General features: G+C 74.7%; 53 protein-coding genes, 4 tRNA genes and 1 pseudogene (1 of these 58 running past the window's edge). 34 read left to right on the forward strand and 24 right to left on the reverse strand.

The genetic code is table 11. From position 1 onward, the window contains the following. Positions 1-189, reverse strand: a 189-nt coding sequence (locus PGN05_RS17090) for a hypothetical protein (protein ID WP_419753762.1), incomplete at its 3' end; no start/stop codon positions are given. On the opposite strand from PGN05_RS17090, the gene PGN05_RS17095 reads away from it, so the two are divergent. Beyond that, positions 182-511 (forward strand): M23 family metallopeptidase, encoded by a 330-nt coding sequence (locus PGN05_RS17095; protein ID WP_419753763.1) that lies wholly within the window; start codon positions 182-184, stop codon positions 509-511. The genes PGN05_RS17090 and PGN05_RS17095 overlap by 8 nt on opposite strands. Before the next feature lie 61 nt (positions 512-572). Here PGN05_RS17095 and PGN05_RS17100 read toward each other — a convergent pair whose 3' ends face one another. After that, complete coding sequence (locus PGN05_RS17100) at positions 573-1,097, reverse strand: hypothetical protein (RefSeq protein ID WP_419753764.1); 525 nt, start codon at positions 1,095-1,097, stop codon at positions 573-575. A 58-nt stretch (positions 1,098-1,155) separates the two neighbouring features. Between PGN05_RS17100 and PGN05_RS17105 the strand changes: the two genes are divergently transcribed. Together PGN05_RS17105 and mftG are read left to right on the forward strand one after the other, a co-directional pair. Next, the gene (locus PGN05_RS17105) at positions 1,156-2,025 is read left to right on the forward strand and encodes an MBL fold metallo-hydrolase (protein WP_419753765.1); all 870 of its coding nucleotides are present in this window, start codon (positions 1,156-1,158) and stop codon (positions 2,023-2,025) included. Then, on the forward strand, positions 2,022-3,641 hold the full coding sequence (mftG, locus tag PGN05_RS17110) for a mycofactocin system GMC family oxidoreductase MftG (RefSeq protein WP_419753766.1): 1,620 nt from the start codon (positions 2,022-2,024) through the stop codon (positions 3,639-3,641). The genes PGN05_RS17105 and mftG overlap by 4 nt, the downstream gene beginning before the upstream one ends. 4 nt (positions 3,642-3,645) lie before the next feature. Here mftG and PGN05_RS17115 read toward each other — a convergent pair whose 3' ends face one another. Next, complete coding sequence (locus tag PGN05_RS17115; protein WP_419753767.1) at positions 3,646-5,688, reverse strand: transglycosylase domain-containing protein; 2,043 nt, start codon at positions 5,686-5,688, stop codon at positions 3,646-3,648. Between the two features lie 172 nt (positions 5,689-5,860). Continuing rightward, positions 5,861-6,058: a hypothetical protein gene (locus tag PGN05_RS17120; protein ID WP_419753768.1), complete on the reverse strand. Its 198-nt coding sequence runs from the start codon at positions 6,056-6,058 to the stop codon at positions 5,861-5,863. 186 nt (positions 6,059-6,244) lie between these two features. Here PGN05_RS17120 and PGN05_RS17125 point away from each other — a divergent pair, with 186 nt between their 5' ends. The 3 genes from PGN05_RS17125 to PGN05_RS17135 are packed head-to-tail and all read left to right on the forward strand — an operon-like array spanning position 6,245 to position 7,879. Beyond that, positions 6,245-6,967: a phosphodiesterase gene (locus tag PGN05_RS17125; RefSeq protein WP_419753769.1), complete on the forward strand. Its 723-nt coding sequence runs from the start codon at positions 6,245-6,247 to the stop codon at positions 6,965-6,967. Continuing rightward, positions 6,964-7,401: a helix-turn-helix transcriptional regulator gene (locus PGN05_RS17130; RefSeq protein ID WP_419753770.1), complete on the forward strand. Its 438-nt coding sequence runs from the start codon at positions 6,964-6,966 to the stop codon at positions 7,399-7,401. Before PGN05_RS17125 ends, PGN05_RS17130 begins: the two co-directional genes overlap by 4 nt. Before the next feature lie 49 nt (positions 7,402-7,450). After that, positions 7,451-7,879: a VOC family protein gene (locus tag PGN05_RS17135; RefSeq protein WP_419753771.1), complete on the forward strand. Its 429-nt coding sequence runs from the start codon at positions 7,451-7,453 to the stop codon at positions 7,877-7,879. On the opposite strand, the gene PGN05_RS17140 is transcribed toward PGN05_RS17135, so the two are convergent. Continuing rightward, positions 7,857-10,469 (reverse strand): ATP-binding protein, encoded by a 2,613-nt coding sequence (locus tag PGN05_RS17140; RefSeq protein WP_419753772.1) that lies wholly within the window; start codon positions 10,467-10,469, stop codon positions 7,857-7,859. The genes PGN05_RS17135 and PGN05_RS17140 overlap by 23 nt on opposite strands. Before the next feature lie 168 nt (positions 10,470-10,637). Here PGN05_RS17140 and PGN05_RS17145 point away from each other — a divergent pair, with 168 nt between their 5' ends. From PGN05_RS17145 to PGN05_RS17155, 3 genes are all read left to right on the forward strand, one after another. Next, entirely contained in the window at positions 10,638-11,522 is an 885-nt protein-coding gene (locus PGN05_RS17145; protein ID WP_419753773.1) for a hypothetical protein, read from the forward strand. After that, complete coding sequence (locus PGN05_RS17150; RefSeq protein WP_419753774.1) at positions 11,515-13,227, forward strand: NAD(P)/FAD-dependent oxidoreductase; 1,713 nt, start codon at positions 11,515-11,517, stop codon at positions 13,225-13,227. The genes PGN05_RS17145 and PGN05_RS17150 overlap by 8 nt, the downstream gene beginning before the upstream one ends. A 108-nt stretch (positions 13,228-13,335) precedes the next feature. Next, a complete protein-coding gene (locus PGN05_RS17155; RefSeq protein WP_419753775.1) occupies positions 13,336-14,325 on the forward strand; it encodes a glycosyltransferase in 990 nt (329 codons plus the stop codon). Positions 14,326-14,413: 88 nt separating this feature from the next. Here PGN05_RS17155 and PGN05_RS17160 read toward each other — a convergent pair. The 3 genes from PGN05_RS17160 to PGN05_RS17170 form a co-directional block, all read right to left on the reverse strand. Further along, positions 14,414-14,487: transfer RNA gene (locus tag PGN05_RS17160), tRNA-Phe, on the reverse strand. Between the two features lie 24 nt (positions 14,488-14,511). After that, a tRNA-Asp gene (locus tag PGN05_RS17165) sits at positions 14,512-14,585 on the reverse strand. A gap of 24 nt (positions 14,586-14,609) precedes the next feature. Continuing rightward, positions 14,610-14,682, reverse strand: a tRNA-Glu gene (locus PGN05_RS17170). A 151-nt stretch (positions 14,683-14,833) separates the two neighbouring features. On the opposite strand from PGN05_RS17170, the gene PGN05_RS17175 reads away from it, so the two are divergent. After that, a complete protein-coding gene (locus PGN05_RS17175) occupies positions 14,834-15,487 on the forward strand; it encodes an AMIN-like domain-containing (lipo)protein (RefSeq protein WP_419753776.1) in 654 nt (217 codons plus the stop codon). 11 nt (positions 15,488-15,498) lie between these two features. Here PGN05_RS17175 and PGN05_RS17180 read toward each other — a convergent pair whose 3' ends face one another. From PGN05_RS17180 to PGN05_RS17190, 3 genes are read right to left on the reverse strand one after another with little or no spacing between them, the layout of a single operon-like run. Continuing rightward, a complete protein-coding gene (locus tag PGN05_RS17180; RefSeq protein WP_419753777.1) occupies positions 15,499-15,828 on the reverse strand; it encodes a hypothetical protein in 330 nt (109 codons plus the stop codon). Between the two features lie 23 nt (positions 15,829-15,851). Beyond that, the gene (locus tag PGN05_RS17185; RefSeq protein ID WP_419753778.1) at positions 15,852-17,369 is read right to left on the reverse strand and encodes a metallophosphoesterase; all 1,518 of its coding nucleotides are present in this window, start codon (positions 17,367-17,369) and stop codon (positions 15,852-15,854) included. A 39-nt stretch (positions 17,370-17,408) separates the two neighbouring features. After that, entirely contained in the window at positions 17,409-17,912 is a 504-nt protein-coding gene (locus PGN05_RS17190; protein WP_419753779.1) for a GtrA family protein, read from the reverse strand. Between the two features lie 141 nt (positions 17,913-18,053). Between PGN05_RS17190 and PGN05_RS17195 the strand changes: the two genes are divergently transcribed. From PGN05_RS17195 to PGN05_RS17205, 3 genes are all read left to right on the forward strand, one after another. Next, positions 18,054-18,932, forward strand: coding sequence for a Rieske 2Fe-2S domain-containing protein (locus PGN05_RS17195; RefSeq protein ID WP_419753780.1), 879 nt, complete (start codon positions 18,054-18,056; stop codon positions 18,930-18,932). Positions 18,933-18,971: 39 nt separating this feature from the next. Next, on the forward strand, positions 18,972-19,838 hold the full coding sequence (locus PGN05_RS17200; RefSeq protein WP_419753781.1) for a hypothetical protein: 867 nt from the start codon (positions 18,972-18,974) through the stop codon (positions 19,836-19,838). Positions 19,839-20,365: 527 nt separating this feature from the next. Then, positions 20,366-20,560, forward strand: coding sequence for an ANTAR domain-containing protein (locus PGN05_RS17205; RefSeq protein ID WP_419753782.1), 195 nt, complete (start codon positions 20,366-20,368; stop codon positions 20,558-20,560). Positions 20,561-20,738: 178 nt separating this feature from the next. On the opposite strand, the gene PGN05_RS17210 is transcribed toward PGN05_RS17205, so the two are convergent. Beyond that, the gene (locus PGN05_RS17210; RefSeq protein WP_419753783.1) at positions 20,739-21,731 is read right to left on the reverse strand and encodes a hypothetical protein; all 993 of its coding nucleotides are present in this window, start codon (positions 21,729-21,731) and stop codon (positions 20,739-20,741) included. 332 nt (positions 21,732-22,063) lie between these two features. Between PGN05_RS17210 and PGN05_RS17215 the strand changes: the two genes are divergently transcribed. Continuing rightward, positions 22,064-22,136: transfer RNA gene (locus tag PGN05_RS17215), tRNA-Lys, on the forward strand. 85 nt (positions 22,137-22,221) lie between these two features. Here PGN05_RS17215 and PGN05_RS17220 read toward each other — a convergent pair. Next, positions 22,222-22,446: pseudogene (locus tag PGN05_RS17220) on the reverse strand (aldehyde dehydrogenase family protein); the annotation flags it as partial. Between the two features lie 51 nt (positions 22,447-22,497). On the opposite strand from PGN05_RS17220, the gene PGN05_RS17225 reads away from it, so the two are divergent. Then, positions 22,498-22,905: a DUF1232 domain-containing protein gene (locus PGN05_RS17225; RefSeq protein ID WP_419753784.1), complete on the forward strand. Its 408-nt coding sequence runs from the start codon at positions 22,498-22,500 to the stop codon at positions 22,903-22,905. Positions 22,906-23,051: 146 nt separating this feature from the next. On the opposite strand, the gene pdxT is transcribed toward PGN05_RS17225, so the two are convergent. Both pdxT and pdxS read right to left on the reverse strand, forming a co-directional pair. Continuing rightward, complete coding sequence (gene pdxT / locus PGN05_RS17230; protein WP_419753785.1) at positions 23,052-23,735, reverse strand: pyridoxal 5'-phosphate synthase glutaminase subunit PdxT; 684 nt, start codon at positions 23,733-23,735, stop codon at positions 23,052-23,054. Then, the gene (gene pdxS / locus PGN05_RS17235) at positions 23,732-24,643 is read right to left on the reverse strand and encodes a pyridoxal 5'-phosphate synthase lyase subunit PdxS (protein WP_419753786.1); all 912 of its coding nucleotides are present in this window, start codon (positions 24,641-24,643) and stop codon (positions 23,732-23,734) included. The genes pdxT and pdxS overlap by 4 nt, the downstream gene beginning before the upstream one ends. Before the next feature lie 100 nt (positions 24,644-24,743). Here pdxS and PGN05_RS17240 point away from each other — a divergent pair, with 100 nt between their 5' ends. From PGN05_RS17240 to PGN05_RS17265, 6 genes are all read left to right on the forward strand, one after another. Then, positions 24,744-26,198 carry a PLP-dependent aminotransferase family protein gene (locus tag PGN05_RS17240; protein ID WP_419753787.1) on the forward strand — a complete coding sequence of 485 codons (1,455 nt, stop codon included), beginning with the start codon at positions 24,744-24,746 and terminating at the stop codon, positions 26,196-26,198. A gap of 195 nt (positions 26,199-26,393) precedes the next feature. After that, entirely contained in the window at positions 26,394-27,002 is a 609-nt protein-coding gene (locus PGN05_RS17245; protein ID WP_419753788.1) for a TasA family protein, read from the forward strand. Positions 27,003-27,105: 103 nt separating this feature from the next. Next, a complete protein-coding gene (locus PGN05_RS17250) occupies positions 27,106-27,261 on the forward strand; it encodes a hypothetical protein (RefSeq protein ID WP_419753789.1) in 156 nt (51 codons plus the stop codon). Between the two features lie 164 nt (positions 27,262-27,425). Beyond that, a complete protein-coding gene (locus PGN05_RS17255; RefSeq protein ID WP_419753790.1) occupies positions 27,426-27,785 on the forward strand; it encodes an MmcQ/YjbR family DNA-binding protein in 360 nt (119 codons plus the stop codon). 432 nt (positions 27,786-28,217) lie between these two features. Next, positions 28,218-28,838, forward strand: a complete 621-nt coding sequence (locus tag PGN05_RS17260) for a hypothetical protein (protein WP_419753791.1) — start codon at positions 28,218-28,220, stop codon at positions 28,836-28,838. 52 nt (positions 28,839-28,890) lie between these two features. After that, positions 28,891-29,313, forward strand: coding sequence for a heavy metal-responsive transcriptional regulator (locus PGN05_RS17265; RefSeq protein ID WP_419753792.1), 423 nt, complete (start codon positions 28,891-28,893; stop codon positions 29,311-29,313). A 131-nt stretch (positions 29,314-29,444) separates the two neighbouring features. Here PGN05_RS17265 and phaZ read toward each other — a convergent pair whose 3' ends face one another. From phaZ to PGN05_RS17290, 5 genes are all read right to left on the reverse strand, one after another. Continuing rightward, on the reverse strand, positions 29,445-30,302 hold the full coding sequence (phaZ, locus tag PGN05_RS17270; RefSeq protein WP_419753793.1) for a poly(3-hydroxyalkanoate) depolymerase: 858 nt from the start codon (positions 30,300-30,302) through the stop codon (positions 29,445-29,447). Beyond that, positions 30,286-32,016 (reverse strand): PHA/PHB synthase family protein, encoded by a 1,731-nt coding sequence (locus PGN05_RS17275; RefSeq protein WP_419753794.1) that lies wholly within the window; start codon positions 32,014-32,016, stop codon positions 30,286-30,288. The genes phaZ and PGN05_RS17275 overlap by 17 nt, the downstream gene beginning before the upstream one ends. 105 nt (positions 32,017-32,121) lie before the next feature. Beyond that, on the reverse strand, positions 32,122-33,213 hold the full coding sequence (locus PGN05_RS17280; protein WP_419753795.1) for a lysylphosphatidylglycerol synthase transmembrane domain-containing protein: 1,092 nt from the start codon (positions 33,211-33,213) through the stop codon (positions 32,122-32,124). Then, positions 33,210-33,803 carry a hypothetical protein gene (locus PGN05_RS17285; protein ID WP_419753796.1) on the reverse strand — a complete coding sequence of 198 codons (594 nt, stop codon included), beginning with the start codon at positions 33,801-33,803 and terminating at the stop codon, positions 33,210-33,212. The genes PGN05_RS17280 and PGN05_RS17285 overlap by 4 nt, the downstream gene beginning before the upstream one ends. Further along, the gene (locus PGN05_RS17290) at positions 33,800-35,509 is read right to left on the reverse strand and encodes a hypothetical protein (RefSeq protein WP_419753797.1); all 1,710 of its coding nucleotides are present in this window, start codon (positions 35,507-35,509) and stop codon (positions 33,800-33,802) included. The genes PGN05_RS17285 and PGN05_RS17290 overlap by 4 nt, the downstream gene beginning before the upstream one ends. A gap of 97 nt (positions 35,510-35,606) precedes the next feature. Here PGN05_RS17290 and PGN05_RS17295 point away from each other — a divergent pair, with 97 nt between their 5' ends. Beyond that, the gene (locus PGN05_RS17295; protein WP_419753798.1) at positions 35,607-36,515 is read left to right on the forward strand and encodes a glycine betaine ABC transporter substrate-binding protein; all 909 of its coding nucleotides are present in this window, start codon (positions 35,607-35,609) and stop codon (positions 36,513-36,515) included. A gap of 66 nt (positions 36,516-36,581) precedes the next feature. Next, positions 36,582-37,289 (forward strand): hemerythrin domain-containing protein, encoded by a 708-nt coding sequence (locus PGN05_RS17300; protein WP_419753799.1) that lies wholly within the window; start codon positions 36,582-36,584, stop codon positions 37,287-37,289. Between the two features lie 77 nt (positions 37,290-37,366). Here PGN05_RS17300 and PGN05_RS17305 read toward each other — a convergent pair whose 3' ends face one another. Beyond that, positions 37,367-38,410, reverse strand: coding sequence for a YihY/virulence factor BrkB family protein (locus tag PGN05_RS17305; RefSeq protein ID WP_419753800.1), 1,044 nt, complete (start codon positions 38,408-38,410; stop codon positions 37,367-37,369). A gap of 286 nt (positions 38,411-38,696) precedes the next feature. Between PGN05_RS17305 and PGN05_RS17310 the strand changes: the two genes are divergently transcribed. Beyond that, positions 38,697-38,873, forward strand: a complete 177-nt coding sequence (locus PGN05_RS17310) for a hypothetical protein (RefSeq protein WP_419753801.1) — start codon at positions 38,697-38,699, stop codon at positions 38,871-38,873. Between the two features lie 67 nt (positions 38,874-38,940). Here the strand turns inward: PGN05_RS17310 and PGN05_RS17315 are convergent, their stop codons facing one another. The 3 genes from PGN05_RS17315 to PGN05_RS17325 all read right to left on the reverse strand — a co-directional run bounded on the left by PGN05_RS17315 (position 38,941) and on the right by PGN05_RS17325 (position 43,064). Continuing rightward, positions 38,941-40,734, reverse strand: coding sequence for an acyl-CoA dehydrogenase (locus PGN05_RS17315; RefSeq protein WP_419753802.1), 1,794 nt, complete (start codon positions 40,732-40,734; stop codon positions 38,941-38,943). Between the two features lie 63 nt (positions 40,735-40,797). Then, positions 40,798-42,564 carry an MDR family MFS transporter gene (locus tag PGN05_RS17320; RefSeq protein WP_419753803.1) on the reverse strand — a complete coding sequence of 589 codons (1,767 nt, stop codon included), beginning with the start codon at positions 42,562-42,564 and terminating at the stop codon, positions 40,798-40,800. Then, entirely contained in the window at positions 42,561-43,064 is a 504-nt protein-coding gene (locus tag PGN05_RS17325) for a MarR family winged helix-turn-helix transcriptional regulator (RefSeq protein ID WP_419753804.1), read from the reverse strand. The genes PGN05_RS17320 and PGN05_RS17325 overlap by 4 nt, the downstream gene beginning before the upstream one ends. Positions 43,065-43,260: 196 nt before the next feature. Between PGN05_RS17325 and hrpA the strand changes: the two genes are divergently transcribed. The 10 genes from hrpA to PGN05_RS17375 form a co-directional block, all read left to right on the forward strand. Then, the gene (hrpA, locus tag PGN05_RS17330; RefSeq protein WP_419753805.1) at positions 43,261-47,265 is read left to right on the forward strand and encodes an ATP-dependent RNA helicase HrpA; all 4,005 of its coding nucleotides are present in this window, start codon (positions 43,261-43,263) and stop codon (positions 47,263-47,265) included. 89 nt (positions 47,266-47,354) lie between these two features. Continuing rightward, a complete protein-coding gene (locus tag PGN05_RS17335; protein ID WP_419753806.1) occupies positions 47,355-48,338 on the forward strand; it encodes a Gfo/Idh/MocA family oxidoreductase in 984 nt (327 codons plus the stop codon). After that, positions 48,335-49,198 (forward strand): IclR family transcriptional regulator, encoded by an 864-nt coding sequence (locus PGN05_RS17340; protein WP_419753807.1) that lies wholly within the window; start codon positions 48,335-48,337, stop codon positions 49,196-49,198. Before PGN05_RS17335 ends, PGN05_RS17340 begins: the two co-directional genes overlap by 4 nt. Before the next feature lie 292 nt (positions 49,199-49,490). Further along, positions 49,491-50,513 (forward strand): ABC transporter permease, encoded by a 1,023-nt coding sequence (locus PGN05_RS17345; RefSeq protein WP_419753808.1) that lies wholly within the window; start codon positions 49,491-49,493, stop codon positions 50,511-50,513. 89 nt (positions 50,514-50,602) lie between these two features. Further along, positions 50,603-51,787 carry a sugar ABC transporter substrate-binding protein gene (locus tag PGN05_RS17350; protein ID WP_419753809.1) on the forward strand — a complete coding sequence of 395 codons (1,185 nt, stop codon included), beginning with the start codon at positions 50,603-50,605 and terminating at the stop codon, positions 51,785-51,787. A gap of 7 nt (positions 51,788-51,794) precedes the next feature. Beyond that, the gene (locus tag PGN05_RS17355) at positions 51,795-53,348 is read left to right on the forward strand and encodes a sugar ABC transporter ATP-binding protein (RefSeq protein ID WP_419753810.1); all 1,554 of its coding nucleotides are present in this window, start codon (positions 51,795-51,797) and stop codon (positions 53,346-53,348) included. Next, entirely contained in the window at positions 53,345-54,643 is a 1,299-nt protein-coding gene (locus PGN05_RS17360) for an aromatic ring-hydroxylating oxygenase subunit alpha (RefSeq protein ID WP_419753811.1), read from the forward strand. Before PGN05_RS17355 ends, PGN05_RS17360 begins: the two co-directional genes overlap by 4 nt. Further along, positions 54,640-55,149, forward strand: coding sequence for an aromatic-ring-hydroxylating dioxygenase subunit beta (locus PGN05_RS17365; RefSeq protein ID WP_419753812.1), 510 nt, complete (start codon positions 54,640-54,642; stop codon positions 55,147-55,149). Before PGN05_RS17360 ends, PGN05_RS17365 begins: the two co-directional genes overlap by 4 nt. Before the next feature lie 16 nt (positions 55,150-55,165). Then, positions 55,166-55,423 (forward strand): hypothetical protein, encoded by a 258-nt coding sequence (locus PGN05_RS17370; RefSeq protein ID WP_419753813.1) that lies wholly within the window; start codon positions 55,166-55,168, stop codon positions 55,421-55,423. After that, positions 55,420-55,823 carry the 5' portion of a VOC family protein gene (locus tag PGN05_RS17375; RefSeq protein ID WP_419753814.1) on the forward strand. Its footprint extends 184 nt past the window's final position, so only the first 404 of its 588 coding nucleotides appear in the window; its start codon is at positions 55,420-55,422; its stop codon lies beyond the right edge, outside the window. The genes PGN05_RS17370 and PGN05_RS17375 overlap by 4 nt, the downstream gene beginning before the upstream one ends.

Below are 55,823 nucleotides of genomic sequence, written 5' to 3' on the forward strand. Positions count from 1 at the left end.
GGCAGCCGCCGCGGCCGCCGCCGCCCGCAACGCCGCCGCCAGCAGCCCGCGCGGGGCGGCGTCGCCGGCGTCCCCGGCGGGCGCCGCCACCGCCTCCGGCGGGTCGGGGCCGTACGTGAAGCCCAGCGCGGGCCGCACCTCCAGCTGCTTCGGCCGGCGCTGGGGCACGCTGCACGGCGGCGTGGACATCGCCGCCCCCATCGGCACCCCCGTGTACGCCGCCCACTCCGGCGTCGTCCAGCGGGCCGGCACGGCCACCGGCTTCGGCTACGCCGTCTACATCCTCGGCAACGACGGCGCGGTCACCGTCTACGGCCACGTCAACCGGTACTTCGTCAGCGCCGGCGAGCGGGTCTCCGCCGGTGAGCAGATCGCCGAGGTGGGCAACCGCGGCCAGTCGACCGGCCCGCACCTGCACTTCGAGGTGCACCCCGGCGGCGGGCTGTACGGCGGCCAGATCGACCCGGTGCCGTGGATGCGGGCCCGCGGGGTCACCATCAGCGGCTGCTGAGGCGGGACCCCCTGCCCCCCGCCCCTCGTGAGCCCGCGAGAGGCGGGGGCCGGCGCGCTTCCTAGCTCGGAGGCGCCGCGGACGGGGTCGCGCAGTTGGCCGAGGAGAACGCCTGCACGCTGGCCTGGGCGGGGCCGGCCGAGGAGAAGGCCTGCGTGGCGGCCTGCTGGAGCTGCTGCTGACCCTCCGGGGTGTTGAGGTCCAGCGTCGTCGAGGCGTCGGCGAGCTGGCGCAGCGCGGTGCCGACCGTCTGCCAGTCCGCGGCGATCTCGGCCGGGGGCTGGACGTCGTCGAAGGCGGTCACGGCCTGCTGGAGGATCCCCGGCAGCTCCGGAGGGGCCGCGGTCTGCAGGCTCTCGGCGACCTCGTCGAACTGCTGGCCCCGCTCGCAGAAGGCGGCCACGGCCGGGTCCGAGGAGGTGGTCGGCGCCGCGGACGACGAGGTCGCGGGCGCCGAGCTCGACGCGGAGGCGCTGGACGACGCGGCCGGTTCCTCGTCCCCCGACCCGCCGCAGGCGGTGAGCAGGACGGCGGCCACCGCCGCGGCGGCGACGGCGGGGCGGAGCAGGGTCGCGGGGGTGCGCATGGGCCCGACGCTAGCGCTGCCCGCGCCGGGCCCCGCCGGCCCGGCTAGCGTGCCGGGCGTGCAGACCCCGGCCGACCCGCGCGCGACCTGGGACCTCCCGGCGCCGGGCGCGATGCCCCGGACGGCGGACCTGGAGCCGCTGGTCACCCGGGTGCTGGCGCCCAACCCCTCGCCGATGACGCTGGACGGCACCAACACCTACGTCGTCGGCGCACCCGGCGGCGGGCAGGCCGTGCTCGTCGACCCCGGACCCGACGACCCGGCGCACCTGGCTGCGGTGCAGGCCGTGCTGGCCGCGCGGGACGCCCGCTGTGTCGCCGTCCTCGTCACCCACCACCACGGCGACCACGCCGAGGCCGCGCTGCCGTGGGGCGCCCGTCTGGACGCGCGCGTCGCGGCCGCCGACCCCCGCGTCGCCGGCCCGGGCGGGCGGGTGCTGGCGCCCGGGGAGCTGCTGCAGCTGGCCGGGACGGCGATCCGCGTGGTGCCCACGCCCGGGCACACCGCCGACCACCTCGCCTTCCGGCTGGAGTCGGGCGCGGTCCTGGCCGGCGACCACGTGCTGGGCCGCGGCACGTCGGTCGTGACCCACCCCGAGGGCGACGTCCTCGCCTACCTGGAGTCGCTGCGCCGGGTGCACGACCTCGGGCCCAGCGCGCTGTACTGCGGGCACGGCCCGGAGCTCACCGAGGACCCCGGTGCCGTCCTCGACTTCTACCTGGCGCACCGCGCGATGCGGGAGGCGCAACTGCTGACCGCGCTGGCCGCCGGGCCGCGGACGGTCGACGAGCTGGTCGCGACCGTCTACGCGGAGGTGCCCCGGGAGGTGTGGCCGGCCGCCGCCCAGTCCACCCGCGCGACGCTGGTCAAGCTGGTCGCCGAGAGCCGGGTCGAGGGGGCGCTCGACGGGCCGGTGCGCCTGGCGTGACGCCGCGGGAGTGGGACGTCGTCGTCGTGGGCGCCGGCACGTCCGGCGCGCCGCTGGCGGCCCGGCTGGCCGACGCCGGCCGGACGGTCCTGCTGCTCGAGGCCGGCGCCGACCACCCTCAGCCCGGGGACTTCCCCGCCGAGTTCCGGGACGCCGCCCGGATGGGTGCCGCGGTGCCCGGCCACCCCGCGAACTGGGACCTCGCCGGCGAGCTCACCGCCGAGGTCACCTTCCCGGTGCCGCGGGGCCGGGTCGTCGGCGGGTCCAGCGCGCTCAACGGCGGCTACTTCATCCGCGGCACCCCGGCCGACTTCGACGGCTGGGCCGCCGCCGGCAACGACCTGTGGTCGGCCGAGCGAGTGCTGCCCGCCTTCGTCCGGCTGGAGGCCGACCGGGACCACGGCGACCGGCCCGGCCACGGCGCCGACGGACCGGTCCCCGTGGCGCGGCCGCGCTCCGGCCACCCCCTCGTCGACGCCCTCGGCGGGGCGACCGAGGAGCTCGGGTTCGCCGCGGAGCCGGACAAGAACGCCGGCGGCGCGCCCGGCTGGGGCCCCATCCCGTTCAACGTGACCGACGGCGTGCGGACCAACACCGCGATGGCCTACCTCTCGCCGCGCCGCGGGTCGCCGCGGCTGACCGTGCGCGGGGGGGTGCACGTCCGCCGGGTCGTCGTCGAGTCCGGGCGGGCGGTCGGCGTCGAGACGGCGGACGGCGTGGTGCGGGCCGCCGAGGTGGTGCTCAGCGCGGGCGCCGTCGGCTCACCGCACCTGCTGCTGCTGTCGGGGATCGGCCCGGCCGGCCCGCTGCGCGCCCTGGGCATCGACGTGGTCGCCGACGTCCCGGGGGTGGGCGTGGACTTCACGGACCACCCCGACCTCTACGTCACCTACCGGCCGGCGCGACGGCTGCCCATGCCGCGCGACCTCCTGCCGCTGCACAGCGTGCTGAACGCGACCAGCGAGGGAGCCGACACCCCGGGCGACCTCGAGGTGCTGCCCTGGCTCAAGCCGTTCAGCCGGGTGATGGTGGGCGGCACCGCGGCCGGGGTGGCCACCGTGCTCCGGCGGCCCGCGGCGACCCTGCGGGCGCTGCGGCGGGCCTCGCTGCACCGCCTGCTCGACACCGCCCGGCGCCGCGACGACCTGTTCCTCGGGGTGGCGCTGCAGCGGGAGGACAGCCGCGGCCGGCTGTCGCTGACCACGACCGACCCGCTGGTCCAGCCCCGGCTCGAGTACCGCTACCTCACCGAGGCCGCCGACCGGCGGCGGATGCGGGAGGGCGTGCGGCTGGCCGCCGAGCTGCTGCGGACGCCGGCCATGGCGCCGCTGGTCGCCGAGCGCACCGGACTGCCCGACGACGTCCTGGCCGACGACCGCGAGCTCGACCGCTGGATCGGCCGGCACCTGGCCACCGCCGTCCACCTCGCGGGCACCGCCCGGATGGGGCCGGACGCCGACCCCGGGGCGGTGGTGGACCAGCACCTGCGGGTCCGGGGGGTCGCGGGGCTGCGGGTGGTCGACACCTCGGTCATGCCGCGGGTGACCTCGCGCGGGCCGGCCGCGACCGCGGTGATGATCGGCGAGCGGGCCGCCGAGCTCGTGCTCGACGGCTAGGCGCTCAGGCCGGCGGCGGGGGCGGCGGCGGACCCAGCGGGATGCCGGGCGGCGGGAAGAACGCCGGGGCCTCGGCGGTGATGATCGGTGCCAGGGCGTTGCGCCAGATCGGCCCACCGAGGCCACCGCCGAACCCACCGACGTCCACGTTCGCCGTGGGGTTGAACAGCATCACGCTGGCGGCGTAGCGCGGCGTGTAGCCCACGAAGGCGACCGAGGACCGGTCCTGGGCGGTCCCCGTCTTGGCGGCGATCTGGTGGCCCGGGATCGCGGCGCGGACGCCGGTGCCGTAGGGCAGCGCGGTGTCGCCGACGAGGATCTGGTTGAGCGTGGTGGCGACCGCCGGCGGCACCGCGTCCGGCGTGCAGGAGGGACCGGTCGGGTACGGCGTCCCGTCGTCGCGCAGGAGCGGCTGCCCGTTCCGGTCCAGGATCTCGGTGACCGGGAGGGGGTCGCACTGCGTGCCGTTCGCTCCCAGCGTCGAGTAGGCGCTGGCGAGCGCCAGCGGGCTGGTCGCCTCGGCGCCGAGGGTGAACGAGCCGCGGTTCTCCGCGACCACCTGGTCGGCCACCGGGTCCAGCGAGAACAGACCCATGCGCTGCGCGGCCCGCACCGGGCCCTCGACGCTGCCCAGCTGGTCCTCGAGGGCCACGAAGTAGGTGTTGGAGGAGCGGATCAGCGCTTCGGTCATCGTCAGCGTCGGCGGCATGTCCCCGACGTTCTGCACCGTGTAGGGCTCGGAGCCGTTGCGGTAGACCGAGGACACGTGGGGGCTCGACGTGGTGATGACGTGCTCGGGCCGGAACCCCCGCTCGAGCGCCGCGGCCGCCACGAAGACCTTGTAGGTCGAGCCGGCTCCCTTGCTCGCGGCCTCGTTGAGGTTGACGGACTCCTGCGCGGGGTCGGCGGCGTCGAAGCCGAAGACCCGGTTGACGCTCATCGCCAGCACCTTCCCGGTGCCCGGCTCGACGGCGGTGAACACCGCGGCGACCGGGTCCCCCATCGGCAGCCCGGTCAGCACCGCGGCGTCGCCGGAGCGCTGCAGGTCCGGCCGCAGCGTCGTCCGGATCGTGATGCCGCCGGCCTCGAGGCGCTCCTGCGGGATGCCGAGGGCCCCGGTGACGTGCCGCTGGACGAAGTCGCAGAAGAAGCCGCCGATGACCGCGTCGACGCAGCCGTTGGGCGGTGCCGGTGCCGGGTTGGTCTCCACCGGCAGCGCCGACACCTCCGCCAGCTCCTGGTCGGTGATGTGCCCGCGGGCGTGCATCCGCTCGAGGACGACGTTGCGCCGCTGCCGGGCGCGCTCCGGGTCGGCCAGCGGGCTGTCGCTCGCCGGGGTCTGCACCAGGCCGGCCAGCATCGCCGCCTGCGGGAGGGTGAGGTCGGCGGCGTTGACGCCGAAGTAGGTCTGCGCGGCGGCCTGCACGCCGTAGGCGCCCTCGCCGAAGTACACGATGTTGAGGTAGCGGGTGAGGATCTCCTGCTTCTCGTAGGTCTCCTCCAGCGCCATCGCCAGCCGCGCCTCGCGCAGCTTGCGCCCCAGGCTCTGCTCGGTGGCCGCCTGCCGGTCCTCGGGGGTGGTGGCGGTCTGCAGCAGGGTCTGCTTGACCAGCTGCTGGGTGATCGTCGAGCCGCCCTCCTGCACCGCACCGGCGGTCACGTTGCGCAGCAGCGCCCGCACGGTGCCCTCGAGGTCGAGGCCGCCGTGCTCGTAGAACCGCTCGTCCTCGATGTCGACCAGCGCCTGCTCCATCACGTCGGCGATCTGGTCGGCGCCCACCGGCGTCCGGTTGTTCCGGTAGATGTTCGTGATCACCGAGCCGTCGGCGGCCAGGACGACGGTGTTGCCCGGCGGGGTGGCGTCGGTGAGCTCGACGGGCAGGGGAGCCAGGAGCGAGGCGGAGTTGCTGGCGGCCAGCCCGGGTCCGACGACCCATGGCACGAGCAGGGCGGCGAGCAGCGCACCGGTCAGCGGCAGGACGACCAGCAGCAGGCCGGCGGCGCGCAGCCGGGGGTGGGGACGGGGTTCCCGGAGCGACCGTGCCATCTGCGACCTCGCCGGCGCCGGACCACTCGGAGTGAGCGGGTGGGCGCGGTCCGATGATGGCGTACGGCGCCGTTCCGGGACAGGGGGAGCGGTGCCGGCCGGTGCCGGATCGGGCCGGTGCGTCCCGGCGGCGCGCTGCCCGCAGCCGCCGGGACGCCGGGACCAGGGGCGGTCAGCGGACCGCGGGGAGCTCCGCCGTCGGGGCGGCCCAGGCGTCGGGGTGGCTGCGGCCGGTGTCGGCCACCCAGCCGGCGCCGCGGGCGCTGGTGCTGCGGGTGGGGGTCGGTCGGGCGCTCAGGCTGACGATGAGGGCGAGCAGGGCGACGAGCCCCAGGAGGACACCGCCGATCACCAGGAGCGTCGTGAACATGTACCGAACCTATGGGCCGGACCGCTCCGCCCCACAGGGCCAATCCCCACCGACTCCGGCCGACCGTTGCACAGGAGTTGCCGGACCGCGACCCGCTCGTCCCACCCGTCACGGGAGGCCCAGTCGAGGTGGGCGGAGGGGCTCCGGCGGGGTAAGGGCGGTGCACGACGTCGACAGGAGGACCCCGTGCTGGACCTGCCTCGATGGGCCGGACGCGCCGCCGCCGTCCCGCTGGGTGCCCTCGCGCACCGGCGGCACGGCAAGCCGATGCACCCGCGGGGCGTGGTGCTCGACGCCGTCCTCGAACGCTGCGGCCCGATCGCGGACGGCGTGCCGTGGCCGGGTGCCGGCGAGGCCCGCCCGGTCGTCGTCCGCCTCTCCCGCGGCGCCGGGCTGCCCGCGCCCCTGCCCGACCTGCTCGGCCTCGCGATCCGCATCCCCGACGGCCCGGTGGACCTGCTGCTGTCCAGCACCGGCCGCGGGCCGCTCGGCCGGCGGGTGACCGTGCCCCGGCGGGACGCCGCCGCCGTCTACTCCTCGATCATGGGCTACCGGTCCGCGGCCGGGACGCTGCTGGTCGCGGCGCTGCCCGAGCCCGGCTGCGGGCCGCTGCCGTCGGATCCCGGTCCGCTGGCCGACGCGGTCGCCCGGCGCCGGCCCGCGTTCACCCTGACCGTGGCCCGCGGCACCGGGCCCTGGCGGCCGTTCGCGCGGCTGCGGCTGCTGGGGCCGGTCGACGCGTTCGACCCCGACGTGCGCTTCGACGCCGTCCGCAACCCGCCGCCGGGGCTCGTGCCCGACGGCCCGATGGCCCGGTTCCGCGCCCCGGCCTACGCGGCGGCGCGACAGGGGCGGTCCCGCGCTGGCCAGCGGCAGGAGGACGCGCACGCACCGGGCGTCGGGTCGTGACGGCGACGCCGACCCGGAGCGGGTCACCGGAGCTGCTGGTGCACCTGCGCCGTGCCCGTGACCACATCGACCAGCACTTCGCCGACGACCTGGACCTGGACCGGGTGGCGCGGGTCGCCGGGGTGTCGAAGTACCACCTCGTCCGCTGCTTCGAGGCCGCGTACGGCGAGACGCCGATCCGGTACCTCACCCGGCGGCGGATCGAGCGGGCCCAGGACCTGCTGCGCTCGGCCAACCTCACGGTGACCGAGATCTGCATGGCGGTCGGGTACGCCAGCCTCGGCTCGTTCTCCACCCGCTTCCGGCGGCTCGTGGGGGAGTCCCCGGCGGCCTACCGCGACCGCTGGGCCGCTCGCGGCGCGGCCCACGTGCCGGGGTGCTTCCTGTTCGTGCGCGGGGTCGTCGACCTCGGCGGGACGGCCGGCGGGGACTGAGCAATCCGGGAGAAGCGCCGGCCGCGACGCCGTCCCTACCGTCGCCGGCATGATCACCAACATCTCCCTGGTCACCGTCTACTGCCTCGACCAGAGCGCGGCGCGCGACTTCTACGTCGGCGTCCTCGGCTTCGAGGCGCGCACCGACATCACGATGGGGGAGGGCTTCCGCTGGGTGACCGTCGCCCATCCCAGCCAGCCGGAGCTCGAGGTCACCCTCATGACCCCCGGCCCGCCGCTGGACGACGCGGCCGCCGCGTTCGTCCGGAGCCAGCTGGAGAAGGGCTCGATGGGCGGCCTGGGCCTCGCCGTCGACGACTGCCGGAAGACCCACCAGGAGCTCTCGGCCAGAGGGGTCACCTTCCTGCAGGAGCCGGCCGAGCGCCCCTACGGCGTGGAGGCGGTCATGCGGGACAACTCCGGCAACTGGCTGTCCCTGGTCGAGCGGCGGCCCTTCACCCCGGAGGACCCCCACTGATCGCCGCGTCGCGGACCCCCGCCAGCCCCTCGTCCAGCGCCGCCCAGGGACCGAGCCGGGCCCCGGCGTCCCGCTGGCGGCGGTCCTCGTCGGGGCCGAGGGTGGACGCGATCGCGTCGCACAGCTGCCGGGCGAGCGGTTGCAGCGGCGGCCAGACGGCGACCCCGAGCTCCTGCCGCGCGGCGGCGGACGCGCCCGAGAGGCGGGCGGCCTGCGCCGCGTCCCCGAGCGCCAGCGCCAGGCCGGCCAGCCCGTCCAGGCAGTAGGCCAGCCCCTCCAGGTCCCGGTCCCGCCGGTGCAGCTCGGCCGCCTCGACGAGGCAGTCCCGCGCGGCGGGCAGGTCGCCGGCGAGGAGGGCGTCGAGCGCCAGCTGGTCGGAGAGGGTGGCCGCGAGCTGGTCGTCGTCGAGCGTCCGGGCGAGGTCCAGCGCCTCCCGGTGCAGGTGCCGGGCCTGGTCGGAGTCGCCGCCGAGGACGGCGACCGCGCCGCGGAACAGCTGGGCGAAGGCGACCGACCAGGTGTCCCCGCTGGCGCGCAGCTCCACGAGGGCGTCGTCGAGCATCGGCGCGAGCTGCGGATTCCCCGGCGGCAGGGTCATCGCCAGGCCGTTCAGGCCGTGCCCCAGCAGCCAGTGGTCACCGCGCGCGCGGGCGTCGGCCACCAGCTGCTCCAGCAGCGGCCGTGCCTCGGGCACCCGGCCCAGGGCCACCCGGGTCGCGCCTCGCGCCCACAGCAGCTGACCGGCCAGGTCGGGCGGCAGCTGCGCCGCCGACGGCAGCGCGGCGGTCCGCTCGGCGAGCTCGGCCATCGTGGCGAGCAGCCCGCGTGCCCACCACCACCGGGCCAGGGGCGCGGCCAGCCGGACGGCGAGTTCGGCACGGTCGGTGTCCACCGCCCAGCGCAGGGCGGCTTCCAGGTCGGGGGCCTCGGCCTCCAGGCGGGCCAGCCACAGCCGGTGGTCCGGGCCGGAGAGCCCCCGGCGGGCCTCGGCGCTCAGCTCCGCCAGGTGCTCGGCCAGCCGCTGCCGCGCCGCCTCCTCCTCGCCGCGCTCCCGCAGCCGCTCGGCGGCGAAGGCGCGCACCAGCGCCAGCATCCGGAACCGGGGCTCGCCGTTGCCGGGGTCGCTGGAGGTCACCAGGCTGTGCGTGACGAGGGTCGACAGCGTCTCCAGGACGTCGAGGTCGTCGTCGACCGTGCCCACCGCCTCCGCGGTGTCCAGCGTGCAGCCCCCGGCGCAGACCGAGAGGCGGGCCAGCAGCGCCCGCTCCCCGTCGCTGAGCAGGTCGTGGCTCCAGGCGATGGTGTCCCGCAGGGTGCGCTGCCGGCCGGGCGCGTCGACGTCCGCGCCGCGCAGGTCCAGGGCCCGCCCCAGCCGCCGCAGCAGCAGCGCCGGGGGCAGCGTGCGCACCCGGGCAGCGGCCAGCTCCACGGCCAGCGGCAGCCCGTCCAACCGGCGGACCAGCTCGGCCACCGCGGGCGCGCTGCCCGGGGTCACGGCGAACGACGGGTCGGCCCGCTGCGCGCGGGCCACGAACAGCTCCACGGCCGGTGCCGCGCCGACCCGGTCGGGCCGGTCGTCGCCGGGCGCGGGCACGGCCAGCGGGCCCAGCGGCACGTCGTGCTCCCCGCGCAGGCCGAGGACCGCCCGGCTGGTCACCAGCAGCTGCGTGCCGGGGCAGCGGGCCAGCAGCGGCGCCGCGGCGGGCGCCGCGCGGAGCACCTGCTCGGCGTTGTCGACGACCAGCACCGCGCGCAGGCCGGCCAGCCGCTCGGCGACCAGGTCCAGCAGCGGACGGCGGCCCTCGGCGGTCACCCCCAGCGCCGCGGCCACCGCCACCGGGACCTCGCGGGGGTCGCGCAGCGGGGCGAGGTCGACCCACCACACGGCGTCCCGCTCGGGGACGAGCCGCTCGGCGGCGGCCAGCGCCAGCCGGGTCTTGCCGGTGCCGCCCGGGCCGGTGAGCGTCACCAGCCGCACGGCGGGGTCGGCCAGCAGGCCGGTCACCAGCGCCAGCTCGTCGGCCCGGTCGACCATCGGCGCGGACGGCGTGGGCAGCCAGCCGGCGGCCAGGCCGGGCAGCGGGGCGGCGGGGGCGGCGAACCGCTCGGTGAGCAGCACCGCCAGGTCGTCGGCGACGAGCTCGGCCAGCTGCGCGGGGTCGTCGTAGGGCGTCGTCGAGGCGCCGCCGTCGGCCTGGATGCGGGTGATCAGGTCGGTCAGCCGCGGCTCGCGGCCGGGCGCGTCGCGGCGGACGTAGAGCAGCCGGGGCCGGCCCGCCGACAGCTCGAACTCGTCCTCCAGGCCGGAGATCGTCATGCCGGGCGCGATCCACCCGTAGCGCTCGCCGTAGACGCCGACGAAGACGTCGCTCTGCGCCAGGTAGGCGCGGTAGAGGTCGCGCGGCGGGTGCGGCCGGGCGCCGAGCTCGAACAGGATCGGGGTCAGGCGCATCCGCGTGATCGCCTCGCGGACCGCCCGGCGCTCGGCGGCCAGCTCCTCCAGCGTGGACGACACGAAGACGCGCAGCCGCTGGTCGGGGGTGGCGATCGGTGGCGGGGGATCCTCGCCCGCCGGGACCGGAACGGCCACGGACACCTCCCGCCGGGGGCCGTCGGCGGTCCCTCCGGCTGCGGTTCGGTCGCGAGTCTAGGGACGTCCGGGGGCCGCGGAAAGGCGGTGACACGGGCGGGGTCCGGTGGTTCGATCCACCCGTCCGACTTCGTGGCACGGGGGAATCACAGAGCTACGGGAGGTCCCGTGGACCCCGCTGCCACGCGCACCACCACCCCTGCCCCGCCGGCGCGCCGACTGCTGCCGGCCATGCGGGTGCTGCTGGCCGCGTTCAGCCTGCTCACCGCCCTGGCGGTGGTGACGCTGTTCGTGCTGGCCGAGCAGACCGACCAGACCTTCGCCTGGACCATCCAGCCACCGCTGACCGCGGCCTTCCTCGGCGCCGGCTACGCGTCCGGGTGCGTGCTCGTGGTGCTGTCCCTGCGGGACGGGGTCTGGGCGCGCACCCGGGTACCGCTGCTGACCATCCTGGTCTTCGTCGTGATCACGCTGGCCGCGACGCTGCTGCACCTGGACCGGTTCCACTTCGCCGCCGAGTTCGCCGACCGGCCGCTGATCGCCCAGGCCGCGGCGTGGTTCTGGCTCACCGTCTACGTCGTCGTCCCGCTGGGGATGCTGGCGCTGCTGCTGCCGCAGGAGCGGGCGGCCGGGAGCGACCCGCCGGCCACGCACCCGGTGCCCCGGGTGCTGCGCGGCCTGCTGGGCGCCGAGTCCGTCGTGCTGACCGGGGTCGGCGCCGTGCTGTTCGCCGCCCCGGCGGCGGCGAGCACGCTGTGGCCGTGGCCGCTGACGCCGCTCACCTCCCGGGCCGTGGCCGCCTGGCTGGTCGCCTTCGGCGTGGCCACGGCCCTGGCCGCGGTGGCCGGTGACCTGGAGCGGCTGCGGACGGCGTCGATCGCCTACACCGTCTTCGGCGTGCTCGTGGCCGTGGCGGTGGCGCGCTTCGCGGACACCGTCGAGTGGGGCGACCCGGCGGCGTGGGTCCTGGTCGTCATGGTGGTCGCCGTCATCGGCACCGGCGCGGCCGGCTGGCGGCTGGCGCCGGCGCCGGTGAGGGGCCGGCATGGCTGAGGGCTACAACGCGGCGCTGGTCGTCGTCTGCCGGGACGAGACCCCCCGGCTGGCGACCGTCCGGGAGCTCAAGCGGCGCTACGGCGGCGACTACGTGGTGATCGCCTGCATGCGGCCCGAGGACGTGCCGGCCGCGCTGGCCGCCTGGGGCGACCCGCCGGTGGCCGCCCTCCTCGGCGGGTTCGGCGACGAGGACCCCGACGGGCTGGCGGTGCTGCGCTCGCTGCACACGCGGCACCCCGCGTCCCTCGCCGTGGCGCTGATCCGGTGGGGGGCGTGGCAGACCGCCCGCCCGATCTTCGAGGCGCTGACCCTGGGCCAGCTCGACCGGTGGGTCTACGCGCCGGAGGAACAGGCCGACGAGGACTTCAACCGCGCGGTGGCCGAGGTCCTCGACGAGTGGTCGACCCGCCGGGGCGCCGGCCGCGAGGCCGTGGTCATGATCGGCGAGCGCTGGTCGCCGCGGGCGCAGCACCTGCGTGACCAGATGAACCGCAACCGCATCCCGCTCGGCTTCTACGAGGCCGACAGCGAGCGGGGCCAGGCGCTGCTGCAGGGGCTGGAGCTGGACTCGCCGCGGCTGCCCGTGGTGGTGATGCGCTTCCACCCCGAGCGCCCGGTGCTTCAGGACCCCACCGACCTGGAGGTGGCCGAGGCCTTCGGGCTGTTCGAGCCGCTGGACCCCTCGGCGGTCTACGACGTCGTCGTGGTCGGCGCGGGTCCCGCCGGGCTGGGCGCGAGCGTCTACGCCGCCTCCGAGGGCCTGTCCACCCTGGTGCTGGAGGCCGAGGCCGTCGGCGGGCAGGCCGGGACCAGTTCGATGATCCGCAACTACCCGGGCTTCCCGACCGGCATCAGCGGCAACCGGCTGGCGTTCAGCTCCTACCAGCAGGCGTGGGCGTTCGGCAGCACCTTCCACTTCATGCGCTACGCCCAGGGGCTGCGGAGCGAGGACGGCGTCCACCACCTCGCGCTGTCCGACGGGACGTCGGTGTGCGGGCGGACGGTCATCCTCGCGCTGGGCGCGGCCTGGCGGCGGATCGGCGTCCCGGAGCTGGAGGAGCTGGCCGGCCGCGGGGTCTTCTACGGCGCGGCGGTCAGCGAGGCGCCGGCCATGCGCGGGCGGCACGTGTTCGTCGTGGGTGGCGGCAACTCCGCCGGGCAGGCCGCGGTGCACCTGTCGCGCTACGCCGACCGGGTCACGCTCCTCGTCCGGCGGGACGGGCTCGCCGAGACCATGTCGGACTACCTGATCCGCGAGCTGGCGGCGCTCCCGAACGTCGACGTCCGACCGCGGGCGCAGGTGGTCAGCGGGCGCGGCACCGAGTTCCTCGAGTCGTTCACGGTGCGCGACCTCGACAGCGGCGAGGAGACCGAGGAGGAGGGCGTCCTGTTCCTCCTCATCGGCAGCGAGCCCCGCACCGACTGGCTGGCCGGCACGCTGGCGCGCGACCGGTGGGGGTTCCTGATCACCGGCAGTGCGCTGACCGCGCCGGACCTCGACCCCGCGTGGCCGCTGGACCGGCCGCCCGGGCTGCTGGAGACGAGCACCCCCGGCGTCTTCGCCGCGGGGGACACCCGCTCGGGGTCGGTGAAGCGGGTGGCGTCGGCCGTGGGCGAGGGGGCGCTGGCGATCACCCTGGTGCACGCCCACCTGGCCTCGCTGCGCCTGACTCCTTCGGGTGGGGCTGCGCACCGAGGGTGACGTTCCAGGGTTCCGCTCTCCGGACCATGGGTATCGGAACGATCCGTCCCGTCGAAGGAAGAACCGCCCCTGCCGTCGCAGAGCGCGGCGCAGGAGGAGTAGGACCCAGTGAGTGCGCCCCAAGCCGCGGGGATCCGGGTGGTGACCGTTCCCCACACCGACGCCTACGTCGACGCCGTCCTGCCGGCCGGCGTGCTCCGAGCCGGACCGGCGCACGAGCCCAGCCCCTGGCTGGACCCCGCCTACCTCGCCGCGCACGCGTCCGGGGTCGACGTCGTGCACGTGCACTCCGGCTACGCGCACCTGCCCGAGGACGAGATGGTGAGCTGGACGGAGACCGTCCGGCGGACCGGGCTGCCCCTGGTGACGACGGTGCACCAGCTGCGCGACCCCACGTCGGCCTCGCCGCGGCGCTACGAGGCGCACCTCGCCGCGCTGCTGGCCACGGCCGAGGTGGTGCTCACCCTCACGCCCGGAGCCGCCGACGACATCGCCGAGCGGTTCGGCCGGACGGCGATCGTGGTCGCGCACCCCTCGATCGTGACGCCGGTGCCCGGCCTGGGCGCCGAGCGCGGGCTGGTGGGCCTGGCCCTGCGCGGGCACGGCCCGGCGGTGCCCGACGCCGCGGGGGTCGTCCGCGCCGCACTGGCCGGCGCGGTCAACGGCGGCGGGCGGCTGCGGGTGCTGCTCGCGGACGGCGTCGAGCCGCCGCCGGTCCCGGCCGCGGCCGACACCCTGGAGTACGTGCCGCTCAAGGTCGAGGCGTGGCCGGAGCAGCTGCAGGAGCTGCACGCCGCCGTCCTGCCGGAGCAGTGCGGCACCCACTCGCGGGACCTGGAGATCTGCCGGGACGTCGGGACCCGCGTGGTGGCCCCCAGCTGCGGCTGGTTCGCCGACCAGTGGTCGGACGTCGTGGTGTACGACAGCGACGAGGAGCGCGGCTTCGACCCGGTGTCGCTGGACGCCGCCGTCGCGGCGGCGCTGACCCGGCCCGCGCCCCGGCCGGCCGACCGCTCCTGGCGGGACGCGCAGCGGGCGGCGATCCAGGACGTGCACGCCCAGGTCTACGCGCAGGTGGTGGCCGACCGCGCCGGCTGACCGGGCGGATGCGGCGGGCGCCGCCTCGGGTCCCGCGGGCGCCGGCCTCGGGGACGGCGGCCCGGATCGGGCCGCGGTGCGGTGTGTGTGGGCAGGGGCGGGGTCGAACCGCCGACCTCTCGCTTTTCAGGCGAGCGCTCGTACCGACTGAGCTACCTGCCCCTCCCGGTGTGTCCACCGGGGAAGCGACCCTGACGGGACTCGAACCCGCGACCTCCGCCGTGACAGGGCGGCGCGCTAACCAACTGCGCTACAGGGCCTTGCTGGTACTGCTGGTGGTGCCGTGCCCCCAACGGGGTTCGAACCCGTGCTACCGCCTTGAAAGGGCGGCGTCCTGGACCGCTAGACGATGGGGGCTCGTGTTCGCCGGGGGCAGGACAGAACGATACATGGTCCCGGCCGCACCCCTGACACGGGGTGCCCGGCGGAGCGGGTGCGGGCTGCGCCGGACGGCGACACGGCCGCGCGGTGGCGTCGTCACGGTCCGGAGGGGTGTCACGCTCTGCGGGTGAGTCGCCGCGCCGTCCTCCGGGCCTGTCCGTCGCTGCTGCTGGCCGCCGCGGTGCTCTCCGCGTGCGGCGACGGTGGGGGGACGCCCGCGGCGTCGCCCGGCACCACACCGGCGTCGAGCCCGAGCGCATCGGCCGGCAGCGTCGCCACCGGCAGCCCCGAGGACACCCCGGTCGAGGGCGATCCCGCGCCGGCCGAGCCGACGCCGTTCCCCGGGGACGCACGGCCCGACGAGCAGGAGGCGTCCGCCGACTCCCGGGGCACCGTCGCGGAGATCCGGACGGGCCGGCAGCAGGGCTTCGACCGCGTCGTGTTCGAGGTCGGCGGCACGGGCACGCCGGGCTGGGACGTCCGCTACGTCGACCAGGCGAGCTCGCAGGGCAGCGGCGCGCCGGTCGAGGTCGCCGGCGAGGCGGTCCTGCAGGTCACCCTGACCGGCATGGGCTACCCGTACGACACCGGGGTCGAGGAGTGGAGCGGCCCCGACCCGCTGCCGGGCTCAGGCACCCAGGTCGTGACGGAGGTCGCCTGGGACGCCACCTTCGAGGGGACGTCGGTGGCGTTCGTCGGAACGGCGGCGGAGGTGCCCTTCCGGGTGTACGCGCTCGCCGAGCCGACCCGGATCGTGGTCGACATCGCCGACCGCGGCTGACCGCCCGCCGCTCAGCCGAGCGAGGCGGTGAGCTCCACGGAGTCGGCCTCCACCGTGGTGCACTCCAGGGTCAGCGAGCCGGCGCTCACCGTCTCGCCCTGGGCGCAGGAGATGCTGGCGCCGCCCACGCTGAGGCTGGCCCGCCCGTCCTGGACGCCGCCGAACGCCAGCGACGTCCCGAGGATCTCGACCTCGGAGCCCTCTCCGTTCAGCGTCACCGAGCAGGAGCTGCCGCTGCACGAGAAGTTGTTCGAGGAGAAGGAGCAGCCGGCGAGGGCGAGCCCACCGGCGAGGGCGGCGGCGGCCAGCCGGGCGGCGCGGGTCGACGTCGTCGTGGACATGGGCCGAGGGTAGATCCCCTGCCTCACTCCGTCGGGGAGGCGGGGGGTGAGGTGCCGTCCTCCCCGGCGCCGTCCTCCCCGGCGCCGTCCTCCGTGTCGCCGTCCTCCCCGTCGTCCGTCGACGCGGCGACCACGACGCGCTCGATGGTCACCTCCGTCTCGCCCAGGCCCCCGAGCGTGATGTCGTCGTAGGCGGTCAGCGCGCCGCTGACCGGGTCGAGGTAGAGCACGGTGCAGGTCAGCGGCTCCGGGAACTCGCCCTGTAGCGCCCGCAGCCCGGCGCCGCCGGTGGAGCCCTGGACCATGAGCAGGGTGCCGCCGTCGAGCTCGGTGACCTCACGCTCGTGGGTGTGGCCGGCCAGCACCACGGGGACGTCGCCGTCCAGCGGGGTCGCCTGCTCCGGGTCGTGCACCATCGCGATCGCCGGCGGCTCGTCCAGGCCCTCGACGACCTCGACGAGGCCCTCCCCGCTCTCCTCCAGCGACTCGGCGTCGCCGTCGGTGGCGGGGTCGGGGGTGAAGCGGGGGTCCGGCGTCCCGACGACCCGGATCCCGGCCACTCCGACCGCCGAGTCGTCCAGCACGGTCGCGTTCGGCTGGGCGGCCACGAGGCCCGCGGTGACGGCCGAGTCGTGGTTGCCGCGGATGAACACGTAGGGGACGTCGAGGTCGCCGACCGCCGTGATGAGCTGGTTCTCCGGCTGGCTGCCCCAGTCGGTGATGTCGCCGGTGTCGAGGACGCCGTCGACGTCGAACTGGTCGACCACCTGGCGCACCAGGTCGAAGCCGGCGGGGTTGAGGTGCAGGTCGGACACGTGCAGCAGGGACACCGTGCTGGCGGCCCCGCCGGGCGGGGGGAGGGCGGACAGGGTCGAGTAGAGCGTGCTGACGTTGGTGACGAGGTCCTCGAGCGAGGCCCGGTAGGCGTCGAAGCGGGCGACGATGTCCTGGGCGCTGCCGATGAGGCTGGTCGCGTTGACCAGCAGCCCGGTGTAGGTGGGCTGCGACAGCGCCTCGGGCCGCCAGGTCAGCGCGCCGAGGCCGGCGGTCCCGGCGACCAGGGCGGTGGACAGCCCCAGCGCGATGACCGGCTCCGGACGGCGCCGCAGCACCAGCAGGGACGTCGCCGTCGCCCCGAGGACGGCGGCCAGAGCGGTGAGCACGGCCACCCGCTCGACGGCGTTCCGCAGGTCGGCTGCCACGCGGTCGACCACGCCGTCCAGCCGGGCGGGGTCGGTGGCCAGGACCTGGGCGCGGAGCTCGTCGACCCGGGTGATCTGGATGTCCAGCCGCAGCGGACCGTCGTAGGCGTCGACCTGCAGCGCGCCCAGCGGGGGGACGTCGAGGTCGGCCCCGCCGCCGCCGGGGCGGAAGGCGATCGTCGCGTCGAAGGGCCCGAGCGGGGCGTCGACCCGGCCGAGCAGGAGGATGCCCAGCAGCGCGCCCGCGCCGGCGACCACGAGCCGCACGGCCCAGCGTCGCGCGGTGCGCAGCAGCTCCGCCCGTCGGGCGGCGCCACCGGGAGGGCTCGGCTCGCTCACCGTCCCCAGGCTAGCGAGCCGGGACTCCTGTGGCGGGTGTCAGGCGGGGTCGACCGCCGGGGTGGCGCGGAAGATCCACCGCAGGGCGATGAAGCGCATGAGCCCGATCAGGCCGGTGACCGCGACGACGCAGGACACCTGCACGTAGATGCTGACCGAGCCGACGGTGGAGTCCAGCACGCCCAGGGCCGCGCTGGTGGCGAACAGGCCGATGACGGTGATGCCGCCGGCCTCCCACTGGGCGGTGAACCAGTGCACCCGCTCGCCGGCGCGGAAGGTCAGTCGGCGGTGCAGCTCGTTGGCCAGGGCGGTGGACGCGGCCGTGGCGATCAGGTGGGCCGGCAGGTACCCGAGGGCCCGGAGCGTGATGAACAGCAGCGCGTAGACGACCGTGGTGACGCCGCCGACCAGCACGAACCGGGCGAACTGGCCGAGCATGTCCTCGCCCCGGACCCGGGCCGCGATGCTCCCGACCGCGCCACCGGCCACCGGACGGCGGGAGTGCAGTGACGGGCAGGTCACGACGGTCCTTCCAGTGGTCACGGGGTGCACGGTCCAGGGTGCCTCTGACAATCTCCTGGGGGCCAGCCCTTATTCCCCGGTCACCCGAAACGGTGGGTCGGCGGTCCTGCTGCACCCCGGAGCGACGGCATCGTCGCCGCGCGCCCAGGGTAGGGGTGCGCCATGAGCCTCATGGGGATCCTGGACCGGTTGTCAGACGTGGCGACCTTCGACAAGGCGATCGAGCCGGCCCGCCGGGCGGTCCGCGACGGGCTGCCGCAGGGGGTCAAGGACCTGCTGCACGGCACCTGGCTCGGCCATCCGCTGCACCCCGTCCTCGTCCAGGTCCCCGTGGGCAGCTGGGTGTCCGCCGGGCTCCTGGACGCCGTTCCGCGGCTGCGGCCGGCGGCCACGGTCCTCATCGGCACGGGCGTCGCCGCCGCCGTCCCCGCGGCCCTGTCCGGCGCCGCCGACTGGTCGGAGCAGGAGGTGGGGGTGCGCCGGCTCGGGGCGGTACACGCGCTGGCCAACACCGTCGCGCTCGGCCTCTACGTCGGGTCCCTCGTCGCGCGCGGCCGGGGCCGGGACGGGCTGGGGCGGGTGCTCGCCTACGCCGGGCTGGGCGTCGCGGGCGGCTCGGCCGCCGTCGGTGGGCACATGTCCTACGCGCAGTCCTCGGGGGCCTCGCACGCCGTGACGGCGGCCCGCGCGCTGAGCACCGACTGGCTCGACCTCGGTCCGCTCGACGACCTGCCCGAGGGGCGCCCGGCCCTGCGGCCCGGCAAGGGCGCGAGCGTCGACGTCCCGCTGGCCGTCGTCCGCCGCGGCACGCGGGTCGACGTCATGGTGGGGGCCTGCTCGCACCTGTCCGGCCCGCTGTACGAGGGCTCGGTCGAGCAGGTACGCGGATCGGACTGCCTGGTCTGCCCGTGGCACGGGTCGGCGTTCGACCTGGACAACGGTGCGCCCCGGCGCGGGCCGGCGGCCAACCCCCAGGAGAAGCTCGAGGTGCGCATGGAGGCCGGCCGGGTCATGGCCCGCCTCCCCGGCCGGCACGAGTAGGGGTTCCCGGCGGGTCCGCCCGTCCTACGCTGCGGCGCCATGAGGGGCGCGGCGCTGGGAGCGGCGGTCGTCCTGCTGTGCGCGGCGTGCAGCGGGGAGCCGCCCGCGGCCCGGCCGGCGGGGACGGCGCCGTCGTCGGCCGCCCCGGCCGCCCCGGCCGTCCCGGCGGTGCCGGGGGTCGAGGCCGAGGTGGTGCGGCTGCGCACCGACGTGGTGGTCGGCGGTCAGGTGCAGGTCCGCGTGAGCGACACCGGCGACGAGCCGTTCACCGTCACCGCCGTCGCGATCGACTCCCCGGGCTTCGTGCCGGAGCCGGCCACGGCGGTCACGGCCGAGTTCCGGCCGGGGCGGGTCATCGACCTGCCCACGCCCTACGGCGCGCCGGTGTGCACGGGCGGTCCGTCGCCGGCCGCGGCACGGCTCAGCGTGACCCGGCCGGGGGGTGCCGTCGAGGAGGTCCGCGTACCCCTGACCGGCGACGACCTCGAGGTGGTGCACGAGGAGGAGTGCGCGCTGGCCGGGGTGCGTGCCGTCGTCGACGTCGTGCTGACCGGGATGACGGCCGGCGACGAGGAGGTCACCGGGACCCTCGTCCTGCGCCGGCGGGGGGACGACGACCGCGCGGTGTCCGCCGTCGACGTCCGGGACAGCGTCGTCTTCGACGTCGCCGTCGACGGGCTGCCCCTCGGCCTCGGGGCGGACGACGACGAGGCGCGGGCCGGGGTGACGCTCACGTCGGCGACCTGCGAGCCGCACGTGCTCGCCGAGACCAAGCAGCCGTTCGTCTTCCCGCTGCAGGTGGTCGTGGACGACGCCGACCCGGTGCCGGTGCGGCTGCCCGTCGACGCGGCCCAGCAGGACCTGCTGTGGCAGCTGGTGGACCGGGTGTGCGCGCCGGCCGGGTGAGGCGGGATGGAGACCGGCCCGGCCGCCCCGGGGGGAACGGAGCGACCGGGCCGGGGCCTGGGGCGCCCGTCGGGGGGCGCCGGTGCCGGGGCGGCGGCGCGCTGGGCGCCGAGTGCCGCTCGGACTGCGATCACGCTACGTAGTCGACAGCGGGGTCCGGCATCCCCCGAACAGGTGAAACGCCGTGACGAAGAACACGGACCGTCACGTTCCGGTTCGAGGAGGGCTCGCTGGGGCACCTGCTCGGGAGTGTTCTTCGTGTTCTCCAGCCGGCTCGGCTGCCTCAGCTCCCTCTCGGTCCGCTGGCCATCGACGCGGAGCAGGAGCTCAGCGGCGCGCTCAACATCTACGCGCGCGGGGTGGCCGCGTTCGGCGGCTACAGCTGAGCGTTCGCCACCCGGTTCGGGCCCTACGCCGCCGTCGCGGCCGGCAATCTGCACGCCTACCGGAACGCCCGCGACGCGGCCGACCACCTCCAGCGCGCACTCGAGTCGCGCGCGGTCATCGACCAGGCCAAGGGGGTGCTCATGGAGCACTACGAGCTCCCAGTCGACCAGGCCTTCCAGGTGTTGGCCCAGGCGTCGATGCGCCTCAACCGGAAGGTGCGGGACGTCGCCGACCACCTGGTGCACACCGGCGAGCTGCTCGGCGGGCAGCCGGGGGGCGACGGAGGTCGCCCGGGGCCGGGGACGGGGCGCGGCCGCACCGGACCCGGAGCCTGACGACACCCCTGATCGGCTCCCGACGTCCGCCGTCCTCGGTAGTGGAATGCGCTCTGTTCGCACCAGCCGGTCCTGGTCGCCAGCTGACTGGTGCCCGGGGGGCAACGTCGCGAACGAGTAGAACGCGTAACGGGCGCCGGCTCAGCGGGGCGGCAGTCGCGACCTGCGAGTCGGGCTGTCAGTCGGTGCGCCAGTTGAGCACGTCCTCCAACACGCGTCCGTGGTCGGCGAACTTCTCGAGTGCACGCTGGAGTTTCTGTCCGTCCCGGCCCGTTGGGTGCGCCAGCGCGTCCGTGAGGGCCGCGTAGTCGTCCTGGCGCTCGAGCACCTGGCGCACCAGGAGCTGGGTACCCGCGTCGAGGGCGAGGATGACGGTGACGTCGACGGCGTTGAGGAGATGCTGCCACTCCTCACGGTCCTCGGCCGACAGTGACCCGCCCGGGTCGAACGGTTCGTACGCGAAGGCGGCGCCGAGCAGGCTGGTGCCGTCCTCGCCGCTCAGCCAGTCGCCGATGAGTTGGGCGAGGGCGGCAGAATCCGCGGGGAGTTCGACGAGTGAGCTCCCAGTCTCGATGTCACCCCAGCGGTGGTCGAGGCCCAGGGGCCCGTTCAACCGCCGCAGTTCGGCGCCGCCGTTCCAGCTGATCGGAGCACCGCCGCTCTCGCTGGACCACGTGTACCCAGCGAGCTCGTCACCCGCGAGCGCCTCCCCGTCGTCCAAGAACACCGGAACGACGCGTCCTTCGTGAACGAGACCCGCAACGTGGGAGTCACCCACCCAACACGGGACGGCCACGATGCGCTCCTCCAGGCCTTCGACCATGATGTCGAACCTGTCATCGCCCTGCTCCCCGTCGAGCGCTGAGGGGTCGATGCGCAGTGCCGCCAGCAACTCCGAGGGAGCGGGTCCCCAGACTGCCGGCGTGATCCGGACGCTGTTCACGGCGTCGACGACCAGTGCTGCCTGCACGAGCGCGACCGGGTCCGCACTGGTGCTGTTCGGCGTGCCCGTGGCTCCGGCGGGCCTGTCTGCGCGCGTCAGGTATCCGCCATGTGTCTTGATGACCTCGACGGTTTCCTCGGTGCCGTCCGGCCGTGTGGTCTGCACCCGGAACACATCAGTGCCTGACGCTTGCTGCGCCGCGTGCGGAACCTCGTCGTTCTCGACCATGAGCGGAAGCATGTCACTTCGGTGACAGTGCGTGCTTGGACCGCGACTCGTGGTCGCCGAAGCGGCCCGATGGGCGCGGCCTCTGCGGAGCATCCCGATCCCGCCTGCTTGCTCGCGGACGGGGCGGTACCTGTCGTAGAGCGGAACGCCGTGCCGCCTGGAGGACGGATACGGGCCGATCCAGTAGGGGAAGCGACCAGGGCGGGGATGCACCGTCGCGGTGCGCTCGCCGCGGATCGGCCTGCCGTAGGCTCCGCGGCGGCGGGATCCGAGGGCCGAGTCGGGCTTCGTGGAAACCCCGAGGACAACACCGATGGAACTACGGATCCCCTGGGCCTCTAGCTCAACTGGCAGAGCAGCGGACTTTTAATCCGCGGGTTGTGGGTTCGATCCCCACGGGGCCCACCGAAACCGCCCTGCAGTCGGTCGTGACCGACTGTCCGAGCCAGCCGCTGAACTGCGGTGACCGACGACGCCACACGTGCTTGAGCTCGCGGTACTCGGCCAGCCCAGTGGGCCCGAGCTCCCTGCCCATGCCGGACTGCCCGCGTCCGCCCCACTCTGCTCCAGGGACGTATGGGTGGTAGTCGTTGATCCAGACGGTGCCGCAGCGCAGGCCGGCGGCCACCCGCTCGGCGCGCGCTCCGTCGCCGGCCGGCCCTGCCGGGTCTGAGACGACCCGTGGTTGCCTGGGTCGAGCCGACCGGGGGGCCACACCCGACCGCCGCTGCGCCGGCGGTCCAGGAGCCGCGAGAGGTGGTGTCCGGTGCCAGGGTGGGCGTGGACGCTGGTCGGCGTCGTCGGGGGCCTGCTCCTCTGCTGGCTCGCCCTGATGGCGGTTCTGTGGCGGTCCCGGCCGGACGAGTTGCGGCTGCGGGAGCTGTTGCGGCTGCTGCCGGACGTGCTGCGGCTCGTGCGCCGACTGGCCGGAGATCCCAGCCTGGCCCGCGGGGTGCGCGTCCGGCTGTGGTTGTTGCTGGTCTATCTGGCACTACCGATCGATCTCGTGCCCGACTTCGTGCCGGTGCTCGGTTACGCCGACGACGCCGTGCTCGTCGTGCTGGTGCTGCGCTCGGTCGTCCGCCACGCCGGCGTCGATGCGGTCGGCCGGCACTGGCCAGGCACCGCGGACGGGCTCGCGGCGCTGCGTCGCGCCACCCGGCTCTCCGGGTGAGGGCCATCCGGTGGCCTCGGTGGTGCAGCAGCTGTCGGGCGCTGCCCGGGCGTCGCTGACTGCCCGGCGACTGCTGCACCCGCACCCCGCCCACACGCGCCTGCCCGCCTCGCTCGCCGCGGCGGCCGTTCGAGCGGCCGGCTCGGTCAGGTCGTCGTCGACGCCGAGATGCGGGCTGGAGAGCCTGCCGGTTCCGTCGACGTCGAGGTGCGGTGCCGCCGCCGGCCGACCGCGCCACGCACGATCCCCACGAACATCGCGTGCACCCGGGTGTCTCCGGTCAGCTCGGGGTGGAAGCTGGTGGCCAGGACGTCGCCTTGGCGCACCGCGACGATCCTGCCGTCGGCTGCTCCACCCACGACCTGCCCGAGGATCTCGACCCCCGGCCCGGCCTGCTCCACCCAGGGCGCGCGGATGAACACCGCCGACAAGGGCTCTCCCGGCACGCCGGCCAGCGGCACACGCGACTCGAAGGACTCGGCCTGCCGGCCGAAGGCGTTGCGGCGCGCCGTGACGTCGAGGCCGCCGATCGTGGGCTGGTCCGGCGGCGCGTCCAGCAGTCGGTCGGCCAGCAGCACCAGCCCGGCGCACGTCCCGTAGACGGGCAGCCCGCTGCGGACGGCGTCGCGCAGCGGCTCGAGCAGCCCGGTGCGTACGGCGAGCTTCGCCATCGTCGTCGACTCCCCGCCGGGCAGGACCAGCCCGTCCACGGCGGCCAGCTCCGCCGGGCGCCGGACCGGTACCGCCTCGGCACCCACCGCGGTGAGGACGGCGAGGTGCTCGCGGACGTCGCCCTGCAGCGCCAGCACCCCGACCCGGGGCGGGCTCACCAGCCGCGGGCGGCGAACCGCTGCGACTCCGGCAGCGTGTCCACACTGATGCCCACCATCGCCTCGCCGAGGCCGCGCGAGACCTTGGCGATCACGGCTGGGTCGTCGTGGAACGTCGTCGCCTGGACGATGGCCGCCGCCCGCCGGGCGGGGTCGCCGGACTTGAAGATGCCGGAGCCCACGAACACGCCCTCGGCGCCCAGCTGCATCATCATCGCCGCGTCGGCGGGGGTGGCGATGCCGCCGGCGGTGAACAGCACGACCGGCAGCCTGCCCGCGCGGGCCACCTGGACGACCAGGTCGTGCGGCGCGCGCAGTTCCTTGGCGGCGACGAACAGCTCGGTCTCGTCCAGGACGGCCAGCCGCCGGATGCCGGCGCGCAGGGCGCGCATGTGCCGGGTGGCCTCGACGACGTTGCCGGTGCCGGCCTCGCCCTTGGAGCGGATCATCGCTGCGCCCTCGTCGATCCGGCGCAGCGCCTCGCCCAGGTCGGTCGCGCCGCAGACGAACGGCACGGTGAACGCGCGCTTGTCGATGTGGTGGGCCTCGTCGGCGGGGCTGAGGACCTCGGACTCGTCGACGTAGTCCACGCCGAGGCTCTGCAGCACCTGCGCCTCGACGAAGTGACCGATCCGGGCCTTGGCCATCACCGGGATGGACACCGCGTCGATGATCCCCTGCACCATGTCGGGATCGCTCATGCGCGCGATCCCGCCTTGCGCGCGGATGTCGGCGGGCACCCGCTCGAGTGCCATGACGGCGACGGCGCCGGCGTCCTCGGCGATGCGGGCCTGCTCGGGCGTCACGACGTCCATGATCACGCCGCCCTTGAGCTGTTCGGCGAGGCCGCGCTTGACGCGGTCGGTGCCGGTGCCGGTGCCGGAGGTGGGAGGCGTCTGCTCGCTCATGGTCGTCCTCTGTCGGGGGCCGCTGGATCGTGGCTCCTCCACGGTGGGCGCTACCTTGGTCCTTGCAGAAGTCCAAACCGAGCGGATGCAGGAGGACCAAGTGTCCCGCTCCGGTGAGCTCTTCGTCCGCGTGGACCGTGCGGCCGATGCGCCGTTGAGCGTGCAGATCGCAGCCTCGGTGCGGGCCGCGGTCCTGGGCGGCGCCCTCGGGCCCGGGGACACCCTGCCGTCCAGCCGCGCCTTGGCCGCCGATCTCGGGGTCTCCCGCGGCGTGGTGGTCAACGCCTACGAGCAGCTGGTCGGCGAGGGCTTCGCGACCGGCCGTCGGGGCGGGGGGACGGTGGTCGCGGTCCGCCCCGACGGGACCGCGAGCCGCGCGCCGTCCGGGCCGGACCAGGCGGCGGACGAGTCGGTGGCCCGAGCCGTCCTCGACCTGACGCCGGGGCGTCCTGCGACCCGGTTGCTCCAGGATCCCGAGTGGCGCTCGGCCTGGCGCCGGGCGGTCGCCGAGAGCGTCCCGGCCGAGCCGCCTGACCACCTCGGGCTGCCGTCGCTGCGGCACGCCGTGGCCGTGTACCTGCACCGGGTCCGGGGCGTGGAGGCGACCGCTGACGAGGTCCTCATCACCGCCGGCGCCAGCGACGCCCTCGTGTTGGTGGCCATGGCCCTGGGGGCAGGGCAGCACCGACCGCGGATCGTCGTCGAGGACCCGAGCTACCCCACGGCCCGCCGGGTGTTGAGTGCGGCAGGCGCCCGCGTCGAGGCGCTGCCCGTCGACGCCGATGGCCCCCGGGTCGCCGACCTGGCCGCCCTGTCCCCGGCGCCGGACGCAGTTCTGCTCACTCCGTCCCACCAGTACCCGCTCGGCGGCCGGATGCCGGTGCAGGAGCAGCTCGACCTGCTCCGCTGGGCCGCGGCCGAAGAGGTCGTCGTCCTGGAGGACGACTACGACAGCGAGTTCCGCCATCGGCGCAGGCCGCTCCCGGCCATGGCCTCGCTGCCGTCCCGGGCCGACGTGGTGCTGATCGGGAGCTGGTCGAAGACGCTCACGCCGTGGCTGCGCTGCGGCTGGATGATCGTCCGCGGATCGGTCGGCGACCGGCTGCGGGCGACTCGCGCCCAGCTGGACACGCCGGTGTCCGGAGTGCAGCAGGCCGCCCTCGCGTACTTCCTGTCCGGCGGTGGCCTCGCCCGCCACACTGCGCGGGCGCAGCGGCAGTACAGCCACCGTCGCGGCCTGGTGGCTGCTGCGCTCGGGAACCGGCCGGACGTCACCCTCGGCGCCCTCGACGGCGGTCTGCACGTCGTCGTCCATCTCAGCCCGGGCACCGACGCCGCCGCGCTGGTGCGCGCCGCCGCCCGCCGAGGCGTGATCGTCGCCGACCTCGCCGACTACTACGCTGCACCGGCGTCGTCCCCCGGTCTGGTCCTGGGGTACGGAGCCCCGACGGACTTGGAACTGCGTCGCGCCCTGAGCGTCCTGACCACTCTGCTCGACACCACCCGGCTCACCGGCAGCCCTGACGAGGGCGACACCGCTGTGCTGCGGGACTGACTCCTGCGGGGAGGCTCGTGGTGGGGTGCCGCCTGGCACCCCGGAGCGGGACGGGGCGAGTCGGCTGGGGTCCACCCCCCTGGCTGCCCGGACCTTGCGGGTGTCTTGCGGATTCCCGCAGCCGGTCGTGCGGCTGGCGTTCCAGAGTCGTGGCTGTCGGTGGAAGACCCCACCGCCACGACCCTGGAGGACCCCGTGAGGAACGCTCCCAGCACCCGACGGCGCACCGCGGCGAGGGTCGCCGGCTCCATCGGCGTCGTCGGGGTCGCGGCGGCGGTCGCCGGCCTCGGCACCTTCGGCACCTTCACCGACAGCACCACCCCGGTCGACACCACCGTGAAGACCGGCGTGCTGTCCATCGCACTGTCCCCTGCTGCGGCGGCGACCGTGCCGGCGCTCGCCGGAGGCTGGCTGCCCGGGGACTCCTACACCCGGCCGATCGACCTGGTGAACGACGGCAGCACGCCGTACAGCTCGGTCAGCCTGCGCTCGGTGGCCACCGTGTCGAGCGTCCTGGACACCGACGCCGAGAACGGCCTGCAGCTGGAGGTCCGGTCCTGCTCGAAGGCCTGGGACGTCGTCGGTGCCGGCTACGCCTGCTCCGGTGACGTGACCGACTTCTACGCCGGCCGCGTGGTCATGGACGAGGTCCTGCAGGGCGCCGCGACCCTGACCCCGGGCGGGGTCGACCACCTGCTGGTGACCGCGTTCCTGCCGGGAACGGCCGGCGACGGCTTCCAGCGCGCGTCCAGCGACCTGAGCTTCGTGTTCACCGCGACGCAGCGCGACGGCGCCGCCCGCTGACCCCAGCCCCTCCCCGCGCACCGACGCCGGGGGCGGCCGATGCCACGACCGACCCGCGTACCGACCCGGTGACACCCACCGGTCCGACCCCGAGGATGGCCCCGTGTTGATGGTGGAGAAGCTCCTGGTGACCGCCGGGATCCTGGTCGCGACCGCGGTCCTGCTCTTCTTCCTGGCGTCGCTGGTGCTGGACGGCAGGGGGAGCGGCGTCTCGGGCTCGACGACGCCGTCCACCACGACCACCGGGCCGGTCGAGTAGGACCCGGCGGGCGACTCCACACACCGGGGAACGCGACGACCGATCACCCAGTCCTGCCGTCGCAGTCCACGTCGTGTGCGCGACTCAGAGGAGCGGACGGACCGAGCAGACCACGTCGTGGGTGACAGGCGGCGTGCGGACGGTCGTGACGGATGGGTTCTGACATGGCAGTGATCGAGGACGTTCGGCCGCTGGGTGCGGAACTGGAGCGCTCGTACCAGGTGTACGTACACGGCAGGTTGAAGTTCCGGGTCGAGCAGATCGTCTACGTGGCGTTCTCCTCGGACGAGAGCGTGATGGGCTTCGCGTTCCCCAAGGAGGAGCGAGAGGCGCTGGTCCTGAGCGAGCCGTGCACGTTCCAGTTGCCGGCGGCGTCGGACATGCGCTTCAACTGGGTCCACGCGCACCTCGCTGCACTGGACTCGACCGAGGCCCGGGAGCTCGTCGTCGACGCGTGGCGCATGGTCGTCCCCAAGAAGCTCTCCGACGCCTACGACCTCATCCACCCCATCGGCCCGGGCTGACGGCCGGTCTCCGTCACGACTCCGGTCGGCTCGGGCGTTCGGGCGGGCGACCACGGTGTGCCCGGGTACCTCGAGACGCTCGACCGGGCGACTCTGACCGGGGCACTCCGCCGCACGCTGCCCACCTGACCGCGGTGGTGGCACGGGCGACGCGCCGCGCGCCGAGGCCCCTTCCGGGGTCGTCGACCCGGTTCTGGCGCGCGCCACGCTCGGATCCGGTCGGCGGTGTCTACATGTTGGCGCCCGGAGACGCAGGTCACCGGCCGCGGAGAGGCCCTTCGCAACGATCCGGGTACGCGGCCCCCGGAGCCGTGTCCGGAGCGGCGCCCGGCGGCGCGTCCCGGCATACGTTTTCGCCACCCCGCTCCCCGGTTCGCCGGTCGCGGGGAGCCGGCGCACTTCCCCAGCGTCGGCACACGGGCGGGAGTGGTGATGAGCAGCAGCGTGGGTGGACTGTCCAGCGGGAAGGTCGTCGTCGGCCGAGGTGCGGCGCGCCAGGGCTGGTGGCTGGTGGCCGACGAGGCCGACGGCGGGGTCCGGGTCCTGGCCGGCCCGTTCTCCGAGCGCGCCGAGGCCGGGCTGGCCGCCGGACCGGAGCAGGACGGCGGTCGGCCGGTCTTCGGCGCCCGGCGCGCCGACGGCGGGTTCACCCGCCGGCCGTCCCCGCAGGACTGGGCGTGGCTGGCCCACCTCGGCGGGCAGTTGGACCGGCTGCCCGAGGACTGGGACGCCGACCTGCCCGACGACGACCCGCTGACCACGGCGGTCGTCGAGGTGGCCGCCGCGCTGTCGGAGGCGGGGCTGCCCGTGCACGACGCCGACGGGCCGGACAGCGTCCACGGCGGCGCCTGCCTGATCCCCGACCAGGACCTCGGCGGCGTCGTCGTCAGCTGGCGCCAGCACGACCGGATGAGCGTCGACCAGGTCCACGGCGCCACGGCGGACGCGCTGGTGCAGCAGGTCATGAACCGCGCGCTGGCCGACGTGCTCCGGGCGCGGGGCTTCGAGGTCGACGTCCTCGCCGGTGCGCACCTCGTCCGGACGGCGGACTGATCCGCCGCAGGGCTTGACCCTGGACCCGACTCCAAGGCCTAGCGTCCCGCGCATGACGTCGACGGTCGGGCGCGGGATGCGGGTCGCCGAGCTGGCGCGGGCCGTGGGGGTCCGGCCGGACACCGTCCGCTACTACGAGCGGGCCGGCCTGCTCCCCGCCCCCGCGCGCACGGCGACCGGCTACCGGGCGTACGACGACGGGGCGGTCGACCGCCTGCGGTTCATCCAGGGCGCCCAGCGGCTCGGGCTCCGGCTGGCCGACATCCGGAGCCTGCTCGCCGTCCGCGACACCGGGACCTGCCCGTGCGAGCCGGCCGAGACGCTGCTCCGGAGGCGGATGGCCGAGGTGGACGCCGAGATCGCCCGGCTGGCCGCGCTGCGCGCCGAGATGGCCACCATGGCCGAGGCCCTGCCCGCCGCCGACTGCCCACCTCCGAGCCCCGGCACCTGGTGCCCACCGGCGGGGAGGAGGTGAGACACGTGCGCGAGCTGACCCCGGTCTGCGACCCCGACTGCTGCGACGGGACGTGCGACTGCGACTGCTGACCGATCGCTGCTGAGCAGGGACCACCGCCGGGCCCGGGACCGGGCGGTGGCGCCGCCGGCTCAGTCGAGGAAGCGCTCCACCACCGGCGCCAGCTCCGGAGCGTCGGTGATCAGCGCGAGGTGCCCCCCGCCGTACACGTGCAGCTGCGCGTCGGGGATGAGCCGGGCCAGGATCCGCGCGTTCACCAGCGGGATGATCGGGTCGTCGTCACCGGCGACGACCAGCGTGGGCTGCCGGATCAGCCGCAGGAACGGCAGGCTGCTCCAGCCCGCGCTCGCCGCCAGCTGGTAGTAGTACCCGCGCCGCGGCCCCAGGCGGGTGGCCGAGTGCAGCACCCGCGCCGCCAACGCGGGGTCCTGGCGGATGGACCCGCCGTAGATCGTCCCGGCCACCTCGCGGGTGTAGTCGGGGTCCCGGTGCCGGCGCGGGGTGAGCATCCGGGCCAGCACCCGCGGGTGCGCCGGCACCATCAGCGACCCGGTGCCGGTCGCGGCCAGCACCAGGCGACGGCACCGGCGGCGGTGCTGGACGGCGAAGTGCTGGGCCAGCCCCCCGCCCCACGACAGCCCCAGGACGTCGACCGGCTCCTCGTGGCCCAGCCGGCTGAGCACCCTGGCGACCACCGGGCTGAACGTCGCGAGGACGTACGGCACCACCGGCCGCGGCGAGCCGCCCACACCCGGGACGTCGAAGCGGATCACCGTCCGCCGCCGGTCGAGGGCGTCGACGAAGGGCTGCAGCACCTCCAGGCTCGCCCCGATGCCGTTCATCAGCAGCAGCGGCGGGACCGCCGAGTCGTCGCCCTGCCGGACGGCCACGCGCAGGGTGCGGCCGGCGACGGTGAGGCTGCGGACGGTGTCGCGCGAGGACGCGGGCGCCCGGGAGGAGTTGGCCGGCGGCCTACTTGTCGAAGACATACGTGCCCGGCGCCTCCGCCAGCGGGGGGAGGTCCGCGGAGCCCAGCGACTCGGGAGCGGGGACCAGGTCGCCGGTGCGCTCGGCCAGCCAGGACACGTAGTCCGGCCACCACGAGCCCTTCTGCTTCTCCGCGAGCTCGAGCCACCGCTCGGGGTCGGCCGGGGTCTCGGGAGCGAGCTGGAAGGACGCCTTGGGGTTGGTCGGCGGGTTGACCAGCGAGGCGATGTGCCCGCTGGTGGAGAGGACGAACCGGCTGGCCCCGCCGAGCAGCTGGGTGGTCCGGTAGCAGGACTGCCACGGGCAGATGTGGTCGGCGATCCCCGCGGTGACGTAGGCGTCGACCTCCACCTTGGAGAGGTCCACCGGGGAGCCCAGCATCGTGGTGGCCCCGGGCCGGGTGAGCTTGTTGCCGAAGGCCACGTCGATGAAGTCACGGTGCAGCCCCGCGCTCATCCGGGTCGTGTCGGAGTTCCAGTAGAGGATGTCGAAGGCCGGCGGGGGGTTGCCCTGCAGGTAGTTGTTGACCCAGTAGTTCCACACCAGGTCGTTGGGCCGCAGCCAGGCGAAGACCTCGGCCAGCGAGGCGCCGTCCAGGTAGCCCTTCTTCCGCGACTTCTCGGTCGCGGCCTTGATGCCCTCCTCGTCCATGAGCGCGCCCAGCGTGCCGGCCTGCCCCCAGTCCAGGACGGTGACGGCGTAGCTGGAGGCGGTGACTCGCTCCTGCGCGCCGGTGGCCGCGAGGTGGGCCAGCACCATCGCGAGGATGATCCCGCCGGAGCAGAAGCCCTGCAGCGCCACCCGGTCGCTGCCGGTGATCCGCTCGGCGGCGTCCATCGCGTCGAGGACGGCCTGCCCGTAGGTGTCCATGCTCCAGTCGGCGTGCCGCTCGTCGGGGTTGCGCCACGAGATCATGAAGACCTGCTGGCCGGCGGCCACGTAGTGCTCGACGATGCTGCGCCCGGGCGCGAGGTCGGTGATGTAGTACTTGTTGATCGTCGGCGGGACCATGACCAGCGGCACCGACCGCACGGTCTCGGTGGTCGGCCGGTACTGGATGAGCTCGAACACCGGCGTCCGCAGCACGACCGCGCCCGGGGTGACGGCGAGGTCCTCGCCCACGGTGAAGGCGTCGGGCTCGACCATCGAGGGCACCCGCGGCTTGGTCGCGAGGTCGCTGACCAGCCGGCGCGCCCCGCTGACGGCGTTCTTCCCGCCGGTGTCGATGAGCGCCTTCCACAGCAGCGGGTTCAGCGGGGTGTTGCTCGGTGCCAGCGCGTCGACGATGTTGGTCAGCGAGAACCGGATCCGCTCGTCGTCCTTCCAGTCCAGGTCGGCGTCGTCGACCAGGCCCACCGCCGCCCGCGCGGCCGCGATGTGCGCCTGCATCGCCCGGCGCATGAGCGGGTTGCCCGCCCAGGCGGGGTCGGTGTAGCGGCGGTCCTTCGGCGAGGGCTCGATGTCCGAGCTGCCGGCGAGCACGCGCCCCAGGTCGCCGGCCAGGCCCCGGGCGCGCTGGACGACCGCCTCTGGGCGGCGGGCCAGCGCACCGCCGAGGCGGAGCACGGTCCTCGCCGGCGGGATCATCCGGCGCAACGGGCCGCGGGCGCCGTCGACGAGCAGCATGTCCAGGCCCATCACGGCCTCGCCGGCGTCCTGGGTGGCTCCGTCGGTGGTGCGGCCGTCGACCTCGCGGGTGCTGGCGGCGTCGGTCATGCCGGTCTCCTCGGTGGCTCGCGGTGTGACCGCAGCCACTCAACCACGGCGGACGGTCGTCCGCCCGTCAGCGGTGTCCCCCGATCGGGTCCTCCGCAACCGCGGTCAGGAGGTGGCCTCCGGCACCAGCGGGGTCCGCGGCGCCGTGTTCGGCGGCCGGCGCCACGAGTGGTTGCGCCGCCAGAACAGGTAGGTGCCCAGCCCGAGCGGGATCGGCAGCACGTAGGTGAGCGCCCGGTAGACCAGGACGGCGGCCGCCACCAGCGCCCGGTCCCCGCCGGCCGCGGCCAGGCCGGTGATCATCGCCACCTCGACGACCCCGAGCCCGCCCGGGGTGAAGGGGACGGCGGTCAGCAGCCGGGCGAACGCGAACACCGCGAGGGCCTCGACCACGCCCACCTGCTCGGGGCCCACGCCGACCACCCGCAGGGCGAGCAGCAGGACCACGAACAGCGACAGGTGACTGACCAGCGTCGCCAGGCTGATCCAGTGCCAGCGGGCCCGGAGCAGCAGGATCGTCCGGTCACGGAACTTCGTCGTCGCGGCGTCCCACCCGTGCACCGGCGGCCGGCCGAACAGGCCGACCAGCGCCGACGCCACCCGCCCGAACCCGCGGCCGAGCCGCGCCGCGCCCTCCCGGCTGTGCAGCAGCAGCGCCAGCAGGACGACGGCGACGACCAGTCCGCCCAGCCCCGCCGCACCGGCCAGCAGCCGGCCGGTGCTCGGGGTGGAGCCGAACGCCAGCAGGCTCAGCGCCAGCACCGGGAGTGCCAGCTTGGCGAAGTTGTTCCACAGGCCCGAGATCAGCAGCGAGACCGAGGTCCGGGAGCGGGAGAACCCCCAGGAGGAGTTCATGCCGTAGGTCAGCCCGAGCGCGATCGCCGCGCCGCCGAGCACGGTGTTCGACACGGCCGTGGTCGTCATCGTCGAGACCGTCGCCTGCCGCAGCGTGAGCCCGGGCATCGTCGAGACCATCACGAACTGGTAGGTGACCAGGTTCCAGACCGTCGCCGCGGCCAGCAGCGCCACCTGCGCCCCGGTCATGGCCCGCACCGTGTCCCAGACCGCCGACAGGCTGGTGAACTGGGGGAGGAACCACCAGAGGACGGCGGCGGCCAGGGCGAGCGAGGCGGCGGGCACCAGGACCCGGCGCCAGAGCGGGCGGGGCGGCCGCACCGGGACCGCGGTCGCGGTCATCCCGGGTCCCCGGCCTCCGCGGGCGGGTCCAGGCGCAGCCGGCCGTCGCTCTCCTCGCGCACCTGGTCGTCCAGCTCGTCCCGGCGGAGGACGCCGATGCCCTGGGTGGCCAGCGCCAGGGGCTCGCCCCGGTTGTCCCCGGAGAGGGTGAAGGTCATCGTCATGCACCCGCCGGTGAACAGGTAGAAGCGCCGTCCCAGGTACTGCGGGGTCACCTCGGTGACCCGCTCCAGCCGCTGCATGCCGTCCCGGTCGCTGCGGATCTCGGTCGCGCCCTCGGTGTCGCAGTCGGCGGTCAGCAGCACCTCGATGGCGTGCTCGCCGTCCCGGTCGGAGTCCAGGCTGAACGCCGCCTGCCCGTTGCGCGCCTCCAGGCCGGAGAAGTGCCAGCCCAGGGGGAGTCCCCGGATGCAGGGCACGCGGGTGGCGGTCGGGACCGACTGCGCCATGAGCAGGACGCCGCTGGCCGCCTTGCCGTCGTCCCCGATCGAGCAGGCGGGCACCGCGCCGAACGCGCTGCTGGCCGGGGCGACGCAGCCGCTGAGCAGCAGCGTCAGCGCGGCGGGGACCACCGCCCGACCCGCCCTCACAGCGGGGAGTCCAGCAGGCCGACGGCGACCATCCCCAGGAGGAGCAGCCCGAGCAGGGCCACCAGCGACCACCCCACCCGCCGCCAGCCCCAGCGCTGGATGCGCACCGGCGGCAGGCGGTAGGGCAGCAACTGGAGGAAGTCGGCGTGCAGGTCCCGGCTGTCGGCCCGGAGGCAGCGGCGGAGCTGGGTCGGCATCGTCAGCCCGCGGGTGGCGGCGAAGGCCTCGGCCAGCTCCTCGTCGGAGAAGCGCACCCGGGCCCGGGCGTAGACCCGCGCCGCGTCGGTGCGCAGCGCCAGGACCAGCATCATGTTGGCCAGGTCGACCGCCTGCCGCCACGGGCTGGGGCGCACCTCGGCGAACGCGGAGTCGATGAGGAACAGGGTGCCGTCGCGGACCATGACGTTGGCCGGCTTGACGTCGCGGTGCGCGGCGCCGATGTCCCACATCCGCCGCACCACGGCCAGCCCCTGGTCGATGACGGAGTCGTCGATCTCGGCGTCCCCGATCTCCTGGGCGCCGCGCAGGAACTCCGCCACGAGCACGTACTCCCGTTCCGGGGTGATCTCGACGATCCCCAGCGGGTGCGGCACCGGCAGGCCGGCGTCGGTGAACAGCCGCAGGATGTAGTCCTCGTACTGGACCAGTCGGCGCACGGTGTGGAACGGCTTCTCGTCCTCCAGCCCGCCGTAGAGCAGCGTGCGGGCCAGCTTGAACCAGCGGTCGGAGCGGACGTGGGTGGCGGCGTAGAGCTTGCCGAACACCAGGCTCTCGGAGTCGTGGCCCGCGCCGTCCTCGGCCTTGACGGTGATCCGCAGCGGCGTGGAGCCGCCCGACCCCTCGAGGTTGAACGGCCGCACGTCGGTGGCCAGCAGCCCGAGCTGGTCCTGCAGGGCGCGCACGATCGCCTCCCCGCGCGCACCGGAGACGTCCAGGTGGGCCGGCCGGCCGCGCCGGTAGCGCACCGGGTGGATGTCGTTGGGCGTCATCAGCCGGAACGCGGCCAGCGGGGTCGCGACGCCGAGGACCACCCCCGCCACCAGGCCGGTGGGGTGGTCCTGCGCGAGGTACAGCCGGGAGGCCACGGTCACCGCGAGCAGCCCCGCCACCACCCACTTGCCGGTGGTGCGGTACCGGCCGGCCGGCACCAGCGCGTACAGGGTGCTGACCAGGAAGGCGGCCAGCACGGTCACCGGCAGGGAGGGCATGGCGTAGCCCGACCACGCCCCGAGCAGCTCCACCTCGAAGGGGCGGGGGCGCTGCAGCAGCAGGGTGACCAGGGAGCCGACGTTCACCACGACCAGGGCCACCCCGACCCAGGTGAACAGGTGGTGCCAGCGGCGGAAGACGAGGAGCACGGCCAGGTTGCCCAGCCACAGCGCGTGCACCACCGGCGGCGCGGCCAGCACACCGGCGGCCTCCGCGACCTCGGTCAGCCCGGGCGAGCGCAGCGTCGCGACGGCCTGCAGCACCCGCGTGTCCACGAAGTCGACCAGCGGCACGCTGTCGGTCAGCACGGCGGCGGTCCAGCCGCCGAAGACCGCGGCCGTGAGGCCCAGCCACCAGCGGCCGGAGGCGTTCAGGTGCCGGGGGAGCGGCGGGGGCTCGCCGGTCGGACGCCGGCGCCGGCGGACGCGCTGGATCGCCGGCGGGGGGGCCCGCCGGGCGGGGCCCGCCTCGGGGACGGCGTGCAGCGGCGACGCCATGTCGCCCGATGCTGCTCCACGAGGGGCGTCCGGTCCATCCACTTCGTCGCCGCCGAGGGATAGCGTCGACGCGTCCCCCGGCCGGGAGGAGAGGGGAATGCGGCGTGCGCGCGCGGTCCTGGCGGTGCTGCTGCTGGTCGTCCTCGCCGGCTGCGGCTCGGCCGACCCCGAGCCGAGGGAGGCGCCGGCCGCGGCGGGCGACCCGGTCCGGATCGCCTCCTACGACTTCGCCGAGAACCAGATCCTCGCCGAGCTGTACGCCGAGGCGATCCGGCGCGCCGACCTGCCGGTGACCGTGCAGCACGGCATCGGCACGCGCGAGGTGGTCCTGCCGGCGCTGGAGCAGGGCGTGGTGGACGTCGTCGTCGACTACCTGGGCACCGCGCTGGAGTTCGTCGTGCCGGGCGGGCCGGCCGTGCCCCGGGAGTCCGAGCACGTGCGCGCGGAGCTGGCCCGGGTGATGGAGCAGCGCGGGGCGACGGTCCTGACCCCCGCGGCCGCGGAGGACCAGAACGGGTTCGCCGTCCGGGCGGCCTTCTCCGAGCAGAACGCCGTCCGCCGGCTGTCCGACCTCGCCCTCGTCGCCCCCGACATGGTGTTCGGCGGCCCGCCCGAGTGCCCGTCACGGCCCTACTGCCTGCTGGGCCTGCAGGAGGTGTACGGGCTGCAGTTCGGCGAGGTGCGCGCCATGTCCTCGCGGGCGGCGACGGCCGAGGCGCTGCTGGCCGGTGAGATCGACATCGGCCTGCTCGAGACCACCGACGCCCGCCTCGGCGACGACGAGCTGGTCCTCCTCGACGACGACCGGAAGCTGCAGCCGCGGGAGAACGTGGTGCCGATCGTGCGCACGGCGGTGCTGGCGGACACCGGCGACGAGCTGCGGGCCGCGCTGGACGGCGTGAGCGCCCGGCTGGACACCCCGGACCTGGTCCGGCTCAACCGCCTCGTGGCCCTCGACGGGCGGACGCCGGCCGAGGCCGCGCAGCTGTGGTGGGCCGGCCGCTGACCGTGCATGCGCGGGGCGCCGCCCGGGCAGGAGCCCCTCCCGACCCGCGACACCGGAGGTGCACCAGTGGTCCGATCGATCGCCGACCAGACGGAGGAGGAACTGGGAGGATCCGGCAGCGTGCTGTCCCGCCAGCGCCGGGACCACGTCGAGCTGGACCGGCTGCTGCACGAGCTGGACGGCGCCACCGGCCGGGCGCAGGAGGAGGTGCTCACCCGCATCGACCGGCTGGTGTTCAGCCACGCCTTCGCCGAGGAGTCCGTCCTGTGGCCGGTGGTGCGGCGGGTGCTGCCCGACGGTGAGGCGCTGACGCTGCGCATCGAGCAGGAGCACCAGGAGGTCAACGAGCTGGTCACCGAGCTGGAGACCCTGCCGCACGACGACCCCCGGCGGAGCGCCCGGCTGGCCCGGCTGGTGGAGGTCCTGCGGGAGGACGTCCGCGACGAGGAGGACGTGCTGTTCCCGCGGCTGCAGGAGGCCCTGGACCCGGCGCAGCTGCGGCGGCTGGGGCTGCAGTGGGAGCTCGCCCGCCGGATCTCCCCGACCCGCGCGCACCCGACGGTCGCCCGCCGGCCGCCCGGCAACGTCGTCTCGGCGCTGCCGTTGTCGGCGCTCGACCGCACCCGGGACCTCGTCGACTCCGCCGTCCGCCGCGCCCCCACCCGGCTGGCACCCGCCGGCGAGGCGGTCAGCCGCGGCCTGGCCGCGCTGGCGGGCCTGGTGGAGCGGACCCCGCCGGCCCGCCGCGGCGACCGCCCGCCGACGTCCCGCTGAACCGAGCGCACGACGAGGGCCCCCTCCCGGATCGGGAGGGGGCCCTCGTCGTGCGGCCCCCGGCAGGGGGTCCTCGCTCAGTTCGTCTGGCGGGGCTTCGGCTCGGCGCGCGCGTCGAGCTGGATCTCCTTGTGGGCCTCCGGCACGCCCTCCTTGAGCTCCTTGGTCCGCTCCAGCTCGGCGTCGAGCTCGATGCCGAACAGCAGCGCGACGTTGATCAGCCAGAACCAGATGAGGAAGATGATCACCCCGGCGAGCGTCCCGTAGGTCTTGTTGTAGCTGCCGAAGTTGGCCACGTAGAAGGCGAACGCCGCCGACGCGACGACCGCCACGAGGATGGCGACCCCGGCCCCCGGGCTGACCCACTTGAAGCCGCGGAGCTTGGCGTTCGGCGTCGAGTAGTAGAGGACGGCGATCATCAGCGCCAGGACGACGAGCATGACCGGCCACTTGGCGACGTTCCAGACCGTCAGCACGGTGTCGCCCAGCCCGATGGCCGAGCCGATGGCCTCCACGACCGGGCCGCTGAGCACCAGCATCGCCACGATCACCGCGGCGAACAGGATGCCGATCAGGGTGACCAGCAGCTGCAGCGGCTTGAGCTTCCAGATCTTGCGGCCCTCGGGCGTCTCGTAGACGACGTTCGCCGCGCGGGTGAACGCGCCGACGTAGCCCGACGCCGACCAGACGGCACCGGCGACACCGAGGATCAGCGCGAAGCCCGCCGTCCCGGTGTTGCCGGCGATCTGCTGGATGACCGGGTTCAGCGTGCTGGCGGCCTGCTGCGGCACGACCGCGGTCAGGGCGGTGGTGAGCTGCTCCGGGTTGGTCAGCAGACCCACGATGGACAGCAGCGCGACGAGGGCGGGGAACAGCGCCAGGACGCCGTAGTAGGTGAGCGCCGCGGCCCAGTCGGTGAGGTTGTCCTCGCTGAACTCCTTGAGCGTGCGCTTGAGCGTGCCGCCGGTGGTGGGCGCCTTGTCGGCACCCTGCGGGGCGTTGTCGAAGCGGGTGGAGTTCACCTTGTCGTCCTGCGGGGCGGGGTCGCCGGCGCGGTTGCCGGAGAACCGGGTGTCCTGCGCGGCGGTGTCGCCGCCGCGGGAGCCGGTGGATCGGGCCATCGAACGTCCTCCGAGCGGAGTGGGAGCAGTCGTGATCACAGGTGCCCTGGACGGTCCGGTTCCATGCCCACTGCCGCGTGTCGAGGCCTCCCCGTGATCTACGGGCCGGGCCCCGGCCCCACGAAATGGGGGTTACCCGTTCGGGTGGATCCCCGCACCATCGGTCGTGTCGCGGGGGGAGTTCGACGATTAGAGGGCGGCGGACCGGGGCATTCCCGGTTCGACGACGCCGCGGGGGCAGCGCCTCCGCGGGACGAACAGACACATCTCGCAGGGGGATTGACCGATGGTGCTGTGGCCGGCCGTGACCCTCATCGGGTTCCTGGTCCTGACCGCACTGGTGATCGCGATGGGGACCTCGTCGACGGCGCGCTACGAGCGCGAGCAGCGGGCTGCCGCTGTCCGTCCGGCCGGCCGGCCGGCGGCGTCCGAGCCCGTGGGAGTCGCGGCACAGGCGGCCTGACCCGAGCAGCGACCCGCGCCCCGCACTCCCTCGGGAGTGCGGGGCGCGGGCGTGTCAGCCCCGACCGCTACAGCCAGGCCTCCGGGGTGTCGAGGACGGTCCGGTCCAGCGCCGCCAGCAGGTCCAGCTGGGGGTGCACCTTCGGCAGCTCGTAGCGGTGGAAGTAGCGGGCCGCGGCCCGCTTGCCCTGGTGGAAGTCGCTGGTCCGCCCGCCGGTGGCCAGGGCCTGCTCCAGCCAGAGCCACCCGACGACGACGTGGCCGACGGCCTCGAGGTAGGCCGTGGCGTTGGCCAGGGTCACGGCCGGGTCGCCGGCACCCCAGAGCGTGGCGGTGACCGCGTGCAGCCGCGTGACGGCGGTGTCGAGGTCGGCCGCGAACCCGGCCCACTCCGTGCCGGCCGCGCGCGCCGTCGTCGCGCCGATCGTCTCGGCCAGCAGGGCCGGCCCGGCGCCGTCCTGCACGACCACCTTGCGGCCCAGCAGGTCCAGCGCCTGGATGCCGTGGGTGCCCTCGTGGATCGGATTGAGCCGGTTGTCCCGGTAGAACTGCTCGACGGGGTGGTCCCGGGTGTAGCCGGCGCCGCCGAGCACCTGGATGGCCAGGTCGTCGGCGACCGGTCCCCACTGCGACGGCCACGACTTCGCGATCGGCGTCAGCAGCTCGAGCAGCAGGTGCGCCCGGCCGCGCTCCTCCGGCGTCTCGGCCGTCTGCTCCTCGTCGACCAGCCGGGCGCAGTACAGCCCGAGGGCCAGCCCGCCCTCCACGTAGGACTTCGCGGCCAGCAGCATCCGGCGGACGTCGGTGTGCTCGACGATCGGCACCGGCGGCGTGGCCGGGTCCCGGCTCGTCGGCGGCCGGCCCTGCGTGCGCGTCCGGGCGTACTCCAGGGCGTGCAGGTAGCCGGTGTAGCCGAGGGCGGTCGCGCCGAGGCCGACGCCGACCCGCGCCTCGTTCATCATGGAGAACATGTAGGTCAGGCCGCGGTGCTCCTCGCCGACGAGGAACCCGACCGCGCCGGCCCGGCCACCCGGGGTGTACGCCCCCTCACCGAAGTTGAGCAGCGTGTTCGTCGTCCCCCGGTAGCCCATCTTGTGGTTCAGCCCCGCCAGGACGACGTCGTTGCGCTCGCCGAGGGAGCCGTCGGGGCGCGCCAGGTGCTTGGGGACGACGAACAGCGAGATGCCCTTCACGCCGGGCGGGCCGCCAGGGACCTTCGCCAGCACCAGGTGGACGATGTTCTCGCTGAGCTCGTGGTCACCCGCCGAGATCCACATCTTCGTGCCGGTCAGCCGGTGGGTGCCGTCGTCCTGCCGCTCGGCGCGGGTGGTGATGTCGGCCAGCGAGGACCCGGCCTGCGGCTCCGACAGCGCCATCGTGCCGAACCACCGGCCCTCGAGCATCGGGGGCACGTAGGTGCCGACCTGCCCGCTGTCGCCGTGCGCGACCAGCAGCCGGGCGTTGGCCATCGTGAGGAACGGATAGGCCGAGGTGCCCACGTTCGCCGCCTGGAACCAGGCCAGGGCGGCCGCGGCCACGGTGTGCGGCAGCTGCATGCCGCCGAGCTCCTCGTCGAAGGTGCCGGCGATCAGCCCGGCGTCGGCGAACACCCGCAGCGCCCGGCCCACCTCCGGGACCACCTCCACCCGGCCGTCGACCAGCCGGGGCTCGTTCTCGTCGGCGGTGCGGTTGTGCGGCGCGAAGTGCTCGGTGGCGATCCGCTCGGCCAGCTCGAGCACCGCGTCGAACGTCTCCCGGGAGTGCTCGGCGTACCGCGGCCGCTTGACCAGCTCCTCGACGCCGAGCCACTCGTGCAGGATGAACTCGAGGTCGCGGCGGGACAGGATCAGCGACGAGCGCACGGGGGCCTCCAGGAGCGGGTGCGGGAGCCGCCGCCACAGTAGGCCCGATCCGTCGTCGTCAGGTCAGCGCGTACCGGCGCCACCGGGCCGTCCGGCCGGCGGCGGGGTGGACGTCGGAGCCGCCGCCCCGACCGCCTGCCCGGCCTGCTCTCCCGGCTCGTCCCCGGCCGGGTCGCCGGCGGTCCGGGCGGCCGCCTGGCGGGCCTGGATGCCGGACTGGTTCGACAGCGCCAGCTGCGGCAGGAACAGGAACACGAAGAACCCGATCCCGACCACGATCGCGGCGATGAGGAGAACGAGGTCGATCGAGTTCGAGAACCCGGTCTTGAACGGCAGCGCGAGGAAGTCCGGCAGCTCCTGGATGAAGGAGGTGTCGGACAGGTCGGTCCCGCCCTGCAGCTGGCCGCTCTGCAGCGCCTCGGCCACCCGCGGGTCGGTCGCCGCGGCCGACGTCAGGGAGTCCTCGATGTCCACCGGCAGGCGGATGAACAGCACCGAGAGGAACGCGGCGGTCCCGATCGTGCCGCCCATCTGCCGGAAGAAGGTCACCGAGGAGGTGGCCACCCCCATCTCCCGCGGCGAGACCGCGTTCTGCACCGCGAGGACCACCGGCTGGAAGTTGAAGCCCAGCCCCAGCCCCAGCAGGACCATGAAGGGCACCAGCGTCCACACGGAGGTGTCGGCGTCCACGACGAAGGACATGCTCAGTAGGGCGACGGTCATCAGCACGACGCCGACCAGCGGGAAGGGCCGGTACTTGCCGGTCTTCGAGATGGCGACGCCCGAGCTCATCGCGCCGATCATGATGCCCGCGACCAGCGGGATCATCTGCAGGCCGGCGACCGTGGCGCTCGACCCGTGCACGATCTGCAGGTACTGGGGGAGCAGCAGGAGGCCGCCGAACATGCCGGCGCCCAGGACGACGCTGCCGATGCTGCTCACCGCGAAGCTCCGGTTGCGGAACAGCCGCAGGGGCAGCAGCGCCTCGTCCCCGAACGCCCGCTCGGCGAGCACGAAGAGGACGAACCCGACGACGCCGATGGCGTAGCAGGTGAGGGCGCCACCCGACGTCCAGCCCCAGATCCGGCCCTGCTCGGCGACGATCAGCAGCGGCACCAGGAAGGTGATCAGCGCGAGCGCGCCGGGCCAGTCGATGCGGTGGTCCCGGCGCTCGTGCGGCAGGTGCAGCACGCGGAAGACGGCGAGGAAGGCCAGGATGCCGAGCGGCACGTTGATGTAGAAGATCCAGCGCCAGCCGGTGATGCCCAGCAGCGAGGACTGCCCGGCGAGGAAGCCGCCGAGGACCGGCCCGAGCACGCTGGAGGTGCCCCAGACGGCCATGAAGTAGCCCTGGTACTTCGAGCGCTCCCGCGGCGGGACGATGTCGCCGATGATCGCCAGTGCCAGCGCCATCAGGCCGCCGGCGCCGATGCCCTGGATCGCCCGGAAGGCGGCCAGCTGGTACATCGAGTCGGCGAGGCCGCAGAGCACCGAGCCGACGACGAAGACGCCGATCGCGAACAGGTAGAACGGCCGTCGTCCGTAGATGTCGGAGAGCTTCCCGTACAGCGGCGTGGCGATCGTCGAGGTGATGAGGAAGGCGGTGGTCGCCCACGCCTGCAGGTCGTAGCCCTGCAGGTCGTCGGCGACGGTGCGGATCGCGGTCGACACGACCGTCTGGTCCAGGGCGGCGAGGAACATCGCGACCATCAGGCCGACGAGGATCGTGACGATCTGCCGGTGGGTGAAGGTCCCGTCCGCGCCCGGGGCGGAGGCCGCCGCGCGGGCGTCCCTCCGGTCGGCCGCGGTGGTGCGGGTGCTCTGGCTCATGGGATCTCTCTCGGGGAAGGGGTGGCCGGCTCGGCGGGCAGGGACGCGGTGAAGTCATCGACGAGGCGGCCGAAGAGCGTGGTGAGGGCGGTGAGGTCGGCGGTGTCCCAGCCGGCGGTGACCCGCGCGAGGTGGGCCTCCCGCTCGGCGCGCAGTTGAGCCAGCGCGGCGCGGCCGGCGTCGGTGACCACCAGCCGGCTGGCCCGGCCGTCGGTCTCGTCGGGGACCCGCTGCACGAGGCCCTGCTCGATGAGGACGCCGACGTGCCGGCTGACCGTGGACGGGTCGGCGTGCACCCGCTCGGCCAGCGCCCCTTGGCGCAGCGGCCCCGACTGGACGAGCGGGTAGAGCAGGACCAGCGCGGCGCGGTCGCGGCTCTCCCCGGCCTGGGCGTTCTTGAGCGCGTGCACGAGGCGCATGAACCGGGGCAGTTGCTCCCCGAGGGTGCGCAGCTGGCGGTCGCGGTCGCCCTCGACGGGCGAGCGGGGGGTGGGAGGCACGGGTACTCCGGGGGGCGGGGCAGCGGAACAGATGCACGATACAACCGGTTGTGCTGTGCACGCATTCAGTTGCAGGGTACACGCAAGTGAGGTGTGCCACGCCCCTGCTGGTGGAGGCGGTGGGATCGTGGAGCCGGTACCCGTGCCCCGCGCCGTCCACCCCTGCCCGTCTTGCTTCCCGAACCGAGGAGATCCCGTGAGCACCCCGCCCGACGACCTGCGGACGCGGCTGGCCGGGCTCACCCTCGAGGACGAGCACCGGCTGCGCCGCCGGCTCGACGGCACCCGGCGGACCAGGGACGCCGAGGCGCGGGCGCGCCAGCGGGCGCGGATCGCCGCCGACGTCACGGCCGCCGAGGAGCGGATCGCGCGCCGCCGGGCCGCCGTCCCGGTGGTCACCTACCCCGCCGAGCTGCCGGTGAGCGCCCGCCGCGAGGACATCGCCGCCGCGCTGCGCGACTCGCAGGTGGTCGTCGTCGCCGGTGAGACCGGCTCGGGGAAGACCACCCAGCTGCCCAAGATCGCGCTGGAGCTGGGCCGCGGCGTCCGTGGCCGCATCGGGCACACCCAGCCGCGCCGGATCGCCGCCCGCACCGTCGCCGAGCGGATCGCCGAGGAGCTGGACCGGCCGCTGGGCGACGTCGTCGGCTGGAAGGTGCGCTTCACCGACCAGGTCGGCGACACCACGCTGGTCAAGGTCATGACCGACGGCGTCCTGCTCGCCGAGATCGGCCGTGACCGGCTGCTGCGCCAGTACGACACCCTGATCATCGACGAGGCGCACGAGCGCAGCCTCAACATCGACTTCCTGCTCGGCTACCTCGCCCGGCTCCTGCCGCAGCGGCCGGACCTCAAGGTCGTCATCACGTCGGCGACGATCGACGTCGAGCGGATCGCGAAGCACTTCACCGGCCTGAGCGGCCAAAGTGGCCACAATGGCCCCTCGGAGGGCGGCCACAGTGGCCACGACGGCCGCGCCGAGGTGCCGGTGGTCGAGGTGAGCGGGCGCACCTACCCGGTCGAGGTCCGCTACCGGCCGGTGGTCGACCCCGACGCCCCCGAGGGGAGCCCCGCCGCTGACCCCGACCGCGACCAGGTCAGCGCGATCGCCGACGCCGTCGACGAGCTGGTCGCCGAGGGCCCCGGCGACGTCCTGGTGTTCCTCGCCGGCGAGCGCGAGATCCGCGACACCGCGGACGTCCTCACCGAGCGCTTCCCCTCGGCCGAGGTCGTGCCGCTCTACTCGCGGCTGTCCGCCGCCGACCAGCACAAGGTGTTCGCGCCGCACACCGGACGGCGCATCGTGCTGGCCACCAACGTCGCAGAGACGTCGCTGACCGTGCCGGGCATCCGCTACGTCGTCGATCCCGGCACGGCCCGCATCTCCCGGTACAGCTCCCGGCTCAAGGTGCAGCGGCTGCCGATCGAGCCGATCAGCCAGGCGTCGGCGCGCCAGCGGTCGGGTCGCTGCGGGCGGACGTCGGAGGGCATCGCCATCCGGCTCTACACGGAGGAGGACTTCGAGGGCCGGCCGGAGTACACCGACCCGGAGATCCTGCGCACCAGCCTCGCCTCGGTGCTGCTGCAGATGGCCGCCATGGAGCTCGGGGACGTCGCCGACTTCCCCTTCATCGACCCGCCGGACCGCCGTGCGGTCGCCGACGGCCTGGCGCTGCTCGAGGAGCTCGGCGCCCTCGACGACCGCGGCGGGCTCACCGCCACCGGCCGGGCGCTCGCCGCGCTCCCGCTGGACCCCCGGATGGCGCGCATGGTGGTCGAGGCCGACCGGCGCGGCGTCCTGGAGGAGGTGCTGGTCATCGCCGCGGGGCTCACCATCCAGGACCCGCGCGAGCGCCCCACCGAGCACCAGCAGGCCGCCGACGAGGCGCACGCGCGCTTCGCCGACGAGAACTCCGACTTCCTCGCGCTGCTCAACCTGTGGCGCTACCTGGGCGAGCAGCAGGAGGCCCTGTCCGGCAGCCAGTTCCGGCGCACGATCAAGCGGGAGTTCCTCCACTACCTGCGGATCCGCGAGTGGCAGGACCTCTACGGCCAGCTGCGCAGCACCGCCCGCCGGCTGGGCATGGCCGTCGGCGAGCTCGCTCCCGAGCCCGACGAGCGCGGCATCTCCACCGCGCTGCTGGCCGGCCTGCTGTCCCACGTCGGCATGCAGGTCGAGGAGGCCAAGGGTGGCCGCGGCCGGGGCCGGGAGTACCTCGGCGCCCGCAACGCCCGCTTCGTGATCGCGCCCGGCACCCCGCTGGCGAGGAAGCCGCCGCGCTGGGTGGTCGCCGCGGAGCTGGTGGAGACCAGCCGGCTGTTCGCGCGCACCGTCGCCCGCATCGACCCCGAGGTGGTCGAGCGGCTGGCCGACCACCTGGTGCACCGGCAGTACTCCGAGCCGCGCTGGGACGCCAAGCGCGGCTCGGTGGTGGCCACCGAGCGGGTCACCCTCTACGGCATCCCGCTGGTCGTGGGCCGCCGGGTGCAGTACGGGTCGATCGACCCGGTGGTCTCCCGCGAGCTGTTCATCCGGCACGCCCTCGTCCAGGGCGAGTGGACGACGCACCACCGGTTCTGGCACGACAACCAGAAGGCGATGCAGCGGGTCGCCGCGCTGGAGGAGCGGGCCCGCCGCCGCGACATCCGGGTGGACGACGAGACGCTGGTCGAGCTCTACGACGCCCGCGTCCCGGCCGACGTCGTCTCCACCCGCCACTTCGACAAGTGGTGGAAGGCGGCGCGCCGGGAGACGCCCGAGCTGCTCACGTTCACACCCGAGATGCTCACCAACGCGGCCGCGGCCGGGCAGGTGCGGGTCGAGGACTTCCCGGACGAGGTACCGCTGACGCAGGGGCTCACCCTGCCGCTGTCCTACGCGTTCGCGCCGGGCACCCCGCAGGACGGCGTCACCGTCGACGTCCCGCTCGCGGTGCTCGACACCGTGGCCGAGCGGACGTCGGGGGAGTCGCTGGCGTTCACCGTCCCGGGGCTGCGCGAGGAGCTGGTCACCTCGCTGCTGCGCACCCTGCCCAAGCAGTTCCGCCGCGCGCTCGTGCCGATCCCCGACCGCGTCCGCGAGGTGCTGCCGCACATCGCGCCGACCGAGCCGCTGCTGCCGGCGCTCGAGCGCGAGCTGCGCCGGTCGGCGGCGATCACGGTCCCGCCGGACGCCTGGTCCCCGGCCCAGGTGCCCGACCACCTGCGGGCCACGTTCCGCGTCGTCGACGACCGGCACCGGCCGCTGGCCACGGGCAAGGACCTGCAGGCGCTGCGCCGCGAGGTCGCGCCGCAGAGCCGGGCGAGCCTCGCGGCGGCGGCCTCGGACGTCGAGCGCACCGGGTGCACCGAGTGGTCGTTCGGCACCCTGCCGCGCACGGTCGAGGTCCGTCGCGGCGGGCACGTGGGAACCGCCTTCCCGGCCCTGGTCGACGAGGGCGCCACCGTGGGCGTCCGTGTGGTGGCCTCCGAGGTGGAGGCCACCCGGCTGACCTGGCGCGGCGCCCGGCGGCTGCTGGTGCTGGGCGCCGGCTCCCCGGCGCGGCAGGTGGTCAAGGGCCTGTCCCCGCGGACCCGGCTGGCGCTGCAGTTCAACCCGGACGGCGAGATCCCGGCCCTGGTCGACGACTGCGTGGACGCCGCCGCCGACGAGCTGGTCGCGGCCGCCGGGGGACCGCCGCGGGACGAGGCCGCCTTCGCCGCGCTGGTGGCGACCGCCCGGGCCCAGCTGCTGCCGCTCACCACCGACACGGTCCGGCGGGTCGAGGCCGTCCTCACCCAGGCCCGCGAGGTCGCCGTGGCCATCGGCGCGGCGCCCGGACGTCGGGTGCCGGACGCCGCGATCGCGGACCTGCGCCGGCAGATGACCGGGCTGCTGCACCAGGGGTTCGTCGCCGCTGCGGGGCGCCGCCGGCTGCCGGACCTGGTCCGCTACCTCACGGCGATGGTGCACCGGCTGGAGAAGCTGCCGGCCAACGCCGTCCGCGACGAGCTGTGGACGGCGCAGGTGGCCGCGGTGACCGAGGAGTACCAGCAGCTGCGCCGCCAGGTCCCCTCGACCGGCGCTCCCGACGACCCGGTCGCGCGGGTCCGCTGGATGGTCGAGGAGCTGCGGGTCGGGCTCTTCGCCCAGAGCCTCGGCACCCCGCGGCCGATCTCGGAGCAGCGGGTCTACAAGGCCATCGACGCACTGATCGCCTGAAGAAGGGGCGGCTGACGCCTCGGAATGGTGTCCTCTCTGCGCTAGCCTCTGCCCGCATCGTGGACATGGTATTCGCTTCGGAGGTGCATGTGACGGCAGCTCAGGACCTCGCGGCAGGAGCCGGCCCGACGCTGCGGGTGGGGGTTGCCGGGGCCGGGCGCATCGGGGAGGTCCACGTCCGGTCGCTGGCGGGTCTCGCCGCGGTGGGGGAGGTCGTCCTCTTCGACCCCGACCCCGACCGCGTCGCGGCGCTGGCCGCCGCGCACGGGGCGGTGCCGGTCGCGTCGGTGGACGCGCTGTTCGCCGCCGGCCTCGACGCGCTCGTCATCGCCTCGCCCGCGCCGACACACGCCGACCTGCTGGAGCGGGCCCTCGCGGCCGGCCTGCCGACGTTCTGCGAGAAGCCGGTCGCCGCCGACGTGGCCGAGACCGAACGGCTGGCCGGCCTCGCCCGCGACTCCGGCTGCCCGGTCCAGGTCGGGTTCCACTACCGCTTCGACCCGGCTCTCCGGGCGCTGGCGAGCGCGGCTCCGGAGCGGCTGGCGCTGCGGGTGCACTCGACCACCGAGTTCGCGCCCTCCGCCGAGTACCTCGCCGGCGCCGGCGGGATCGTGGCCGACAAGCTGGTCCACGAGCTGGACATGGTCCGCTGGATGACCGGCAGCGAGGTCGCCGCCGTCGCGGCCATGGGTCCGGGGCCCGATCCGCTCAGCGCGGCCCTGGTGCTGCACCTCTCCGACGGAACCCTCGCCACCGTGTGGGGCGCCTACCGGTCGGCCGCGGGGTTCGACCTGGTCGTCGAGGCCGAGACGCCGACCCGCGTCCTCGTGGTGGGCAACCGCCGGCAGCCCGACGAGGACGTCGCCGTGCTCGCGCCGAGCACGGTCACGGACTTCCGCGACCGGTTCGCCGCGGCCTACGTCGCCGAGATGGCGGCCTTCGTCGACCTCGCGGTGCGCGGCGGGCCGAACCCGTGCAGCCTGGACGAGGCGGTGCGCACCCAGCGCCTGGTGAGCGCGGTCCAAGGCGCGCTGGCCCGCCGGGAGGTCGTCGTCGTGGAAGATGGCCGGTGAGCCCGCTCGGAGCCGGGCGGCCGGTCGGGGAGGGGGCGCGGGTGGCCGACGAGGCGGCACCTCCCGTCCGCGGCGTCCAGCAGGTCAAGTCGCTCTCCCGCGGGACCCTCATCCTCCGCACGCTGGCCGATCGGCCGATGCGCCCGAGCGACCTGTCCCGCGAGCTGGGCGCGCCCTGGGCGACGATCTACCGCACCGTCCGCGGCCTCACTGACGAGGGGCTGCTGCAGCGGGACGCCGACAGCGGGGAGTACTCCGTCGGGCCGATGCTGTGGGCCCTGGCGAGCACCTACATCCGCGACCACGCCGTCCTCAACGTGGCGCTCCCGCACCTGGAGCAGCTGCTGCCCGACGTCCAGGGCCTGCTGAAGCTGACCGAGCGCTGCGAGACCGAGGCGGTCACCCTCTTCGCCGAGCAGAACCCGCAGGCCGCCGCCGTCCGGCGGATCCGTGACCAGTACCGGCTGCCGCTGCACAGCGCGTCCTTCGGGCAGGTCCTGCTGGCGCACGAGAGCGCGGCCTTCGTCGAGGAGTACCTCGCCCACCCGCTGCAGAAGGTGACGGCGCGGACCACCACCGACCCCGAGGCCGTACAGGCGCTGCTCGCCCAGATCCGGGAGCAGGGCTACGCGGTCTCGCGCGGCGAGCTGCAGAGCAACAACGGCTCGATCGCCGTCCCGGTGTACCGCAAGGACGGCACCGTGTGTGCCTCCCTGTCCGCCGTGCTGCCCCTGCGCCTGCTGGAGCGGGACGACACGCGCACCGAGCACCTCGGCCTCCTGCACGACACGGCGACGACGGTCTCCGAGTCGCTCGGCTGGCGGGCCTTCCGGGACCTGGGGTCGCGCCCCGGCGCCTGACCCGCGCCCCACGCCCCTGGCCACCGCGCCCCGACCGCCGCGCACCGCCGCCGCGCTCCGTCCCGGAGCCGGCGGCCTCGCCGTGCCCACCTGCCGGTCTGCTTCTCGTACCGGGCGTGTCGCAGCTCACTCGAAGCCCTTGACGAGGTGCGCGGTTTCGAGCATCTTGCTCTCATTGCAAACACGCTAGTCACATGATCGATACGCCCGCGGCTTAGCGTTCCGGCCGCAGCGCGCCCCCCGGGGCGGGCGGATCGACCGGACGGCAGCGCCGCACGACGAGGAGACGCGCATGGTGACGACGGATCCCCGGCTCGGGACACCCGAGCTGGCGGCGCGTTCGGCGCCGGCGGCCGGCGGGGCCGGGCTGGTGCGCCGGGCCGGCGCCCTCGTGCTGCAGCGGTACGCGCTCCTCGTGGCGCTCCTGGTGCTGGTCGCGCTGTTCTCCGCCCTCCGGCCGGACTCGTTCGCGACCACGGCCAACCTGCAGTCGACCCTGGGGATCCAGGCGTCGCTCGCCCTGCTGGCGATCGGCGTCACCGTGGTGCTGCTCGTCGGGGAGTTCGACCTGTCCGCCGCCTCGGTCATGGGCATGTCGGCGAGCGTCGTGGCCTACCTGACGACGGCGGAGGGCTTCTCCGTGGGCACCGCCGTGCTCGTCGTCCTGCTGGCGGCGATCGGCATCGGGGCGGTCACCGCCTTCTTCGTCGTGAAGGTCGGCATCCACTCGTTCATCGTCACGCTGGGCATGGGCACCCTGGTGACGGGCGTCGCGATCGGCCTGGCCGGGACGACGACGATCGGCGGCATCCCCGACGGGCTCACCGACTTCTTCCGCGCCGACGTCCTCGGGGTCGAGGCGGCCTTCCCGGTGATGCTGCTGGTCGCGGTCGTCGGCTGGGTGCTGCTGCAGAAGATGCCCCTGGGCCGCAACATCTTCTTCACCGGCGAGGCGCCGACCGCCGCCGCGCTGGCCGGCATCCGGGTCAGTGCCCTGCGGGTCGGCTCGCTGATCACCTCGAGCTTCCTGGCCGCCTGCGCCGGGGTGATGCTCGTCGGGCAGATCGGCGCCGCCAGCCCGACCATCGCCTCGCCCTACCTGCTGCCCGCCTACGCCGCCGCCTTCCTCGGCGCCACGGCGTTCACCCCGGGCCGGTTCAACGTCTGGGGCACCCTCTGGGCCGTCTACCTGCTCGCCGTCGGCACCGTCGGCTTCCAGGTCCTCGGCTTCAGCAGCTGGGTCACCGACGTGTTCAACGGCGCGGTCCTCATCGTCGCCGTCGCCTTCTCCCGGATCTTCGGCGGGAAGCGCTGACCGCCACCCCGGTCCGGCGGCCCCGCCGCCGCGCGCTCCCCGACCGGCACCACCCCCGTCCGCCCCACCCGAACGCAGGAGGCACCTCCATGTCGGTCAACTCCCCGGCCCGCGCCGGCCGGTCCCGGCTCCTCGCCGGCGGCGCTGCCGCGCTGGCGCTGGTGCTCACCGCCGGTTGCTCCGGCGACGGCGACTCCGGCGGCGGGGGCGGGGGCGGCGCCGACGCCTCCGGCCTCGTGGCCGAGATGCAGGCGCTGATCGACGAGCACTCGGCCCAGCCGGAGTTCGAGGCGCCCGGCCCCGAGCTCGACGCCGGCCAGGTGCAGGGCCGGACGATCTCCGTCATCGCCATCGACCTGCGCGTGCCGGCCCTGGCGGAGGTGGCCGAGAGCTTCCAGGCGGTGGCCGAGGAGGTCGGCATCACGGCGAGCGTCTTCGACGGCCAGGGGAACCCGACCCAGGTCAACCAGGGCATCACCCAGGCGATCAACAACCAGGCCGACGCCATCATCAGCCTGGGCCTGCCGGTGCAGATCATCGCCGACCAGATCGCCGCGGCGAAGGACGCCGGCATCCCGGTGGTCGACGTCATCAACACCCCGCCGGACCCCGACGCCCCCGGTCAGGGCTCCGACCCGAACGTCTTCGGCAACGTCGCCCCGGACAGCGACCTGGTCGGCCGGCTGCTGGGCGCCACGGCCGTCGTCGAGACCGACGGCCAGGCCAACGTGGTCATCATGAACACCTCGGAGCTCACCGTCTCCCCGGTGATGGTCGACGGCATCACCGGGGTGCTCGACCAGTGCGAGGACTGCGAGTACCAGGAGACCGACACCGCCCTGGTCGACTGGGCCACCGAGCTGCCCGGCCAGGCCGCGTCGGTCCTGCGCAGCAGCCCCGACGTGAACTTCATGCTGCCCATCTACGACGGCATGGCGCTGTTCGCCAGCACCGGCGTCCGCCAGGCCGGCAGCACCGGCAAGGTCCAGATGGCCTCGTTCAACGGCACCGCCGCCGCCCTCGACCTCGTGGCCGACGGCGACATCCTGGTCGCCGACCCGGCGCAGAACAACGACTGGGCGGCCTGGGCCGCGATGGACCAGGCCATGCGCGGGATGCTCGGCATGGACCCGGCTGACCCGGTGCTGCCGATCCGCTACGTGGGCACCGACGACCTCGACGGCGTCGACACCAGCTCGCAGGCCGCGGTGAACGAGGCGCTGTTCGGCACCGGCTACCAGGACGGCTTCCGCCAGCTCTGGGGCATGGTGTGAGCGGGGCGTGGCAGTGACGTCGAGCAGCGGTCCGCGCCCGGCCTGGGCGCTGGCGCTGAGTGGCGTCGGCAAGCAGTTCGGCGCCACCCACGCGCTGCGCGACGTCAGCTTCGAGGTCCGGCCCGGCGAGGTGCACGCGCTGCTGGGCCACAACGGCTGCGGCAAGTCCACGCTGGTGAAGATCATCAGCGGGTTCCAGTCGGCGGACACCGGCTCGATCAGCGTGGCGGCGGCCGAGGGCGGCGCCCCGCGGATCGGCATCGTCCACCAGGACCTGGGCCTGTGCCGGCCGGCGACGGTGGTCGAGAACTGCGGGATGGGCACGTACGCCCGCCGGTTCGGGCTCATCGACTGGAAGCGCGAGCGCCGCGCGGTGGCGGCGATCCTGGCCTCGCTGGGCGCCGACTTCGGGCTGGACGACGTCGTCGAGGACCTCTCGCCGGCCGACCAGGCGATCACCGCCATCGCGCGGGCGCTCAAGGCCAGCGGCGGTCTCGAGGGCCTGGACCTGCTGGTCCTGGACGAGGCCACCGCGGCGCTGCGCGGACCCGACGCGGAGAAGGTGCTCGCGTCGGCCCGGGCGGTCGCGGCGCACGGCGGCGGCGTGCTCCTGGTGACCCACCACATGTCTGAGGTGCTGACCGTCGCCGACCGGGCGACGGTGCTGGCCAGCGGGCAGGTGGTCGACACCGTCGACGTCGCCGCGGTCACCGAGGACGACCTGCTGGCGCTGATCAGCGGCGGCCGGGTGCCCCCGCCGGTGAGCGGGGGCTCCGGCCCGGCGCGGGAGGCGACCGACCAGGTGCTGGAGGTGCGCGGCCTGACCGGCGCCGGCGTGCACCAGCTCAGCTTCGGCGTGCGCCCGGGGGAGATCGTCGGGCTCACCGGCGCCGCGGGTGCCGGCCACGACGACGTGCCGTACCTGGTCTGCGGCGTCACCCGGCGGGTGGCGGGGGAGGTCGTCGTCGACGCCGCGCCCTACACCGGGCGCAGCGTCCGTGACGCCCAGCGCAGCCGCCTGGGGGTGCTGCCGGCCGACCGGCTGCGGCGCGGCGTGGTGCCCCGCGGGAGCGTGCGGGAGAACCTGTCGCCGGCCAGCCGGCCGGCGCACCGGACCGGCGGGCTGCTGCGGGTCCGCCGGGAGAAGACCTGGGCCCAGACGATCTGCCGCGACTACGCCGTCGTGCCCGCCGACCCCGAGCTGCCGATGTCGGCGCTGAGCGGGGGCAACCAGCAGAAGGTCCTGTTCGCGCGGGTCCTCGAGCACGACCCGCGCATCGTCGTCCTGCACGAGCCGACCCAGGGCGTGGACGAGGGCACCCGCCGCGCGCTCATGCGCCGCGTGCGCGACCTCGTGGACCGGGGGCTGGGCGTCCTGTACGTGTCGTCGGACGCCGAGGAGGTGGCCGAGTGCGCCGACCGGGTGCTGGTCATGCGGCGCGGCGCGCTGGTCGGCGAGCTCCCGGCCGGGACGGCCCACATCGACGAGATCTACGCGGCCTGCTACGCCATGGGCGAGTCGGCGGCGCACCGGACAACGACGGAGGGATCCACCCGATGACGATCGAGGACACCAGCACGCGGCCGGCGGTCAGCCGCCGCCTGTACACCGAGGAGGAGGTCCTCGCCGAGGAGCTGGCCACGATCTTCGCGAAGACGTGGCTGCTCGTGGGCTTCGAGTCCGAGGTCCCGCAGCCCGGGGACTACGTGACCCGGCGGATGGGCGCCGACCCGGTGATCCTGACCCGCAGCGAGTCCGGGGAGGTCCACGTGCTGCACAACTCGTGCACGCACCGCGGCACCCAGGTCTGCAAGGCGGCGTTCGGCAACTCGGCCAACTTCCGGTGCGGCTACCACGGCTGGACGTTCGGCAACGACGGCCGGCTGCGCGGCGTGCCCGGCCGCCGGTCGGTCTACGGCCCCGACCTCGACCTCGGCTCGCTCGGGCTGCGCCAGGCCCGCGTCGGGGTGCTGCACGGCCTGGTCTTCGCCACCTTCGACCAGGACGGGCCCTCCCTCGAGGAGCACCTGGGCGACTTCCGCTGGTACCTGGACCGGGTGTTCGGCTTCTTCCCCGGCGGCATGGAGGTCTACGGCGGCGCGCACCGGGTGGTGATCCGGGGCAACTGGAAGATCCACGCCGAGAACTTCATCGGCGACGGCTACCACCTGCGGATCGCGCACCGGACGATGTTCGAGCTGGGCGTGATGGGCAAGCAGGCCGGCAAGACCCGCGGCTTCTGCATCTCCTCGCCCAACGGCCACGGCGTCCGCGCGCAGTACGTCGACGACGAGGAGGCGGCCGGCATCGTCTTCGGCTACCCCGACGCCCTCCTCGCCGGCACCGGCGACCAGGACCTGCCCGACGCCTCGGCCTTCCGCGCCGCCAGCTCGGTCATCCACGGCACCGTCTTCCCCAACATGCCGTTCATCACGACCGCGCCGGTGCAGTTCGGCGACGACGCCGTGGGCCAGACGGCCTTCACCCAGGTGCGCAGCGTCATGCCGGTCGACCCGCACTCGCACGAGGTGACCTACTGGAGCCTGGTGCCCAAGGACGCGCCCGAGGAGTGGAAGAAGCAGTCCTACCTCTACTCGATCCGCCAGCACGGGGCGTCGTCCTACTTCGAGGCCGACGACCTGGAGAACTTCCGCCGGATCGACGCCGGGCTGGGCGGCCCGGCCGCCGCCGACGTCCCGCTCAACTACGACCTCGGGGTCGGGGTGCCGCCCTCGGCCGACCAGCCGCCGTTCACCGGGCCGTGCACCGTGGTGAACCAGGACCTCAGCGAGGTCAACCAGCGCAACTTCTACCGCCGGTACGCGGCGGTGCTGAACGGAGGAGACGCGCAGTGACCACCGTCGACCCCGACCTGCGCACCCGGTTGACGGACTTCCTCGTCGAGGAGTCCGCGGCGCTCGACGAGCGCCGGTACGACGACTGGCTCGGGCTGCTGACCGACGACTTCGTCTACGAGATGCCGGTGCCGCTGTCCCGGGAGGACCCGGCGCTGTCGCAGTACGCCGAGGGGCTCTACCTCGCGCACGAGTCCAAGAGCTTCCTCGCGATGCGGTTCAGCCGGGTCGGGTCGGACTACGCGTGGGCCGAGCGGCCGGCGGCGTTCATCCGGCACTTCGTCAGCAACCTGCGGATCGTCGACCGGGCGGTCGACGGCTCCGGCTGGACCGTGGCCACCAACGTCATGGTCGTCCGGTCCCGGCTGCCCGAGCCGCCCGCGCTGTCCAGCGCCGGCCGGCGCGACGTCGTCGTCGAGACGGCGGACGGGCTGCGCCTGCGGCACCGCACCGTGTACCTGGACGCCGAACTGCCCAACGACAGCCAGACCAGCGTCATCTACTGAGGAGATCCGACACCGCATGAGCGCAGGGCTGGACAGCACCGAGATCCGCAACGAGTTCGCCGCCGTGCGGCTGACCGTCCGACCGCACGGCCGCGGCACCCGGCTGGAGGTGAGCTGCTCCGACCTGGGCACCACGGCCCTGCTCGACGCCACCGTCCTCGAGGCGCTCACCCGCTTCAGCCCCGAGGAGCTGGCCGACCTCGTGGGGGTGGCCATGCAGGCCTCCGACACGACGGTGGACGGCGAGCTGCCGCCGGTCCCGGGACAGGCGTGAGCGACCCGGTGGTCGCCGGCGGGGCCGCCCCGTCGGCGACCGCCGGGTCGCTGCCCGGCAACCGGGGCGTCGACCACGTGGGCCTCACCGTGCCCGACATCGAGGAGGCCAGCCGGTTCTTCACCGGGCTGCTCGGCTTCGTCGAGTTCTACTCGCACGGGCCCTACGAGGACGACGGGTCGGACTTCCAGACCGTCTACTTCGACCGGCACCCGCGCGCCCGCTGCGTGGAGATCCGGATGCTGCGCACCCGCAACCTCAACCTGGAGCTGCTCCAGTTCGAGTCCCCGGACCAGGTGCACCGCGTGCCCAGGACCAGCGACGTCGGCAGCGCGCACATCGCCCTGTACGTCGACGACATGGACCGCGCGGTCGCCTTCCTCCGGGAGAGCGACGCGCG

Source organism: Geodermatophilus sp. CPCC 206100, assembly GCF_048569675.1.
Taxonomy (GTDB): Bacteria; Actinomycetota; Actinomycetes; order Mycobacteriales; family Geodermatophilaceae; genus Geodermatophilus.

Bases quoted from the DNA above. Each gene is read 5' to 3' on its own strand.
- PGN05_RS17275 (WP_419753794.1), bottom strand. From the start codon at position 32,016: ATGACCGACGCCGCCAGCACCCGCGAGGTCGACGGCCGCACCACCGAC.
- PGN05_RS17320 (WP_419753803.1), bottom strand. From the start codon at position 42,564: ATGAGCCAGAGCACCCGCACCACCGCGGCCGACCGGAGGGACGCCCGC.
- PGN05_RS17210 (WP_419753783.1), bottom strand. From the start codon at position 21,731: ATGGTCGAGAACGACGAGGTTCCGCACGCGGCGCAGCAAGCGTCAGGC.
- PGN05_RS17360 (WP_419753811.1), top strand. From the start codon at position 53,345: ATGACGATCGAGGACACCAGCACGCGGCCGGCGGTCAGCCGCCGCCTG.
- PGN05_RS17115 (WP_419753767.1), bottom strand. From the start codon at position 5,688: ATGGCACGGTCGCTCCGGGAACCCCGTCCCCACCCCCGGCTGCGCGCC.
- PGN05_RS17290 (WP_419753797.1), bottom strand. From the start codon at position 35,509: ATGGCGTCGCCGCTGCACGCCGTCCCCGAGGCGGGCCCCGCCCGGCGG.
- PGN05_RS17295 (WP_419753798.1), top strand. From the start codon at position 35,607: ATGCGGCGTGCGCGCGCGGTCCTGGCGGTGCTGCTGCTGGTCGTCCTC.
- PGN05_RS17180 (WP_419753777.1), bottom strand. From the start codon at position 15,828: ATGTCCACGACGACGTCGACCCGCGCCGCCCGGCTGGCCGCCGCCGCC.
- phaZ (WP_419753793.1), bottom strand. From the start codon at position 30,302: ATGTCTTCGACAAGTAGGCCGCCGGCCAACTCCTCCCGGGCGCCCGCG.
- PGN05_RS17205 (WP_419753782.1), top strand. From the start codon at position 20,366: ATGGAGCACTACGAGCTCCCAGTCGACCAGGCCTTCCAGGTGTTGGCC.
- PGN05_RS17370 (WP_419753813.1), top strand. From the start codon at position 55,166: ATGAGCGCAGGGCTGGACAGCACCGAGATCCGCAACGAGTTCGCCGCC.
- PGN05_RS17135 (WP_419753771.1), top strand. From the start codon at position 7,451: ATGATCACCAACATCTCCCTGGTCACCGTCTACTGCCTCGACCAGAGC.
- PGN05_RS17280 (WP_419753795.1), bottom strand. From the start codon at position 33,213: ATGACCGCGACCGCGGTCCCGGTGCGGCCGCCCCGCCCGCTCTGGCGC.
- PGN05_RS17345 (WP_419753808.1), top strand. From the start codon at position 49,491: ATGGTGACGACGGATCCCCGGCTCGGGACACCCGAGCTGGCGGCGCGT.
- PGN05_RS17120 (WP_419753768.1), bottom strand. From the start codon at position 6,058: ATGTTCACGACGCTCCTGGTGATCGGCGGTGTCCTCCTGGGGCTCGTC.
- PGN05_RS17195 (WP_419753780.1), top strand. From the start codon at position 18,054: ATGAGCCTCATGGGGATCCTGGACCGGTTGTCAGACGTGGCGACCTTC.
- PGN05_RS17265 (WP_419753792.1), top strand. From the start codon at position 28,891: ATGACGTCGACGGTCGGGCGCGGGATGCGGGTCGCCGAGCTGGCGCGG.
- pdxS (WP_419753786.1), bottom strand. From the start codon at position 24,643: ATGAGCGAGCAGACGCCTCCCACCTCCGGCACCGGCACCGGCACCGAC.
- PGN05_RS17150 (WP_419753774.1), top strand. From the start codon at position 11,515: ATGGCTGAGGGCTACAACGCGGCGCTGGTCGTCGTCTGCCGGGACGAG.
- PGN05_RS17100 (WP_419753764.1), bottom strand. From the start codon at position 1,097: ATGCGCACCCCCGCGACCCTGCTCCGCCCCGCCGTCGCCGCCGCGGCG.
- PGN05_RS17260 (WP_419753791.1), top strand. From the start codon at position 28,218: ATGAGCAGCAGCGTGGGTGGACTGTCCAGCGGGAAGGTCGTCGTCGGC.
- PGN05_RS17255 (WP_419753790.1), top strand. From the start codon at position 27,426: ATGGCAGTGATCGAGGACGTTCGGCCGCTGGGTGCGGAACTGGAGCGC.
- PGN05_RS17310 (WP_419753801.1), top strand. From the start codon at position 38,697: ATGGTGCTGTGGCCGGCCGTGACCCTCATCGGGTTCCTGGTCCTGACC.
- PGN05_RS17350 (WP_419753809.1), top strand. From the start codon at position 50,603: ATGTCGGTCAACTCCCCGGCCCGCGCCGGCCGGTCCCGGCTCCTCGCC.
- PGN05_RS17305 (WP_419753800.1), bottom strand. From the start codon at position 38,410: ATGGCCCGATCCACCGGCTCCCGCGGCGGCGACACCGCCGCGCAGGAC.
- PGN05_RS17200 (WP_419753781.1), top strand. From the start codon at position 18,972: ATGAGGGGCGCGGCGCTGGGAGCGGCGGTCGTCCTGCTGTGCGCGGCG.